At 60.7% G+C, this 57,671-nt stretch carries 42 protein-coding genes and 1 pseudogene (1 of these 43 running past the window's edge); 18 read left to right on the top strand and 25 right to left on the bottom strand.

All coding sequences use genetic code 11. The features are described 5' to 3' along the window. The 3 genes and pseudogenes from ampE to ACIOMR_RS17355 all read left to right on the top strand — a co-directional run. Positions 1-139, top strand: the end of a protein-coding gene (gene ampE / locus ACIOMR_RS17365) for a regulatory signaling modulator protein AmpE (protein ID WP_003215936.1). The gene continues 698 nt to the left of window position 1, outside the view; 139 of the gene's 837 nt are visible here — the last part of the coding sequence; its start codon lies off the left edge, out of view; its stop codon occupies positions 137-139. Positions 140-331: 192 nt separating this feature from the next. Then, positions 332-1,423, top strand: a pseudogene (locus ACIOMR_RS17360) (methyl-accepting chemotaxis protein); the annotation flags it as partial. After that, entirely contained in the window at positions 1,400-2,329 is a 930-nt protein-coding gene (locus ACIOMR_RS17355; RefSeq protein WP_371135982.1) for a methyl-accepting chemotaxis protein, read from the top strand. The pseudogene ACIOMR_RS17360 and the gene ACIOMR_RS17355, both read left to right, overlap by 24 nt. Before the next feature lie 32 nt (positions 2,330-2,361). On the opposite strand, the gene ACIOMR_RS17350 is transcribed toward ACIOMR_RS17355, so the two are convergent. Both ACIOMR_RS17350 and cra read right to left on the bottom strand, forming a co-directional pair. Further along, a complete protein-coding gene (locus tag ACIOMR_RS17350; RefSeq protein ID WP_177067062.1) occupies positions 2,362-3,138 on the bottom strand; it encodes a TatD family hydrolase in 777 nt (258 codons plus the stop codon). Between the two features lie 5 nt (positions 3,139-3,143). Beyond that, positions 3,144-4,139 carry a catabolite repressor/activator gene (gene cra, locus ACIOMR_RS17345; protein ID WP_003215943.1) on the bottom strand — a complete coding sequence of 332 codons (996 nt, stop codon included), beginning with the start codon at positions 4,137-4,139 and terminating at the stop codon, positions 3,144-3,146. A gap of 294 nt (positions 4,140-4,433) precedes the next feature. On the opposite strand from cra, the gene ptsP reads away from it, so the two are divergent. The 4 genes from ptsP to ACIOMR_RS17325 all read left to right on the top strand — a co-directional run bounded on the left by ptsP (position 4,434) and on the right by ACIOMR_RS17325 (position 11,665). Then, a complete protein-coding gene (ptsP, locus tag ACIOMR_RS17340; RefSeq protein WP_401195435.1) occupies positions 4,434-7,292 on the top strand; it encodes a phosphoenolpyruvate--protein phosphotransferase in 2,859 nt (952 codons plus the stop codon). Continuing rightward, positions 7,293-8,213 (top strand): 1-phosphofructokinase, encoded by a 921-nt coding sequence (gene pfkB, locus ACIOMR_RS17335; RefSeq protein WP_177040239.1) that lies wholly within the window; start codon positions 7,293-7,295, stop codon positions 8,211-8,213. An 11-nt stretch (positions 8,214-8,224) separates the two neighbouring features. Continuing rightward, positions 8,225-9,937, top strand: coding sequence for a PTS fructose-like transporter subunit IIB (locus ACIOMR_RS17330; protein ID WP_401195432.1), 1,713 nt, complete (start codon positions 8,225-8,227; stop codon positions 9,935-9,937). 186 nt (positions 9,938-10,123) lie between these two features. Then, positions 10,124-11,665 (top strand): alkaline phosphatase, encoded by a 1,542-nt coding sequence (locus tag ACIOMR_RS17325; RefSeq protein WP_087694616.1) that lies wholly within the window; start codon positions 10,124-10,126, stop codon positions 11,663-11,665. 201 nt (positions 11,666-11,866) lie between these two features. Here ACIOMR_RS17325 and ACIOMR_RS17320 read toward each other — a convergent pair whose 3' ends face one another. Beyond that, the gene (locus ACIOMR_RS17320; RefSeq protein ID WP_401195474.1) at positions 11,867-14,392 is read right to left on the bottom strand and encodes a PepSY domain-containing protein; all 2,526 of its coding nucleotides are present in this window, start codon (positions 14,390-14,392) and stop codon (positions 11,867-11,869) included. A 135-nt stretch (positions 14,393-14,527) separates the two neighbouring features. Further along, on the bottom strand, positions 14,528-16,822 hold the full coding sequence (locus tag ACIOMR_RS17315; RefSeq protein ID WP_401195429.1) for a TonB-dependent receptor: 2,295 nt from the start codon (positions 16,820-16,822) through the stop codon (positions 14,528-14,530). A 219-nt stretch (positions 16,823-17,041) separates the two neighbouring features. On the opposite strand from ACIOMR_RS17315, the gene ACIOMR_RS17310 reads away from it, so the two are divergent. Beyond that, positions 17,042-17,722, top strand: a complete 681-nt coding sequence (locus ACIOMR_RS17310; RefSeq protein WP_008437276.1) for a Fe2+-dependent dioxygenase — start codon at positions 17,042-17,044, stop codon at positions 17,720-17,722. A gap of 2 nt (positions 17,723-17,724) precedes the next feature. After that, the gene (locus ACIOMR_RS17305; RefSeq protein WP_177027806.1) at positions 17,725-18,525 is read left to right on the top strand and encodes a tetratricopeptide repeat protein; all 801 of its coding nucleotides are present in this window, start codon (positions 17,725-17,727) and stop codon (positions 18,523-18,525) included. Between the two features lie 66 nt (positions 18,526-18,591). Here the strand turns inward: ACIOMR_RS17305 and ACIOMR_RS17300 are convergent, their stop codons facing one another. The 5 genes from ACIOMR_RS17300 to ACIOMR_RS17280 all read right to left on the bottom strand — a co-directional run bounded on the left by ACIOMR_RS17300 (position 18,592) and on the right by ACIOMR_RS17280 (position 23,733). Continuing rightward, positions 18,592-19,755, bottom strand: a complete 1,164-nt coding sequence (locus tag ACIOMR_RS17300; protein WP_003215969.1) for a type III PLP-dependent enzyme — start codon at positions 19,753-19,755, stop codon at positions 18,592-18,594. Between the two features lie 474 nt (positions 19,756-20,229). Beyond that, entirely contained in the window at positions 20,230-21,387 is a 1,158-nt protein-coding gene (locus ACIOMR_RS17295) for a betaine/proline/choline family ABC transporter ATP-binding protein (RefSeq protein WP_003215971.1), read from the bottom strand. Then, complete coding sequence (locus tag ACIOMR_RS17290; protein ID WP_003215973.1) at positions 21,384-22,037, bottom strand: ABC transporter permease; 654 nt, start codon at positions 22,035-22,037, stop codon at positions 21,384-21,386. Before ACIOMR_RS17290 ends, ACIOMR_RS17295 begins: the two co-directional genes overlap by 4 nt. Positions 22,038-22,048: 11 nt before the next feature. Continuing rightward, on the bottom strand, positions 22,049-22,942 hold the full coding sequence (locus tag ACIOMR_RS17285) for a glycine betaine ABC transporter substrate-binding protein (protein WP_003215975.1): 894 nt from the start codon (positions 22,940-22,942) through the stop codon (positions 22,049-22,051). A 38-nt stretch (positions 22,943-22,980) separates the two neighbouring features. Next, on the bottom strand, positions 22,981-23,733 hold the full coding sequence (locus ACIOMR_RS17280; RefSeq protein WP_233092015.1) for an ABC transporter permease: 753 nt from the start codon (positions 23,731-23,733) through the stop codon (positions 22,981-22,983). A 295-nt stretch (positions 23,734-24,028) separates the two neighbouring features. Between ACIOMR_RS17280 and ACIOMR_RS17275 the strand changes: the two genes are divergently transcribed. Both ACIOMR_RS17275 and ACIOMR_RS17270 read left to right on the top strand, forming a co-directional pair. Continuing rightward, positions 24,029-25,612 carry a peptide chain release factor 3 gene (locus ACIOMR_RS17275; RefSeq protein ID WP_003215978.1) on the top strand — a complete coding sequence of 528 codons (1,584 nt, stop codon included), beginning with the start codon at positions 24,029-24,031 and terminating at the stop codon, positions 25,610-25,612. Between the two features lie 168 nt (positions 25,613-25,780). Next, positions 25,781-26,056 carry a hypothetical protein gene (locus ACIOMR_RS17270; protein WP_003215984.1) on the top strand — a complete coding sequence of 92 codons (276 nt, stop codon included), beginning with the start codon at positions 25,781-25,783 and terminating at the stop codon, positions 26,054-26,056. A gap of 113 nt (positions 26,057-26,169) precedes the next feature. On the opposite strand, the gene ACIOMR_RS17265 is transcribed toward ACIOMR_RS17270, so the two are convergent. The 13 genes from ACIOMR_RS17265 to ACIOMR_RS17205 all read right to left on the bottom strand — a co-directional run bounded on the left by ACIOMR_RS17265 (position 26,170) and on the right by ACIOMR_RS17205 (position 46,070). Next, on the bottom strand, positions 26,170-27,141 hold the full coding sequence (locus ACIOMR_RS17265) for a peptide ABC transporter ATP-binding protein (RefSeq protein WP_003215987.1): 972 nt from the start codon (positions 27,139-27,141) through the stop codon (positions 26,170-26,172). Further along, positions 27,141-28,109: an ABC transporter ATP-binding protein gene (locus ACIOMR_RS17260; RefSeq protein WP_008437263.1), complete on the bottom strand. Its 969-nt coding sequence runs from the start codon at positions 28,107-28,109 to the stop codon at positions 27,141-27,143. The genes ACIOMR_RS17265 and ACIOMR_RS17260 overlap by 1 nt, the downstream gene beginning before the upstream one ends. Before the next feature lie 10 nt (positions 28,110-28,119). Continuing rightward, complete coding sequence (locus tag ACIOMR_RS17255; protein ID WP_003215991.1) at positions 28,120-29,031, bottom strand: ABC transporter permease subunit; 912 nt, start codon at positions 29,029-29,031, stop codon at positions 28,120-28,122. Positions 29,032-29,041: 10 nt separating this feature from the next. Then, positions 29,042-30,052, bottom strand: coding sequence for an ABC transporter permease subunit (locus ACIOMR_RS17250; RefSeq protein ID WP_003215992.1), 1,011 nt, complete (start codon positions 30,050-30,052; stop codon positions 29,042-29,044). A 74-nt stretch (positions 30,053-30,126) separates the two neighbouring features. After that, entirely contained in the window at positions 30,127-31,725 is a 1,599-nt protein-coding gene (locus tag ACIOMR_RS17245) for an ABC transporter substrate-binding protein (protein ID WP_003215993.1), read from the bottom strand. Between the two features lie 81 nt (positions 31,726-31,806). Next, the gene (locus ACIOMR_RS17240; protein WP_401195418.1) at positions 31,807-33,204 is read right to left on the bottom strand and encodes an OprD family porin; all 1,398 of its coding nucleotides are present in this window, start codon (positions 33,202-33,204) and stop codon (positions 31,807-31,809) included. 171 nt (positions 33,205-33,375) lie between these two features. Next, positions 33,376-34,920 (bottom strand): ABC transporter substrate-binding protein, encoded by a 1,545-nt coding sequence (locus ACIOMR_RS17235; RefSeq protein WP_371135981.1) that lies wholly within the window; start codon positions 34,918-34,920, stop codon positions 33,376-33,378. 364 nt (positions 34,921-35,284) lie between these two features. Beyond that, complete coding sequence (locus ACIOMR_RS17230) at positions 35,285-36,913, bottom strand: ABC transporter substrate-binding protein (protein WP_003216000.1); 1,629 nt, start codon at positions 36,911-36,913, stop codon at positions 35,285-35,287. A gap of 258 nt (positions 36,914-37,171) precedes the next feature. After that, complete coding sequence (locus ACIOMR_RS17225) at positions 37,172-38,773, bottom strand: ABC transporter substrate-binding protein (protein ID WP_008437261.1); 1,602 nt, start codon at positions 38,771-38,773, stop codon at positions 37,172-37,174. A 135-nt stretch (positions 38,774-38,908) separates the two neighbouring features. After that, the gene (locus tag ACIOMR_RS17220) at positions 38,909-41,281 is read right to left on the bottom strand and encodes a hypothetical protein (RefSeq protein WP_218645432.1); all 2,373 of its coding nucleotides are present in this window, start codon (positions 41,279-41,281) and stop codon (positions 38,909-38,911) included. Then, positions 41,278-41,589, bottom strand: a complete 312-nt coding sequence (locus ACIOMR_RS17215) for a hypothetical protein (RefSeq protein WP_134327322.1) — start codon at positions 41,587-41,589, stop codon at positions 41,278-41,280. The genes ACIOMR_RS17220 and ACIOMR_RS17215 overlap by 4 nt, the downstream gene beginning before the upstream one ends. 119 nt (positions 41,590-41,708) lie before the next feature. After that, positions 41,709-45,056 (bottom strand): dermonecrotic toxin domain-containing protein, encoded by a 3,348-nt coding sequence (locus tag ACIOMR_RS17210; RefSeq protein WP_023659189.1) that lies wholly within the window; start codon positions 45,054-45,056, stop codon positions 41,709-41,711. A gap of 300 nt (positions 45,057-45,356) precedes the next feature. Next, on the bottom strand, positions 45,357-46,070 hold the full coding sequence (locus tag ACIOMR_RS17205) for an SIMPL domain-containing protein (RefSeq protein ID WP_003216012.1): 714 nt from the start codon (positions 46,068-46,070) through the stop codon (positions 45,357-45,359). 206 nt (positions 46,071-46,276) lie between these two features. On the opposite strand from ACIOMR_RS17205, the gene ACIOMR_RS17200 reads away from it, so the two are divergent. The 3 genes from ACIOMR_RS17200 to ACIOMR_RS17190 all read left to right on the top strand — a co-directional run bounded on the left by ACIOMR_RS17200 (position 46,277) and on the right by ACIOMR_RS17190 (position 49,917). Next, complete coding sequence (locus ACIOMR_RS17200; RefSeq protein WP_003216013.1) at positions 46,277-47,539, top strand: ATP-binding protein; 1,263 nt, start codon at positions 46,277-46,279, stop codon at positions 47,537-47,539. Beyond that, complete coding sequence (locus ACIOMR_RS17195) at positions 47,532-48,092, top strand: response regulator transcription factor (RefSeq protein WP_003216016.1); 561 nt, start codon at positions 47,532-47,534, stop codon at positions 48,090-48,092. The genes ACIOMR_RS17200 and ACIOMR_RS17195 overlap by 8 nt, the downstream gene beginning before the upstream one ends. A gap of 100 nt (positions 48,093-48,192) precedes the next feature. Further along, on the top strand, positions 48,193-49,917 hold the full coding sequence (locus ACIOMR_RS17190; RefSeq protein ID WP_177080090.1) for an ABC transporter ATP-binding protein/permease: 1,725 nt from the start codon (positions 48,193-48,195) through the stop codon (positions 49,915-49,917). Positions 49,918-50,115: 198 nt separating this feature from the next. Here ACIOMR_RS17190 and ACIOMR_RS17185 read toward each other — a convergent pair whose 3' ends face one another. Further along, positions 50,116-50,553: a YhcB family protein gene (locus ACIOMR_RS17185; protein WP_003216019.1), complete on the bottom strand. Its 438-nt coding sequence runs from the start codon at positions 50,551-50,553 to the stop codon at positions 50,116-50,118. A gap of 147 nt (positions 50,554-50,700) precedes the next feature. Between ACIOMR_RS17185 and ACIOMR_RS17180 the strand changes: the two genes are divergently transcribed. The 3 genes from ACIOMR_RS17180 (at position 50,701) to zapE (ending at position 53,875) form a co-directional block, all read left to right on the top strand. Continuing rightward, positions 50,701-51,330, top strand: a complete 630-nt coding sequence (locus ACIOMR_RS17180) for an alpha/beta hydrolase (protein WP_102604577.1) — start codon at positions 50,701-50,703, stop codon at positions 51,328-51,330. Between the two features lie 16 nt (positions 51,331-51,346). Next, positions 51,347-52,702, top strand: coding sequence for a tryptophan--tRNA ligase (locus tag ACIOMR_RS17175; protein ID WP_401195409.1), 1,356 nt, complete (start codon positions 51,347-51,349; stop codon positions 52,700-52,702). A gap of 78 nt (positions 52,703-52,780) precedes the next feature. Further along, entirely contained in the window at positions 52,781-53,875 is a 1,095-nt protein-coding gene (gene zapE, locus ACIOMR_RS17170; RefSeq protein ID WP_003216025.1) for a cell division protein ZapE, read from the top strand. A gap of 194 nt (positions 53,876-54,069) precedes the next feature. On the opposite strand, the gene ACIOMR_RS17165 is transcribed toward zapE, so the two are convergent. Further along, positions 54,070-54,990, bottom strand: coding sequence for a GlxA family transcriptional regulator (locus ACIOMR_RS17165; RefSeq protein WP_177036248.1), 921 nt, complete (start codon positions 54,988-54,990; stop codon positions 54,070-54,072). Positions 54,991-55,210: 220 nt separating this feature from the next. Between ACIOMR_RS17165 and ACIOMR_RS17160 the strand changes: the two genes are divergently transcribed. Beyond that, positions 55,211-56,347 (top strand): acyl-CoA dehydrogenase family protein, encoded by a 1,137-nt coding sequence (locus ACIOMR_RS17160; protein ID WP_401195406.1) that lies wholly within the window; start codon positions 55,211-55,213, stop codon positions 56,345-56,347. Positions 56,348-56,470: 123 nt separating this feature from the next. Here the strand turns inward: ACIOMR_RS17160 and ACIOMR_RS17155 are convergent, their stop codons facing one another. Next, positions 56,471-57,511 (bottom strand): NADP(H)-dependent aldo-keto reductase, encoded by a 1,041-nt coding sequence (locus ACIOMR_RS17155; RefSeq protein WP_008437253.1) that lies wholly within the window; start codon positions 57,509-57,511, stop codon positions 56,471-56,473. Positions 57,512-57,671: the final 160 nt, after the last annotated feature.

Raw genomic sequence — 57,671 nt, 5'->3', positions numbered from 1 at the left:
GGGCCTGGTGGCCGCGGAGATCCCGCCACCGGTGGTAGGCGCCGAGGGCATCAACAGCCTTGATCGTATCTGGGAGTTGCTGCTGCGTGCCGCCGTGCTGTGGTACGCCGGCTTTGCCATCTGGACCGTGCTGCCCTGATTTGCCTCCCTGTAGGAGCGGGCAAGCTCGCTCCTACCTCGTTAACCTTAAGTTACAAACCTCCTTTTCGAATTGAGCTATACAGACAGAGCGCCAAATAGTGGCTATCTGCCGCCGCCCTGCGCCCTCAATAAAAATAAAAGAAAAGGGAGTTCACCTGTGAAGAGCTTGCTCTATCCCGCCGTCGCGTTCATGAACCGCCTGACCTTCGGCATGAAGTTCAGCCTTATCAGCGTGCTGTTCCTGTTGCCGATGCTGGCCACCAACTACTACCTGGTGCGCGATTCCTGGCGTGAATTCCAGGGCACTCGCATCGAGCTGCAAAGCCTCGACCTGCTGGGCAGCAGCCTGGCCCTGCGCCGCGACCTGGAAACCCTGAACAACCAGGTACAGATCAACGCAACCCTCGGCCAATCAGGCAAAGCCGGTGATATCGAAAACAAAATCATCGCCCTCGAAGACAGCCTGCTGCAGCGCCTGCAAAGCTTCCACGCCCTGTCCGCCGACCCAGAACAGGCCGCCGCTTTCGAAGCCAAGCGCGATGAAATGATCGCCGCCTTCAAGGCCCAGCAACAGGAAACTTCACTGCTCAGCAAAAGCGCGCTGATCGGCAAACTCCTCAACAAGGCGCAGATGCTCAGCCAGATCATCGCCAGCCAGTCGGGTTTGAGCCGTGACCCCCAGGGCGACCTGCGCCAACTCAGTGAACTGATCACCAGCGTCACTCCGCAAGTCACCCAGACCCTGGGGGAAGGCCGGGCCATGGGGGCTTATTCGTTGGGCCAGGGTTTTCTCAATTCGTCGTCCAGCACTCGTTTTGACGAGCTGCTGCAGCAACTGGAAAAGCTCCAGGCGGAATACGGCCTGAAACTGCAGGATGCCCTCGGCTCCAGCAAGCCCGCCCACGCAGCGTTGGCGAGCCTGGCGGACGCGAGCAAGGCCAGCCTCAAGCAAGGCAGTGAGTTGTTCGAAGAGCAGGTCGTCATGGCCGAAACCCTCGACGCCCCATGGCAAGGCTTCTACGACGACGTCAGCACGTTGATGGCCAAGACCTATCAGCTCGACGAAGCCACCCTGACCTTTCTCGAGCAGCAACTGGAGCAACGCCTGTCAGAAAACCGCACGCACATGATCGGATTGGTGGCGGCACTGGCGTCGGTGTTTTTGCTGATCTTCTATTTGTATGCCGGTTTCTACGCCTCCACCCGCACCACCTTGCGCCGCCTGGGGGCGACGATGGACAAGGTGGCGGCCGGTGACATGACCGTCACCTTCATCGCCCACAGCCGCGACGAGCTGGGGGATTTGGGCCAGGTGTTCAACGCTACCGTGGCCAAGATCCATGACCTGATCGAGCGGGTAGGGCACACCGTCAACCAGGTCGAACACCAGGCCGGACAAGTGGAGTCAGTCTCGGCCAGCAGCAACCAGGCCGTGTCCGGCCAACGCAGCCAGATCGAGCAAGTGGCGACCGCCATGAACCAGATGTCATCCACTGCCCAGGAAGTGGCGCGCAGCGCGGCGGCGGCGGTCAGCAGCGCCCACAGCGTCAACGATGAAACCGTCAGCGGACGCGGCCTGGTGCAGTCCCAGCAAGGCAGTATCGCGGCGTTGGCTTCGGAGATCGATCAATCGGTACGGGTCATCAACCAATTGGCCATCGACAGCCAATCCATCAGTCGCGTGCTGGAAGTGATCAAGAGCATTGCCGAACAGACCAATCTGCTGGCGTTGAATGCCGCCATCGAGGCCGCGCGCGCCGGTGAGCAAGGACGCGGTTTCGCCGTGGTGGCCGATGAAGTGCGCACTTTGGCCCGGCGCACCCAGCACTCCACCGAAGAGATCGAGCAGATGATTGCCAAGCTCCACAGCGGTGTCGGCGCTGCGGTGAAGGCCATGGGCACCAGCCACGAGATGGCCAATGGCACGGTGGGGCAGTCGGAAAAAGTCCAGCAGGCTCTCGAAAACATCCTCGGCGCGGTAGGCATGATCGTCGACCAGAACCAGCAGATTGCCGCCGCCGTCGAACAGCAGACTGCCGTGGCCCATGACATCGATCAGAACATCGTCGAGATCAATCGCGCCGGTGAACATGCAGCGCAGGGCGCGCACCAGACTGAAGAGGCCAGCCGGCAATTGTCCTTGCAAGTGATCGAGCTGAAGCAGTTGATCGGGGCCTTTCGAGTGTGAGGCATGGCCAGGCATGCATCGGGGATGGGCCCCTACCAGTTGAACAGCTCGCAGGCATTGCGGGTGCTCGCCTCGGCCAGCGCTGAGGAACTGATGCCCATGCGCTCCGCCAGGGCGGCACAGATGTCTGGCAGGTGTTCGGGGCTGTTGCGCTGGCCGGGGTACATCACGGGGGCCATGTCCGGTGAGTCGGTTTCCAGCACCACGCTTTCCGGCGGCAGCCGGGCGATCACCTTGTGCATGCGCAGGGCTTGCGGCCACGTGGCCGCGCCGCCCAGGCCCAGTTTGAAGCCGAGCTTGATGTACTCGCGGGCCTCTTCCTGGCTGCCGGCAAACGCGTGGATGATTCCACCCCGTGGCAGCCGAATGCGCTTGAGGGTGGCGATCACGGCAGCGTGGCTGCGGCGCACATGCAGCAGCGCCGGCAGTTGGAAGTCCACCGCCAGCTTCAGTTGCGCTTCAAACAGGCTTTGCTGGCGTTCGCGATCCAGCTGTTCGAGGAAATAATCCAGGCCGATTTCGCCCACCGCGCACAGTTGCCGGTGGCCGTTCAGGCGGGTCAGCCAGTCGCCCAGCTCCGTTAGGTCGTCGGGGCGATGGTCGTCGAGATACACCGGGTGCAGGCCGAAGGCGGCGAATAAATCCGCGTCGGTTTGCACCAGGTCCCACAACCGTTGCCAGTTCTGCTGATAGACCCCGAGCACCACCATCCTGCGCACGCCCAGGCGGCGACTGCGGCTCAGGACTTCGCGGCGGTCCGTATCGAAGTCCGGAAAATCCAGATGGGTGTGGCTGTCGATCAGCTCCACACCGCTTACTCCGAGTGAATCCGTTGCTTGAACGTTCGGCCGATGGCATGCACGCCGGGTTCGTAGTGCTGTTCTTCAATGGCCGCCAGCGCCAGGCGCAGCGCGGTGTCGGCAATCAACTGATGCTGCTGGGCCATGGCATTCACCGGCAGCGGCAGGAAATCCAGCAGTTGGGTGTCGCCAAACGTCCCCAGTCGCAGTGGCCGGGATTTGAGCGGGAAGTCATGCAGCGCGTCAAACACCCCTTGCAGCAGGACGTAGGACGTAGTCACCAGTGCGTCAGGCAAATGCCCCAGGCTTTGCAGCAACTGCTCCATCAGCTGTCGGCCACAGTCGCGGCTGAACGACTCGCCTTGTTCGATCAGCACTTCGCCGCTGAAGTCTTTCAGCGCTTGCTTGAAACCGGCGGTACGTTCCTGGCTGATGCTCAGCTCTGGCCGCGCGCCGATCAACACGATCTGCTTGGGCAGCGGGTGCAGCAGGCTGCTGGTCAATTGCTGGCAGGCCTGGCGATCATCGCTGACCACCGAGCAAAACTGCGTAGACTCCATCACCCGGTCGATGGCGATCACCGGCAAACCCTTGGCTTGCAGTTCGCGGTAACTGTCGTCGGTGGCCGGCAGGCAGCTGGCGACAAACAGCGCATCGCAACGGCGGGCGCGGAACAGTTGCAGCAGTTGCCGCTCACTGTTGGCGTCGTCGTCGGAGCTGGCGATCAGCAATTGATAGCCGCGGGCGCGGGCGCCTTGTTCGAGCAGCTTGGCGATGCGTGCGTAACTGGGGTTTTCCAGGTCCGGCAGGATAAAACCCAGGGTACGGGTGTGCCGGCTGCGCAGCCCGGCGGCCTGGGGGTTGGGCGTAAAGCCATGTTCTTCAACCACGGCGCGCACCCGTTCGACGGTTGCGCTGCTGATCCGTTGCTGTTCGGCCTTGCCATTGATGACGTAGCTGGCGGTGGTCACAGACACACCGGCAATGCGCGCGATATCACTGAGTTTCAAACCGGGATTTCCTTGTTTTTTAGAGCTTGCCCCGACATTTTGTCCAATCGTAACCGATTACTGCAGGCGACCATTGTCGCAACTCAACAGCCGAGTGGCTCTTCAATCATGGGAAATTAACGCGTAATCTGCCATAAATTCTAGATTAAACGTTTCAGCAAGCGTATTTTTACGATTATCGCGACGAGTGTGGTCCTGCCAACTGACCACTCAGTCAATTTTATTCGAACGCTTTTGCACTGATTTATTCAAAATAATACCTAGTGCGCCCGCCGCACTAACTAGGAGAACGGCATGCTTGAGCTCACCCACGAGCAGATATCCATGGGCCAGACGGCTGTGGATAAGTCTGCTGCCTTGCAACTGCTCGCTGAAAAACTGGTGGCCGATGGCCTGGTCGCCGAGGGTTACCTCAGTGGCTTGCAAGCGCGTGAAGCCCAAGGCTCGACCTTTCTCGGCCAGGGTATCGCCATCCCCCACGGCACCCCCGAAACCCGCGACCAGGTGTTCGCCACCGGCGTGCGCCTGCTGCAATTTCCCGACGGCGTGGATTGGGGCGATGGCCAGATCGTCTACCTGGCGATCGGCATTGCCGCCAAATCCGACGAACACCTGCGCCTGCTGCAACTGCTGACCCGCGCCCTCGGCGAGACCGACCTGGGCCAGGCCCTGCGTCGCGCCAGTTCTGCCGAGGCCTTGCTGAAACTGCTGCAAGGTGCGCCGCAGGAGCTGGCGCTGGACGCACAGATGATTGGCCTGGGCGTGTCGGCTGATGATTTCGAAGAACTGGTGTGGAGAGGCGCGCGCCTGCTGCGCCAGGCCGATTGCGTGAGCAATGGCTTTGCCGCCGTGCTGCAACAAGTCGACGCGCTGCCCCTGGGCGATGGCCTGTGGTGGCTGCACAGCGAGCAGACGGTGAAGCGTCCCGGCCTGGCCTTCGTCACCCCGGACAAACCCATGCGTTACCTGGGCCAGCCCTTGAGCGGCCTGTTCTGCCTGGCCAGCCTCGGCGAGGCCCACCAGACCTTGCTCGAACGCCTGTGTGCCTTGCTGATCGAAGGCCGTGGCCAGGAACTCGGCCGCGCCACCAGCAGCCGCGCCGTATTGGAAGTGCTCGGCGGTGAACTGCCCGCCGACTGGCCAAGCGTGCGCATTGCCCTGGCCAACGCCCACGGGCTGCATGCGCGCCCGGCGAAGATCCTCGCGCAATTGGCGAAAAGTTTTGCCGGTGAAATCCGTGTGCGCATCGTCGATGGAGACGTCGGCGCGGTATCGGTAAAAAGCCTGAGCAAGTTGCTCAGCCTCGGTGCGCGTCGCGGCCAGGTACTGGAGTTTGTCGCCGAGCCAACCATTGCCGGTGACGCCTTGCCCGCCTTGCTGGCGGCAGTGGAAGACGGCCTCGGCGAAGAAGTCGAGCCGTTGTCGGCAGTCAGTGCCCAACAAGCCGTGGTCGAGATCGAACCGGTCATCAGCGCGCCAGTGTCCGGCAGCCTGATCCAGGCCATCGCCGCCGCCCCCGGCATTGCGATTGGCCCGGCGCATATCCAGGTGCTGCAACCTTTCGAATACCCGCTGCGCGGCGAGTCGCCGGTGATCGAGCGCCAGCGCCTGCACGCGGCATTGACCGACGTGCGCCGGGACATCCAGGGCCTGATCGAGCGCAGCAAGTCCAAGGCCATCCGCGAGATCTTCATCACCCACCAGGAGATGCTCGACGACCCGGAACTGACCGACGAAGTCGAGACGCGCCTCAAGCAGGGCGAAAGCGCCGAAGCCGCGTGGATGAGCGTGATCGAAGCCGCCGCCAAACAGCAGGAATCGTTGCAGGACGCCTTGCTCGCCGAGCGCGCCGCCGATCTGCGTGACATTGGCCGCCGTGTGCTGGCGCAACTGTGCGGCGTCGAAACCGCCCAGGAGCCCGACGAACCCTACATCCTGGTGATGGACGAAGTGGGTCCCTCGGACGTGGCGCGCCTGGACCCGGTGCGTGTCGCCGGCATCCTCACTGCCCGTGGCGGCGCCACCGCCCACAGCGCCATCGTCGCCCGTGCTTTGGGCATTCCCGCGCTGGTGGGTGCAGGCCCTGCTGTATTGCTGTTGGCTTCGGGCACGCCGTTGTTGCTGGATGGCCAGCGCGGTCGCCTGCATGTGGACGCCGACGCCGCCACCTTGCAGCGCGCCACCGTCGAACGCGACACCCGCGAACAACGTCTGCAAGCCGCCGCCGCGCAACGCCATGAACCGGCCCTGACCCGCGATGGCCATGCCGTCGAAGTATTCGCCAATATCGGCGAAAGCGCCGGGGTTGCCGGCGCGGTGGAGCAGGGCGCCGAAGGCATCGGCTTGCTGCGCACCGAACTGATTTTCATGGCCCACAAACAAGCGCCCGACGAAGCCACCCAGGAAGCCGAATACCGCCGCGTGCTCGACGGCCTCGGCGGTCGGCCGCTGGTGGTGCGCACCCTTGATGTGGGCGGTGACAAACCGCTGCCTTACTGGCCGATCGCCAAGGAAGAAAACCCCTTCCTCGGCGTGCGCGGCATTCGCCTGACCCTGCAACGCCCGCAGATCATGGAAGCGCAATTGCGCGCACTGTTGCGTTCGGCAGACAACCGTCCACTGCGCATCATGTTCCCCATGGTTGGCAGTGTTGACGAGTGGCGCCAGGCCCGGGACATGACCGAGCGCCTGCGCCTGGAAATCCCGGTGGCCGACCTGCAACTGGGGATCATGATCGAAGTGCCGTCGGCCGCGTTGCTGGCGCCGGTACTGGCCAAGGAAGTGGACTTCTTCAGCGTCGGCACCAACGACCTGACCCAGTACACCCTGGCCATCGACCGCGGCCACCCGACGCTGTCGGCCCAGGCGGATGGCCTGCACCCGGCGGTGTTGCAACTGATCGACATCACCGTGCGCGCCGCCCATGCCCATGGCAAATGGGTCGGCGTGTGCGGCGAGCTGGCAGCCGACCCTTTGGCAGTTCCGGTGCTGATCGGCCTGGGAGTGGATGAGCTGAGTGTGTCTGCGCGCAGCATCCCCGAGGTCAAGGCACGGGTGCGTGAATTCAGTCTGAGCGAGGCCCAGGGCCTGGCACAAAAAGCCCTGGCGGTGGGTTCTCCCGCCGAAGTGCGTGCGCTTGTGGAGGCCGTGTAAATGGCAAGGATTTTAAGCCTGACGCTGAACCCGGCGTTGGACCTGACGGTGCGCCTGGCGCGCCTGGAACCGGGCGAGGTCAATCGCAGCGAAGCGATGATCACCCACGCTGCCGGCAAGGGCGTGAACGTCGCGCAGGTGCTGGCGGACCTTGGTCATCAGGTGACCGTGGGCGGCTTTCTTGGAGAGGACAATCCCCAGGCATTCGAGATGCTGATTGCCCGTCGTGGTTTTACCGATGCGTTTATTCGCGTGCCGGGAGAAACCCGCAGCAATATCAAGATCGCCGAGCAGGATGGGCGGGTCACGGATGTCAATGCGCCGGGCCCGTTGGTCAGCGAGCAGGCGCAACACGCACTGCTTGAGCAACTGGCGCGGATTGCTCCGGGCTACGACGCCGTCGTCGTGGCCGGCAGCCTGCCACGCGGCATCACCCCTCAGTGGTTCCAGGGCCTGCTGCAGCAACTGAAAAACCTCGGCTTGAAAGTCGCCCTGGACACCAGCGGCGAAGCGCTGCGCGCCGGATTGAACGCCGGCCCGTGGTTGGTCAAACCCAATACCGAAGAACTGGCCGATGCCCTTGGTCATTCCACAGATGCCATCCGCCAACTGCATCGGCAAGGTGTTGAGCATGTGGTGGTCTCCGACGGTGCCGCGGGTGTGAGCTGGTACAGCCCGGAAACGGCGCTGCACGCCACGCCGCCCAAGGTAATCGTGGCCAGTACCGTAGGCGCCGGCGACTCGCTGCTGGCCGGGATGCTTCACGGTTTGCTCAGTGGCGATACGCCGGAGCAGACCCTGGGCCGCGCCACCGCCATTGCCGCGATGGCGGTCACGCAGATCGGCTTTGGCATCACCGACGAAGCGCAGCTTGAGACTTTGCAGAGCGGCGTCCACGTGCGGCCGCTGACAGAACAGTAAGAGGGTTGGTCATGAAGTTAGCCATTGTTACTGCCTGCCCGAACGGCATGGTCACCAGTGTGCTGTGCGCCCGCTTGCTGGATGCCGCCGCGCAACGCCAGGGCTGGAGCACCAGCGTCGAAGTGGTCGACGTGCAGCATCCGGAACGCCAATTGTCGGCGGCCACCCTTGAAGCCGCCGAGTGGGTATTGCTGGTCAGCAGCACGCCGGTGGACATGCAGCGTTTTGTCGGCAAACGCGTATTCCGCAGCACGCCGGCCCAGGCGTTGCAGGATGTGGACGCGGTGTTGCGTCGCGGAGCCGAGGAGGCCCAGGTGCGGGTAGCTGACGCGGCACCGGCGAAAAGCACGCCGCGTATCGTCGCGATCACCGCGTGCCCGACCGGCGTCGCCCACACCTTCATGGCTGCCGAAGCGTTGCAGCAAACCGCCAAGCGCCTCGGGTATGACTTGCAGGTGGAAACCCAGGGCTCCGTGGGCGCCCGCACGCCGCTGAGTCCCGAGGCGATTCGTGACGCCGACGTGGTGCTGCTCGCCGCCGACATCGAAGTCGCCACCGAGCGCTTTGCCGGCAAGAAAATCTATCGCTGCGGCACCGGGATCGCGCTCAAGCAATCCGAGGCGACCCTCAACAAGGCGCTGGCCGAAGGCAAGCAGGAATCCGCTGCCAGTGGTGCCGCTGCCAAACCGGAGAAGACCGGTGTCTACAAACACTTGCTCACCGGCGTGTCGTTCATGCTGCCGATGGTGGTGGCGGGCGGTCTGCTGATCGCCCTGTCATTCGTGTTCGGCATTCATGCCTTTGAAGAAAAAGGCACCCTGGCCGCCGCGCTGAAAACCGTCGGCGACCAGGCGTTCATGCTGATGGTGCCGCTGCTGGCGGGTTACATCGCCTACTCGATTGCCGACCGTCCTGGATTGGCCCCCGGCATGATCGGTGGCCTGCTGGCCAGCACCTTGGGCGCGGGGTTTATCGGCGGGATCTTCGCCGGCTTTCTCGCCGGCTACTGCGTCAAATTCATCAGCCGCGCGATCCGTTTGCCCCAGAGCCTGGAAGCCCTCAAGCCGATCCTGATCATCCCGTTGCTGGCGAGTCTGTTCACCGGCCTGGCGATGATTTACCTGGTAGGGCCGCCGGTGGCGAAGATGCTCACCGGCCTCACGGATTTCCTCAGCACCATGGGCACCACCAACGCCGTGCTGCTGGGCATCTTGCTGGGCGGCATGATGTGCGTCGATCTCGGTGGTCCGATCAACAAGGCAGCCTACGCGTTTTCCGTCGGCCTGCTGGCAGCACAAAGCGGTGCACCCATGGCCGCGACCATGGCTGCCGGCATGGTGCCGCCGATTGGCATGGGCATCGCCACCTTCCTGGCGCGGCGCAAGTTCGCCCAGACCGAGCGTGAAGCCGGCAAGGCCGCGCTGATCCTCGGCATGTGCTTTATCTCTGAAGGCGCGATTCCGTTTGCTGCCAAGGACCCGCTGCGGGTAATCCCGGCAAGCATCGCCGGCGGTGCGCTGACCGGTGCGCTGTCGATGTATTTCGGCTGCAAGCTGATGGCGCCCCATGGTGGATTGTTTGTGATGCTGATCCCGAATGCGATCAACCATGCGCTGCTGTACCTGCTGGCGATCGTGGGGGGCAGTTTGTTGACGGCCGTGGTGTATGCATTCCTCAAGCGCCCTGAGACCGTAGAGCTTTCTGTCGCACCCGCCCAGGCATGACGCGGTTCATGTAGGAGCTGGCTTGCCTGCGATGCAGGCACCTCGGTGTATCAACGCAACCGAGTTGAGGCTATCGCAGGCAAGCCAGCTCCCACATTTGACCTCCGTGAGCAATAAGGCCGGTGTCATAACTCGTTCATCCCGTCATGCTTAAGTTTCCCTTTTGCTGCTCGAGAGGGAACCCGCATGAGCCACTTCAATCTCGGCCGCCGCCGCGTGATGCAAGCCGTTGGCGCCGGCCTGTTGCTGCCGGGCCTCGCGCCTGCGGTGATCGCCTCGGTCAAGGATCGCCCGCAACTCACCGACGGCGTGCAGTCCGGCGACCTGCTGGGCGACCGCGCGATGATCTGGAGCCGCAGCGACCGCCCGGCCCGGATGGTGGTGGAGTGGGACACCCGCAGCGTATTCAGCAACCCGCGCAAATTCGTCTCGCCCCTGGCCGACAGCCGCACCGATTTCACCGCCCGTGTCGAACTCACCGGCCTGCCCGTCGACCAGGCGATCTTCTACCGTGTGCACTTTGAAGATGCCCAGACCGGCGTGGCCAGCGAGCCCTGGTTCGGTCACCTGCGCAGCGTGCCGCAGCAGCGCCGGGATATCCGCTTTGTGTGGAGCGGCGACACCGTCGGCCAGGGCTTCGGCATCAACCCGGACATCGGCGGCATGCGCATCTACGAAGCCATGCGCCTGCGCCTGCCGGACTTCTTCATTCACAGCGGCGACACCATCTACGCCGACGGCCCGGTGCCCGCGCAACTGACCACCGAGGACGGACGCATCTGGCGCAACATCACCACCGAAGCCAAAAGCAAAGTCGCTGAAACCCTGAATGAATACCGGGGCAACTACCGCTACAACCTGATGGACGAGAACGTACGTCGCTTCAACGCCGAAGTGCCGCAGATCTGGCAGTGGGACGACCACGAGGTGATCAACAACTGGTCGCCGAGCAAGCAACTGGATGAACGCTACAAGACTCGCGACATCAATACCCTGGTAGGCCGTGCGCGCCAGGCCTGGCTGGAATATTCACCGATGCGCCGGCAAAGCGCCGACCAGGGCGGGCGGATTTATCGCAAGCTCAGCTACGGCCCGTTGCTGGATGTGTTTGTGCTGGACATGCGCAGCTATCGCGGGCCGAACGATGACAACCTTGGCGGTGAAAAACCGTTCCTTGGGCGTGAGCAACTGGACTGGCTCAAGCGCGAATTGAAGGCCTCCCAGGCGCAGTGGAAGGTCATCGCCGCCGACATGCCTATTGGCCTGGGCGTGCCCGACGGTGAGGTCAGCCCCGGCGTGCCGCGTTGGGAAGCGATCGCCAACGGCGACCCGGGACCGGCCCAGGGGCGCGAGTTGGAAATTGCCGAATTGCTCGCGTTTCTGCGGGCGCAGCAGGTGCGTAATCACGTGTGGCTGACGGCGGATGTGCATTACTGCGCGGCCCATCATTACCATCCGGATCGGGCGGCGTTTCAGGATTTTGAGCCGTTCTGGGAGTTTGTCGCCGGGCCGTTGAATGCCGGGAGTTTCGGGCCTAATCCGCTGGATAAAACCTTTGGCCCGGAAGTGGTGTTCGAGAAGGCGCCGACGGTGCAGAACAGCTCGCCGTTTGCCGGGTTCCAGTTTTTTGGCGAGGTGCAGATTGACGGGCAGACGGCGGAGCTGACGGTGATTTTGCGGGACCTGGATGGGGTTTCAGTGTTTGAGCAGAAGCTGGCGCCAGTGTGATTGCAATGCAATCTACCTACTGAAGAAGAGCCAATGTGGGAGCGGGGGGGGGGGGGGGGGGGGGGGGGGGGGGGGGGGGGGGGGACCGGGGCGCGCGGGCGCCCCCCCCCCCCCCCCACCCCCCCCCACCCCCCCCCCCCCCCCCCCCCCCCCCCCCCCCCCCCCCCGCTCCCACATTTTGATCGGTGTATCTTCAGGGGGTCAGTAGACATCCCGGCGGTAGCGGCCCTGCTCGATCAAGCGTTCGACGGCTTCGCTGCCCAGCACCTCGTGCAGCACCTGATCCACACCCGCCGCCATCCCCTGCAAACTGCCGCAGACGTAAATCGCGGCGCCATCGGCCACCCATTTACGCAGCACATCCGCCGACTCACGCAGGCGGTCCTGAACGTAGATTTTCTCTGCCTGATCCCGGGAAAAGGCCAGGTCAAGCATCGCCAGGTCACCGCTGGCCAGCCAGCCTTGCAACTCATCCTGGCAGTGGTAGTCATGGGCGATATTGCGTTCGCCAAACAGCAGCCAGTTGCGCTGCTGGCCGTCGGCAACCCGCGCCTTGAGCAGGCTGCGCAACCCGGCAAGGCCGGTGCCGTTGCCCAGCAGGATCATCGGGAGCGGCTCGGTCGGCAGATGGAAACCACTGTTGCGCCGCACTCGCAGGCTGATGGTCGAACCCAGCGGTGCATGTTCGGTCAACCAGCCGGAACCCACGCCCACGCTGCCATCGGGGTGACGCTCCTGGCGCACGATCAGCTCCAGCACACCGTCGCTGGCAATCGAGGCGATGGAGTATTCGCGCATGCCCATCGGCACCAGTGCATTGACCAGCGCCTGGGCATGCAGGCCCACCAGGTGTGCGCGATTGTCCGGCAGTTGGCGGCCGGCCAGGGCCTGGTCGAGGGTGTGTGCAAGGCCGTCGACTACCACACCTTCGCTGCCGGCCAGTCCCAGGCCTTCCAGGAAGTGTTCGATGGCCCATGGGCAATTGCGTGGCAGCACTTCCACCAGGTCGCCGGCCAGCCAGTCCCGGGGGGCTGGCGGGGTGAGCCCGAGCAAATAGACGCCGGAGCCACTGCTGTGCGGGTTGAGCAGGGTGCGTTGCTTCAGGGTCCAGTTTTCATAGGTCGCGCTGGCCCATGCCGCAGCGGGTGCATGGCCGGTCAGTTGGCCCAGTTGTTGTTGCCAGTGCAGCAACGCATCGGTGTCGCCGCTGTCGACTTCCACCGGGGCGAACAGCGGGTTGCCGCCCTGGTTGGTCAGCCAGAAATGCAGGCGCCGGGCGAAGCCGCAGAAGTGTTGGTACTGGCGATCACCCAGGGCCAACACCGAGTAGTTCAGGCCCTTGAGGGACAGGTCCTGGCCGAGCACGCTGCGCTCGAAACCGCGGGCGCTGTCCGGTGCCTCGCCGTCGCCGAAGGTGCTGACCACGAACAGCGCATGGCTCGATTGGCGCAAATCCTCTTCGCTGACGCTGCCCAGCGACTGCACGTTCACTGGCACGCCGGCGGCCTGCAACTGCCCGGCGGTCTGCCAGGCCAGTTGCTCGGCAAAGCCGCTCTGGCTGGCAAAGCCGATCAGCCAGGCCGGCGCGTCGCTGTGGTTGCCGGTCAGGCCTTTGCGGGCATCGCGCACCTGGCGTTTCTTGCGGCGGCGGTCCAGATACAGCAGCCAGCCGGTGATGAAGAACAGCGGCATCAGCAGCGCGCTGAACGTCAGGATGATCCGGCCGGGCAGGCCGAAGTAGCTGCCGGTGTGCAGCGCATAGATACTGGTCAGGATCTGCGCCTTGAAGCTTTTGCCGGCGTAGGTGTCATGGGATTTGACTTCGCCGGTGCCCGGGTCGAGGTTGATCTGGTTCAGCGCGCGATCGTGGGGCGAGGTCTTCAGCAGGTAGTAGACGGTGGCGGGTTGGCCGGCGACCGCGGGCATGCGGATGTTGTAGCCGCTCAAGCCGGGGCCGGCGTTGCTGTAGATGCTGCTCCAGATCGCGGCGTAATTCGCCACCGGCGCAGGCCCTTCGGGGGCCGGGCCGCGCTTGCGTACGCGTTCGTTCTGCGGCGCGTCGGACAGCAGTCTGGTCATGCCGTTGCTGTACCACTCGTAGGACCAGAACAGTCCGGTCAGTGCCGCCAGAAGATAGAACAGCAGGCACCAGGTGCCGAACACCGAGTGCAGGTCCCAGTTGAAACTACGGCCTTTCTTGCGCCAGTCCACCGCCAGCCATGCACGCCAGCTTGCCACTTGGCGCGGCCAGCGCAGGTACAGGCCCGAGAGGCAGAAGAACACCAGGATCAGCGTGCAGGCGCCGGTGATTTGCCGGCCGGTGTCGCCGATGGCGAGGAAACGGTGCAGTTGCAGCACGAAGCCGAAGAAGTCCTGGCCGACGGCATCGCCCAGGTAGTCGCCGGTGTACGGGTCGAAGTAGCGCATCTGCCCGCGACGTTCACCGGGCGGTGGGGTGAACCAGACCTTGGCCGCGTTGGTGCTGTCGGGCTGCACCGTGAGCATCGACACGACTTTGCCTTCACGGGCTTCCAGCAGGTGCACCAGTTCAGCGGGCGGCAGTACCCCGGCCGGACGCTTTTCCACCGTCAACACCGTCGGGTTCAGCAACTCGATGAGTTCATCCTGGAACGACACCGTTGCGCCGGTGATCCCCATCAAGGCCAACACCAGCCCGGCGGTAATGCCGAAGAACCAATGCAACTGGAACAGGGTTTTCTTCAACACGTCGTACGGCCTCGTCATCAGGTTAGGTGTTTCACGGCGCGCATTATGCCGCGAGTTGTCGAGAAACATTCTTTTTTACACGCAAAAACCCCACGCATCCGATGCGTGGGGTTTCGTGCAGTCATTTGTATCGGTTTAGAAATGGAAACTGGTGGTCAGCAGGGCCGTACGACCGGCTGCCTGGTTGGCAAAATGCGAGGCATAGGCCTTGTCGTAGTAGGTCTTGTCGGTGAGGTTCTGCACGTTCAACTGCAGGTCGACGTTCTTGGTCAGCTTGTAGCTGGCCATAGCGTCGTAGCGGGTGTAGGACGGCACGTAGACGGTGTTGCCCGCATCGCCGTAGACCTCGTCGACATAGAACGCGCCGCCGCCGATGGTGAGCTTGGGTGTCACGTCATACGTCGTCCACAGGCTGAAGGTGTTCTTCGGCGTGTTGGGCATCTGGTTGCCTTTGTTCGAGCCGGCACTGACGACACCGTTACGACCGTTCAGGCCCGGGTCCACCAGTTCGCTTTTCAGGTAGCTGTAGCCGGCGAACACTTGCCATTGATCGGTCAGCTTGCCGCTGGCGGAAAGCTCCAGGCCGTCGACGCGGGATTCGCCACCGTTTTCATAGGTCAGCGCGTCCACCAGGATCCGCGTGTTTTTCTTCTCGGTGCGGAACACCGCGGCGGTCAGGGACAGGCGGTCGTGGAACATGTCCCACTTGGTGCCCAGCTCGTAGTTGACGGTCTCTTCCGGTTTCAGGTCGCTGGTGGCGGCGCCGGCAGACAGCGGGTTGCCGTCGGCGCCTTCACCTACCAGGCCGCCGGCCGGTGAGGCTGAGGTGGCGTAGGAGGCATAGATGCTGCCGTTTTCAACCGGCTTCCAGACCAGGCCCGCCTGCCAGTTGAAGAACTGGCTGTCGTTCTTGATCTTGCTGCGGGCCTTGACGGTGGCGGTCGGCACCGCATTGGTGTTGGCCACGGTGTCGAAGGTGTCGTAGCGCAGACCGACGTTCAGCAGCCATTTCGGGTCCAGCTCGATGGTGTCGAACACATAGGCGGCGCGGCTGGTGGCCTTGGTGTTGGTGCCGTTGTAGTTGCGCGCAATGCTGCCGGTCCAGGCATCGTCCGGGTTCGGGTTGCCCAGCGAGGTGCACTGGCCGCCTTTGCCGGGCGCCGGGCAACCGGGGTTGCTGTTCGGGCTGACGGTGTAGCCGCTGTAGCGGGTTTCTTCGCCGGTGAATTCCAGCCCGGTGGAGAAGGTGTTCTTGAAGCCCAGCGCCTGGAAGCTGCCAAACAGATCGGTCTGGTTGGTGGTGGTCTCGGTGGTGGACACGCGGGTGTTCGCGCGGCGCCACACGGTGCCGAACTGGTTGACGTTGTGCTGGCTGTCGTCGGGTTGGGTGACGATATAGTCCTGGCCGGTGTTGCCGTGGCGCAGGGTGTTTTTCAGCGTCATGTTGTCGTTCAGGTCGTGCTCGATGGAGAACGTGCTGATGTCGGCGCGGGTCTTGCGGAAGTCGCGATCCTTGAGGCCGTAGAAGTTGTTGCTGTCGCCGCCGTCGGTTGGCTTGTCATGCACGTGGGCGGCTCTTGCGCCGCTGTTGCTGTAGCCATACGGAATGCCCGAATCCGGCAGGTCGTTGCTTTCCATGTGGTAGTAGCTGAGGTTGACGCGAGTCGGGGTGCCCAGGCCGAAGGTCAGCGACGGCGCCACGCCCCAGCGGTCGTAGTTGACGGCATCACGCCCGGCGACGTTCTGTTCGTGGCTCATCAGGTTCAGGCGGAAGGCCGCGCTGTCGAGGAACTGACGGTTGACGTCGAGCACATAGCGGCGGGTCTGGTCGGAGCCGTAGGTGAAGCCACCGTTGGTGAAGTCCCGCGCCTGTGGCGTCTTGCTCACCAGGTTGAGGCTGCCGCCGGCCGAGCCGCGGCCGCCGAATGACGAGTTGGGGCCTTTGCTGACTTCGATGGATTCGATGTCGAAGATCTCGCGGCTCTGGCCGCCGGTGTCGCGCACGCCGTCGAGGTAGGTATCGCCCTGGGCGTCGAAGCCGCGAATGAACGGACGGTCGCCCTGCGGGTTGCCGCCTTCACCGGCGCCGAAGGTAATCCCCGGCACGGTGCGCAAGGCGTCCTGCAACGAGGTGGCGGCGGTGTCCTTGAGCACTTGCTGCGGCACCACGGTGACCGAGCGAGGAGTATCTACCAGCGGCGCGGTGTACTTCTGCGAGGAGGCTTTTTCGACCTGGTAGGACGTGCTGTCCTGTTCCTGGCCGGTGATGCTGGTGGCTCCCAGGGAAATGCTGTTGCGCTCGCCTTTCTGCTCGGTGTCTTCAGCAGCTTGCGCCATTTGGGCGGCAGAGCTGGCGCTGATGGCAACGCCGATGGCCGAGGCCAGCAAACGTGGTGAACTGGCAGGTGTTTTTATCGAAGTGCGCGGCATGAGTGTGTCCTTTCCCCAAGGAGGTGAGGCCGCGGAATATAGGGAGAACAAGACTTCATATCAATTGCGATACATTACTATTCGCACTGAATTTACGTTCTTTACACTTTTTGCTTACGGTTTTGACGATCTCGTTCGTCCTTTGGGCGGGAGTAGGGTTGTACACAGTCAATAAGAATCACTACCATTGGCGTCTCACTGTTTTCAGGTAATGCCTCCATGTTGCTGCACATTCCCGGCCTGTTCTCTCGCGAGGAAGTGCTGCGCATCCGCGAAGCCCTGGCGCACACCGAGTGGGCCGACGGCAAAATCACTGCCGGGCACCAATCGGCCAAGGCCAAACACAACCTGCAACTGCCGGAAGGCCACCCGCTGGCAAAGGAAATCGGCGCGGCGATCCTCGATCGCTTGTGGAAAAATCCGCTGTTCATGTCAGCGGCGTTACCGCACAAGGTCTTCCCGCCATTGCTCAACTGTTACACCGCCGGCGGCAGTTTCGACTTCCATATCGACAACGCCGTGCGCCAGTCCAAGGGCAGCCACGAGCGGGTGCGCACTGACCTTTCCTCCACCGTATTTTTCAGCGACCCCGACGACTACGACGGCGGCGAGCTGGAAATCCAGGACACCTTCGGCCTGCAGCGGGTCAAGTTGCCGGCGGGCGACATGGTGCTGTACCCCGGCTCCAGCCTGCACAAGGTCAACGCCGTGACCCGCGGCGCGCGCTACGCCTCGTTTTTCTGGACCCAAAGCCTGGTGCGCGAGGACAGCCAGCGCACCTTGCTGTTCGAGATGGACGGGGCGATCCAGCAACTGAGCCGCGACGTGCCCGACCACCCCGCGCTGATCCAGCTCACCGGCACCTATCACAACCTGCTGCGCCGCTGGGTTGAGGTCTGAGCGTGGGCTTTTTATTGCGCCGTGAAGAAGTACTCAACGTTGAGCAATTGCAGAGCATGCTCGACGACTCCCCGGTGCGCGCCGCCCAGGCGATTTTGATCGCCGCGAAGGAGGGCGTGGTGGATGCCCAGGCGCTGCTCGGGCAAATCCTGCTGGAAGGGCGCGGCATCGAGCGCGATGAAGCACTGGCAATGCGCTGGTTCCGCATCGCCGCCAAGGGCGGGCATTTGATGGCGCGCAATATGCTCGGGCGTTGCCTGGAGCATGGCTGGGGTTGCGAGGCGGATGCCGTGGCGGCGGCCCGGGAATATCGTCGGGCGGCCGAGGCCGGGCTGGATTGGGGTTTGTACAACTACGCCAACCTGCTGGCGACCGGGCGCGGGGTTGCCGAGGATCAAGCCCAGGCGCTGGCGTGTTATCGACAGGCGGCGGAACTGGGCCATGCCAAGTCGATGAACCTGCTGGGGCGTTATCTGGAAGAAGGGCAGTACTGCCCGAGGGATCTGGAGGCGGCGGTGGCGTGGTATCGCCAGTCAGCAGAAGGCGGGGATTTTCGCGGGCAGTTCAGTTATGCGGCGGTGTTGGCGGACCGGGGCGAGATAGAAACGGCACTGGAATGGTTGCGCAAGGCACTGGCGGGCGGGAATTTGAAGTTCTTGCGGGTGGCGCACAAGGCGTTGTGTGCCGCCAATGAGCCGCAGATACGGGCAATGGCCGAGATCTATCAAGAGCATGCGATTGAACTTGATCGTTCCCACGCGCTGCGTGGAAATGCCGCCCTGGACGCTCTGCGTCCGCTCTAACGGCGTGACGCAGAGCGTCACCGGATGCGTTCCCACGCAGAGCGTGGGAACGATCAGGGCGTGCGTTTACAGGTAGAACGATTTCAATGGCGGGAAGCCATTGAATTCAACTGCGCTGTAGCTGGTGGTGTACGCACCGGTGGACAACCAGTACATCCGGTCACCAATCGCCAGGTTCAGCGGCAGGCCGTACTTGTAGTTCTCGTACATGATGTCGGCGCTGTCGCAGGTCGGGCCGGCGATGACCACTTCTTCCATCTCGCCTTTCTTCTCGGTCCAGATCGGGAACTTGATGGCTTCGTCCATGGTTTCGATCAGGCCGGAGAATTTGCCCACGTCGGTGTATACCCAACGCTCGACGGCGGTGCGGGATTTACGCGCAACCAGTACCACTTCGCTGACCAGGATCCCGGCGTTGGCGATCAACGAACGGCCCGGCTCCAGGATGATTTCCGGCAGATCGTCACCGAAGTCTTCCTTGAGGAAGCGGATGATTTCCTCGGCGTAGGTTTCCAGGCTGTTGGTGCGGGTGATGTAGTTGGCCGGGAAGCCGCCGCCCATGTTGATCAGCTTCAGGTGGATGCCGTCTTCTTCCTTCAGGCGCTCGAAGATCACTTTGACCTTGGCAATCGCCGCGTCCCACACGCTGATGTCACGCTGTTGCGAGCCGACGTGGAAGGAGATGCCGTAAGGCACCAGGCCCAGGTCGCGAGCGAGAATCAGCAGGTCCATGGCCATGTCGGTCTGGCAGCCGAATTTGCGCGACAGCGGCCAGTCGGCCGTGGTCGAGCCTTCGGTGAGGATACGCACATACACTTTCGAACCCGGGGCGGCCTTGGCGATGTTGCGCAGGTCGGCTTCGGAGTCGGTGGAGAACAGGCGCACGCCCTTCTCGTAGAAGTAACGGATGTCCTTGGATTTCTTGATGGTGTTGCCGTAGCTGATACGGTCGGGGCTGACGCCGCGGTCCATGACCTTGTCCAGCTCGTAGATCGACGCGATGTCGAAGCTCGAACCCTTGTCCTTGAGCAGGTCGATGATCTCGACGGCCGGGTTGGCCTTGACGGCGTAATACACCTTGGCGAATTCGAAACCGGCGCGCAGGTCATCGTAGGCCTGGCTGATCATCGCGGTGTCGATCACCACGAACGGGGTTTCCTGGGTGTCGGCGAACGCCTTCATTTTGTCAAAAGTGGCGCGCGCGAAATAGTCTTCGACCTGGATCGACATGCTGGGAACTCCTACTGGCAAACTAGATTGATCAATGGGTGCAAATGAACGTCCTCCGTATCCCCACTTTGGTTCGCCTACTTCCCAAGGCATGTCGCCGAAAGCAAAAAGGCCATGGGATCAACCGCTTCCCTTGGCCTTGCTGTCTCGTCGTCAGTACTTGAGCCGGATGGATCGTTTCCAGCATGGACGTTCGGCGCGAACTTTAGGACGTGAGGGGCTATAGATCAACTAAAAATGTCGCGTTTTTGCACGCGTTCGTCGTGCGGTCGCGTGCAGCTACTTATGTAACCGACCGGTATGACGGATTGATGTTCCCCGGTAGGGGCAATTTGAGGTGTTGCGGGTACAGTGAAGATCCAATGTGGGAGCGGGCTTGCTCGCGAAGGCGGTGTATCAGCCAATGCATCCGGTGACTGACACTCCGCCTTCGCGAGCAAGCCCGCTCCCACATTTTGACCGCTGTGTGTCAGGTCAGGCCAGTGCTGTCTCGGCAGGCGACACAATGCTGGTCTTGCCCCCACGGGACTTACCGGAACTCAGGTACTCGGCAATCGACTCCTGGGTCACTTCCCCGAGGAACACCCGCTCCGCATCCATCACCGGCAACCACGAGCGGTTGAACTCGTACATCCGCGACAGCAGGATGCGCAAATGCTCGTCATACGCCGCCGTGGCGTTGAATTCCCGCAGGTACTGGCCGCAGGTACCGGTCTGACGATGCAGGTCGCGACGTCGCACATAACCCAGGGCCTTGTTCTCGGCATCGGTGACCACCACGTAGCGACGGTCCAGCTCATCCATCTGCTCCAGGGCCTCCGCCACCGGGGTTTCCGGGCTGACCGACGGCGCGTTGTCCGCCGCATCTTCAGCCTTCACCAGCAGCAGGCGCTTGAGGGTGCTGTCCTGGCCAACGAAGTTGCTGACGAATTCGTCGGCAGGGTGGGCCAGCAGGGTGTCCGGGTGGTCGATCTGCAGCAGCTTGCCGGCGCGGAAGATCGCGATCTTGTCACCCAGCTTGATGGCTTCGTCGATGTCGTGGCTGACCATGATCACGGTCTTGTTCAGCGCGCGCTGCATCTCGAAAAACTCGTTCTGGATCATCTCGCGGTTGATCGGGTCGACCGCGCCGAACGGCTCATCCATCAGCAGCAACGGTGCATCCGCCGCCAGGGCGCGGATCACGCCGATCCGCTGCTGCTGGCCGCCGGACAGTTCACGCGGGTAGCGATGCAGGTACTGCTTGGGTTCGAGCTTGATCATGCTCATCAACTCGCGGGCGCGGTCGTGGCATTTCTGCTTGTCCCAGCCCAGCAGCTTGGGCACCACCACGATGTTCTCTTCGATGGTCATGTTCGGGAACAGACCGATCTGCTGGATCACGTAGCCGATGTTGCGACGCAGGGTCACTTCATCCAGGTCGGTGGTGTCTTCGCCGTTGATCAGGATCTTGCCGGAGGTCGGCTTGATCAGGCGGTTGATCATCTTCAGCGTGGTGCTCTTGCCGCAGCCCGAGGGGCCGAGGAATACGCAAATTTCGCCTTCGTTGACGGTCAGGCTTACGGAATCAACGGCGGTGATGGTCTTGCCGTTGCTTTGGAAGGTCTTGGTCAGGTTTTGAAGTTCGATCATTTGAGCAGTCCTTTTGGAGTCAGCGTGCGTTGCAGCCATTGCAGAAGCAGGTCGGCGAAGATGGCCAGGAGACTGACCAGCACGGCGCCAACGATCAGCATCGACATGTCGCTGCGGCTGATGGAAGCCAGAATAAGTACACCCAGGCCACCGGCGCCGATGGTGGCGGCGATGGTCATCACACCAATGTTCATGACGACGGCGGTGCGCACACCGGCGAGGATCACCGGTACGGCAATCGGCAGCTCGACCATGCGCAAGCGCTGGCCGAAGGTCATGCCGATGCCTTTGGCGGCCTCGCGAATGCCCGGCTCAACGCCGGTGAGGGCGAGGTAGGTGTTACGCATGATGGGCAACAGGGAATAGAGGAACACGGCGGTGATCGCCGGCATCGGCCCCAGGCCCTGGCCGAACTTGGAGTAGAACGGCAGCAGCAGGCCGAACAGCGCAATCGACGGCACGGTCAGCAACACCGTGGCACTGGCTTGCAATGGGCCGGCGAGCGTCGGGAAGCGGGTCATCAGCACACCCAGGGGCACGCCGACGACGATTGCGAGGATCACTGCAATGCCGACCAGGGTGATGTGCTGCCAGGTCAGGTGCAGGACTTGGGCCCAATCAAGATGGGAAAAGGCGTTCAGGAATTCCATGTCTTCTCCTCTTAGTTGATCGGATGCTGGCGCAGGAAATCTGCGGCCACGGCGGACGGGCTTTCATGGTCGACGTCGACCCGCGCGTTCAGCTGGCGCATGGTTTCGTCGTCGAACAGCGCAGCCAGTGGCTTGAGATCAGCGGCCAGTTGCGGATGGGCATCGAGGTAAACCTGACGCACCACCGGCGCGGCGGTGTAGTCCGGGAAGTAGTGCTTGTCGTCTTCCAGCAGCTTCAATTTGAAGGCGTTCAGGCGACCGTCGGTGGTGTAGACCAAGCCGGCAAACACCTGGCCATTACGCAGCGCGGTGTACACCAGGCCGGCGTCCATCTGCCGGGTGTTCTTGCGGGTCAGGTTCATGTCGTACAGCTTGACCATGCCGGCCATGCCGTCGGAACGGTTGGCGAACTCGGTGTCCAGGGCCACCAGGCGGTTTTCCTTGGTTTTCTCGGCCAGTGCCGCGGTCAGGTCGCTGATGCTGTTGATCTGCGGGAATTCCTTGGCCACGTTCTCTGGCAGGGCCAGGGCGTAGGTGTTGCTGAATTTCGACGGAGAGAGCCAGACCAGGCCTTTTTTCGCGTCGAGTTCTTTCACTCGGGCGTAGGACTGTTCGCTGTCGAGCTTCTCGTCGACATGGTTGTAGGCCACCAGCGACACGCCGGTGTATTCCCAGATCAGGTCCAGTTGCCCGCTTTCCTGGGCACTGCGCGCCAGGTTGCTGCCCAGGCCGCCGGTCACACGGGTGTCGTAGCCCTTGGTGCGCAGGTACTGGGAGGTGATTTCGGCGAGCAGGGTCTGTTCAGTGAACACCCGGGCGCCGATGCGGATGACCGGTTTTTCAGCGGCTTGCGCAAACCCTGCGAACAGCAGGACGCAGCTCAATATCAATGTCAGTTTTTTCATGTGAATTCCTGTTTCAGGCCCAAGACGGGGCCAAAGCCTTAAGACGGACGCAACCCGCGTTCCAGCCAAAGGCGGCTGGCCATGGTCACCAGACCGTCGAGCAGCAAGGCCAGCAGCGCGGTGCATGCGGCGCCGAGCAGCAGTTGCGGCTGATTGTTCAGGGCGATGCCGGGGAAGATCAGGCTGCCCAGGCTGTTGGCGCCAATCAGGAACGCCAGGGGCGCGGTACCGACGTTGATCGCCAGGGCCACGCGCACACCGCCGATGATGATCGGCACGGCGTTGGGCAATTCCACGCGAAACAGCACCTGGCGCGGCGTCATGCCGATGCCGACGGCGGCTTCTTTCAGGGAACCTTGAACGTTTTTCAGGCCTTCATAGGTGTTGCGCACGATGGGCAGCAACGAGGCGAGGAACAGCGCGAAGATCGCGGGGCCGCTGCCGATGCCAAGGACACCGAGGGCGATGGCCAGTACGGCCAGGGGAGGGACGGTATTGCCGATGTTGAAGATCTGCATGAAGCGTTCTGCGCGCCCGACCATGTTGGGTCGGCTCAGCAGGATACCGGCGGGAATCCCTACGATCAGGGCGGCCAGCATCGAAACAAGGACGAGGATCAAGTGAGCTTGCAGGTAAAACAACAAATCGTCGCGGTACAGTTCGATCGTGTTGATGCCGATCCAGTGGACCAGCAGGGCCAGGAGAGCGACGACAACCGCTCCTCCTATCAGCCCTTTGCCATAGCGAATAGCCACAGGCGGACTCCTTTTTTCTTTTGTCGGCGAACACATTTCCGAGCGGCAATGCCATTCCTGGCTGTCGGCGAATGTGGTCGCGAATAGCAGCTCGCCCCTACCGGCAACGCGGTATGCGGTCGAGCCATGAGCGCAGCCTCGTCAGGCTAACTTGCTGATTTTTCAGCCCCTGTTACGAGTGCGATAGCAGGGGAGTGGACGTCTCTACCTTTTAAAAGGTTCCATACTTGGCAGCAATTAGCCACCCCCAATGGGGTGAACGGTGGTCCGTCACCCCGGGTTTGCGCTATACTCGCCGCCCTTTTTTGACTCACCTGCCAGGCGATTTCCCATGACCCACCAGGCCGCCGAAGTCGCGAAACGCCGCACTTTCGCCATTATTTCCCACCCCGATGCCGGTAAAACCACCATCACCGAAAAGCTGTTGCTGATGGGCAAGGCGATCGCGGTGGCCGGCACGGTGAAATCCCGTAAATCCGACCGCCATGCCACCTCCGACTGGATGGAAATGGAAAAGCAGCGTGGTATTTCCATTACCACGTCGGTCATGCAGTTCCCGTATCGCGACCACATGATCAACCTGCTCGACACCCCGGGCCACGAAGACTTCTCCGAAGACACCTACCGCACCCTGACGGCGGTGGACTCGGCGCTGATGGTCCTCGACGGTGGTAAAGGCGTCGAGCCCCGCACCATCGCGCTGATGGACGTGTGCCGCCTGCGGGATACGCCGATTGTCAGCTTTATCAACAAACTCGACCGTGACATCCGCGACCCGATCGAACTGCTGGACGAAATCGAAGCCGTCCTGAAGATCAAGGCTGCGCCGATCACCTGGCCGATTGGTTGCTACCGCGACTTCAAGGGCGTGTACCACCTGGCCGACGACTACATCATTGTGTACACCGCCGGCCACGGCCACGAACGTACCGATGTGAAAATCATCGAGAAGCTCGACTCCGACGAAGCCCGCGCCCACCTGGGTGACGAGTACGACCGGTTTGTCGACCAGCTGGAACTGGTGCAGGGCGCCTGCCACGAGTTCAACCAGCAGGAATTCCTCGACGGCCAGCTGACGCCGGTGTTCTTCGGTACCGCCCTGGGCAACTTCGGTGTCGATCACGTGCTGGATGCCGTGGTCAATTGGGCACCCAAGCCGCTGGCCCGGGTTGCCAACGAGCGTACCGTGGAGCCTGTGGAAGAGAAATTCGCCGGCTTCGTGTTCAAGATCCAGGCGAACATGGACCCCAAGCACCGCGACCGTATCGCCTTCATGCGTATCTGCTCCGGCAAATACGAAAAAGGCATGAAGATGCGCCACGTGCGTACCGGCAAGGACGTGCGCATCGGCGACGCCCTGACCTTCTTCTCCTCCGAGCGTGAGCAGCTGGAAGAAGCGTATGCCGGCGATATCATCGGCTTGCACAACCACGGCACCATCCAGATCGGTGACACCTTCACCGAAGGCGAAGTGCTGGGCTTCACCGGTATCCCGCACTTCGCCCCGGAACTGTTCCGCCGCGTACGCCTGCGTGACCCGCTGAAATCCAAGCAACTGCGCCAGGGTTTGCAGCAGTTGGCGGAAGAGGGCGCCACCCAGGTGTTCTTCCCGGAGCGCAGCAACGACATCATCCTCGGCGCCGTCGGTGTGCTGCAGTTCGATGTAGTGGCCAGTCGCCTGAAAGAGGAATACAAGGTGGAATGCTCTTATGAGCCGATCACCGTGTACTCCGCGCGCTGGATCGACTGCAGCGATAAGAAGAAGCTGGAAGAGTTCAAGATCAAGGCCGTGGAAAACCTCGCGATCGACGGCGGTGGTCACCTGACCTACCTGGCCCCGACTCGGGTCAACCTGGCGCTGATGGAAGAGCGCTGGCCGGATGTGAAATTCCGCGCGACCCGTGAGCATCACTAAGGGTTAGCGATATAAGAGAGGGCGAAGCTGTGATGGCTTCGCCTTTTTCTTTGGCTGCTATTCAGGTTGTTTCATTGGCGAAAACTTCAGTTCGGGACTAGTTTGAAGCAAGGCGACGGTGGACAGCTGTCGTACGCAGTTCAACTCCTGACTGGGCGGAATTCGACCATGAGTATCTTTCAACGTGTGGTGCTGTTGCTCAAAGTGCTGGTGATGATGTCATTGGGCATGTCTGCCGCGTGGGCCAATACGGCTGTGCAAAGCCATGGCACGGGGTTTGTGGCGGCGAAGACGGTGCAGGCGGGTGGCTTGCAGTTGGCCAAGAGTGAATCCGAGCCCGGTGACGAAAACCAGGGCGGTTCCAAGGACGATGACGATGCCGAGAACCCGGACAATGATGGCGAAGACAGCGACACTTACAACGATGGCGACAGCGATACGTAAGTAACGCAGGCAAAAGAAAGCCCCGCTTGCCGAACAGATGCGCTATCCGACAAGCAGGGCTGTAGAACACTGGAATGCTCTGGACTCACCCTCCAGAGCATTTTTTTTGCACGTCAGACCACAAATTGCTCCGCGTAGTGGCAAGCCACCTGGCGGTTGTCCAGAGGTCGCAGCACCGGTTCATCGGTGCTGCACAGCTGGGTCGCGTACGGGCAGCGCTTGTGGAAGGCGCAGCCGGATGGCGGGTTCAACGGGTTGGGCAACTCCCCGACGATTTTGATCTTCGGTTTGTTCGGGTCCGGATGAATGGTCGGGGTTGCCGACAGCAACGCCTGGGTGTACGGGTGCAGCGGGCGTGCGTAGATGTCTTCCTTCGGGCCCACTTCCACCGGGCGGCCGAGGTACATCACCATTACGTCGTCGGCGACGTGCTGCACCACCGCCAGGTTGTGGGAGATGAACACGTAGGCGGTGTTGAATTCCTGCTGCAAATCCATGAACAGGTTCAGCACCTGGGCCTGGATCGATACGTCCAGCGCCGAGGTCGGTTCATCCGCCACCAGCACCTTGGGTTGCAGCATCATCGCCCGCGCCAGTGCGATTCGCTGGCGCTGGCCGCCGGAGAACATGTGCGGGTAGCGCTGATAATGCTCAGGGCGCAGGCCCACTTGCTTCATCATCGCCTGGACCTTTTCCCGGCGCTCGGCGGCAGACAGGTTGGTGTTGATCAGCAGCGGTTCGCCCAGTTGGTCACCGACCTTCTGGCGCGGGTTCAGCGAGGCGTAAGGGCTCTGGAACACCATCTGCACGTCTTTGCGCAGTTGCTTGCGCTGGGCCTTGTCGGCACCGGCGACTTCTTGCCCGGCGATTTTCAGCGAGCCGGAAGACGGCTCTTCAATCAGGGTCAGGGCGCGGGCCAGGGTGGATTTGCCGCAACCGGACTCGCCTACGACCGCGAGGGTCTTGCCGGCTTCCAGTTCGAACGACACACCGTTGAGTGCGCGCACCAGGGCATGGCCCTTGAACAGGCCACGGGACACTTCGTAGTGACGGGTCAGGTCGCGGGCGGTAAGTACGACGGCCATTACGCCACCTCCTGGTTCAGCGGGTAGAAGCAGCGGGCAAGGCTGTTGCTTTTCGGGTCAAGGCCCGGGCGTTGGGCGCGGCAGGACTCCTGCACATACGGGCACCGCGGCGACAGCAGGCAACCCTGCGGGCGATCATAACGGCCGGGAACGATACCCGGCAGCGTGGCCAGGCGCGTGGCGCCGAGGCTGTGCTCGGGGATCGCCTTGAGCAACGCTTCGCTGTACGGGTGCGCCGGGATGTCGAACAACTGCGGCACCTGGCCGACTTCCACGGCCTGGCCGGCATACATCACGCACACGCGCTGGGCGGTTTCGGCCACTACCGCGAGGTCGTGGGTGATCAGCACCAGGCCCATGTTCTGCTCTTTCTGCAAGGCCAGCAGCAGGTCCATGATCTGGGCCTGGATGGTTACGTCGAGGGCGGTGGTCGGTTCATCGGCGATCAGCAGTTTCGGCTCGCCGGCAATCGCCATGGCGATGGCCACACGTTGGCTCATACCACCGGACAGCTGGTGCGGGTAGGCATCCATACGGCTGGCTGCGCCCGGGATTTCCACCTTTTCGAGCAGTTCGATGGCACGCTTGCGCGCTTGCTTGCCGGACATTTTCAAATGCAGGCGCAGCACTTCTTCGATCTGGAAACCCACGGTGTAGCTGGGGTTCAGGGCGGTCATCGGGTCCTGGAAGACCATCGCCAGGTCTTTGCCGACGATCTGCCGGCGCTGGCGGTTGCTCAGCTTGAGCATGTCCTTGCCGTCGAAGTTCAGGGCGTCGGCAGTGACGATGCCGGGGTGCTCGATCAGGCCCATCAGCGCCATCATGGTCACGGATTTACCCGAACCCGACTCGCCAACGATCGCCAGTACTTCGCCTTTGTCGACGGAGATGTCGAGGCCATCGACCACCGGCACGGCGGTCTTGTCGCCGAAGCGGACATTGAGATTCTTGATTTCTAGCAGTGACATGGGAATCTCCTCAGGCGGCGTTCTTGAGTTTCGGGTCCAGCGCATCGCGCAGGCCGTCGCCCATCAGGTTGATTGCCAGCACGCTGAGCAAAATGGTCAAGCCAGGCAGGCTCACGACCCACCAGGCGCGTTCGATGTAGTCGCGGGCCGAGGCCAGCATGGTGCCCCACTCAGGGGTTGGCGGTTGTACGCCAAGGCCCAGGAAGCCCAGGGCTGCAGCATCGAGAATCGCCGAGGAGAAACTCAGGGTGGCCTGAACGATCAGCGGCGCCATGCAGTTCGGCAGCACGGTGACGAACATCAGGCGCGGCAGGCCGGCGCCAGCAAGGCGTGCGGCGGTCACGTAGTCACGGTTCAGTTCGCCCATCACCGCAGCGCGGGTCAGGCGGACATAGGACGGCAGCGACACGATCGCGATGGCGATCACGGTGTTGATCAGGCCAGGGCCGAGGATCGCGACAATCGCCACAGCCAGCAGCAGCGACGGCAAGGCCAGCATGATGTCCATCAGGCGCATGATGGTCGGGCCGAGCAGGCGCGGGAAGAAACCGGCGAACAGGCCCAGCAGGATCCCCGGGATCAGCGACATCACCACCGACGATAAGCCGATCAGCAACGACAGGCGCGAACCCTGGATCAGGCGCGACAGCAGGTCACGACCGAGTTCATCGGTGCCCAGCAGGAACTGGATCTGCCCACCTTCCAGCCAGGCCGGAGGGGTCAGCAGGAAGTCACGGTATTGCTCGCTCGGGTTATGCGGGGCCACCCAAGGGGCGAAGAGCGCGCAAAACACCACCAGCAACATGAACAGCAGGCCGGCAACGGCGCCCTTGTTCTTGGAAAAGGCTTGCCAGAATTCTTTGTACGGGGACGGGTACAGCAGGCTTTGATCGACTGCTACCGCGGGAGTAGGTGTGGTCATGGTCATGATCTCAGCGCTGGTGACGGATGCGTGGGTTGGCGAAGCCGTAGAGGATATCCACCACGAAGTTCACCAGAATCACCAGGCAGGCGATTAACAGGATGCCGTTTTGCACCACGGGATAATCCCGTGCGCCAATGGCTTCGATCAGCCATTTGCCGATGCCGGGCCACGAGAAGATGGTTTCGGTCAGGACCGCACCGGCCAGCAATGTGCCGACTTGCAGGCCGACCACGGTGAGTACCGGGATCAAGGCGTTACGCAGGCCGTGGACGAACACCACGCGCGCCGGCGACAGGCCCTTGGCCTTGGCGGTGCGGATGTAGTCTTCGCGCAGTACTTCGAGCATCGACGAACGGGTCATCCGCGCGATAACAGCCAGCGGGATGGTGCCGAGCACGATGGCCGGCAGGATCAGGTGGTGCAACGCGTCCCAGAATGCGTCCGGCTCGTCGGCTAGCAGGGTGTCGATCAGCATGAAGCCGGTGCGCGGCTCGATGTCGTAGAGCAGGTCGATCCGTCCGGAGACTGGCGTCCAGCCCAGGCTGACGGAGAAGAACATGATCAGGATCAGGCCCCACCAGAAGATCGGCATCGAATATCCCGCCAGGGAGATGCCCATCACCCCATGGTCGAACAGGGATCCTCGCTTCAAGGCCGCGATCACCCCGGCTAACAGCCCCAGGATGCCGGCGAACAACAGGGCGGCCATGGACAGTTCCAGGGTCGCAGGGAAAAGGGCGGTGAATTCAGTCCACACGCTGGTACGGGTGCGCAGGGATTCGCCGAGGTCGCCGTGGGCGAGCTTGCCGACATAATCCAGGTATTGCGCGTAGAGCGGTTTATTCAGACCAAGGCGTTCCATTGCCTGAGCGTGCATCTCGGGGTCGACTCGTCGTTCGCCCATCATGACTTCGACGGGGTCGCCAGGGATCATGCGAATCAACGCGAAGGTCAGCAAGGTGATGCCGAAAAACGTGGGGATCAATAACCCCAATCGGCGGGCAATAAAACTAAACATCTTGTTGTGTACCTCAATCAGCCGGTTAGGCAGGTTCGGCACCGTCAATGTCGACGGTGCCGAGCGTCTCTTATCTACTTCACCTGGGTGGTGGCGAAGTTATTTGTGGTCAGAGGGCTTTGGGTATAACCCTCGACGTTTTTACGCATGGCGGTGAACATTTTCGGGTAAGCCATGGGAATCCATGGTTGGTCCTTGTCGAAAACGTCCATTGCTTGTTCATAGAGTGCAGCGCGCTGGGTGGGTTCAGCGATGGCGCGCGCCTTGTCGATCAAGTCTTGAAACTCCTTGTTACACCAGCGGGCGTAGTTTTCGCCGTTTTTCGCTGCATCGCAACTCAAGTTCGGGGTGAGGAAGTTATCCGGGTCCCCGTTATCCCCCGCCCAGCCGGCGGAGACCATGTCATGTTCGCCATTCTTGGCGCGCTTGAGCATTTCGCCCCATTCCATGACCTTGATGTTCACTTTCAGGCCGATCTGCGCCAGATCCGCCTGCATGCGCTGGGCGCCGAGCATTGGGTTGGGGTTGGTCGGGCCGCCGCCGTTGCGGGTGAACAGGGTGAACTCGGTGCCTTCCGGTACGCCGGCTTCCTTGAGCAGGGCGCGGGCCTTGTCGAGGTCGCGGGGCGGGTTTTTCAGCTTGTCGCTGAAACCCAGCAGGGTTGGCGGGTACGGGCCGGTGGCGTCGACCGCGTTGCCTTTGCCGTACAGGGATTCGTTGTAGCCCTTCTTGTCGAACGCGATGTTGATCGCGTGACGCACCCGCGCGTCGCTCATGTACTTGTGGGTGGTGTTCATGGCGGTGTAGGCGGTGGTCATCGCCGCCAGTTCCGCCACCTTCAGGTTCGGGTCGGCCTTCATGCTCGGCACGTCATCCGGTTTCGGATACAGCGCGATCTGGCATTCGTTGGCCTTGAGCTTTTGCAGGCGCACGTTGTTGTCGGTGGTGATGGCCAGGATCAGCGGGTCAGCCGGCGGCTTGCCACGGAAGTAGTCCGGGTTGGCCTTGAAGCGCACTTGGGCGTCTTTGGCGTAGCGGGTGAAGATGAACGGGCCGGTGCCGATGGGCTTGGCGTTCAGGTCGTCGGTCTTGCCGGACTTGAGCAATTGGTCGGCGTATTCGGCGGAGTGAATCGAGGAAAACGCCATGGCCAGGTCGGCCAGGAACGGTGCTTCAGGGCGGGTCAGGGTGAAGACCACGGTGTGGTCATCGGTCTTCTCTACGCTCTTGAGCAGTTCCTTGAAGCCCATGCTTTCAAAGTATGGGTAGCCCACGTTGGACTTTTTGTGCCACGGGTGATTCGGGTCCAGCTGGCGCTGGAAGCTCCAAAGCACGTCGTCGGCGTTCATGTTGCGCGTGGGTTTGAAGTAGTCGGTGGTGTGGAACTTGATGTCGTCACGCAGGTGAAAGGTGTAGGTCAGGCCATCGGCGCTGATCTCGGGCAGGTCTTTGGCCAGCGCCGGGATCACTTCGGTGGTGCCGGGCTTGAAGTCCACCAGGCGGTTGAAGATGGTTTCGGCCGCGGCGTCGGCGGTGACAGCCGTGGTGTACAGGACCGGATCGAAGCCTTCCGGGCTGGCTTCGGTGCAGACGACCAACGGTTTGGCCGAGATGCCGACAGCAACGCTCAACAGCGCAGCGGCAATGGCGGCTTGTAACGGGAGCATTTTCATCTAAGAGCCCTCTGCAATCGATTGGACCAGACAAGCGTAGGCGGCGGGCCCGTCCTGAGCCCGCCGCCGACCTGGCGCTGATTAAAGAATGTTGAACGGGATGGTGGTCACCAGGCGGAACTCACGCAGGTTGCCGTCAGCCTGGTTGGCGCTGGCACGGTGAGTCACGTAGGTACCACGAATGGTGGTGGCCTTGAGTGCGCCGCTCTGGATCGCGTAAGCCGCGCCTACACCGTATTCCTGGTGCTTCTCGCCGTCCTGGGCCTGAATGCCGTTGTAGGCAAAGCCAGCGCGGCCGCCGTCGCCGGTGTAGTGAGTACCGTCGATACCCCAGCCACGTGCCGAGTAGATGTTGAACTTCAGGCCCGGCACGCCGTATTCGGCCATGTTGATGCCGTAGGCGATCTGGAAGGACTTCTCGTTCGGACCGTTGAAGTCGGACGTCAGGGAGTTGGCCAGGTAGATGCCGTTGGTTTCGTGCAGGTAGTCGAAGTACTCGTCGCCGTTCACTGCCTGGTAGGAGAAGGTCAGGCTGTGAGCCTGGTGGGTCAGGCCGAACGACAGCGAGTAGGTGTCGTTGTCGATCTTGCCCATCAACTTTTTGCCTTCGTCGACGGTCTTGTAGTAGTTCAGGCCCGTGGTCAGGGACAGGGTCTGGCTGTCACCCAGTTCGTGGGTAGCACCGAAGTAGTACTGGTTCCAGAAGTCTTCCACGTTAGCGGCGAACAGGCTGGTCTTCAGGCTCTTGAACGGCTGGTAGTTGACGCCCAGGGTGTTGACCTTGTCGGTTTCCTGGCGACCATTGCCGTATTCAGTACGGAATTTCGACAGGCTCTGCTCGGTCCGTGGCGAAACGCGGTCGAACACGCCGCCCTGGAAGGACAGGTTGCTGAACTCTTCGCTGTTGAAGCTCACACCTTCGAAGCTCGAAGGCAGCGCACGGTTACCGATGGTGTCGATGATGCCGCTGCTGAAGTTCTGGCGACCGGCGGTCAAGGTGGTGTTCGAGACACGGAACTTGACGTTGGCCAGGCCCAGTTTGCTCCACTGGTCTACAGCGTCGCCGTCGGAGTCGGCCAGGGTACGGTTGGAGCCGCCCTTGATGTCGCGCTTGCTGCGGTCCAGGACCAGAGCGTTGTAGACAGCCACTTCAGTGCTCACGCCAACGGTGCCTTGGGTGAAACCCGAGGTAGCGTTGAGGATGGTGCCTTGCACCCAGTTGGTACGGTAGTTGTCAGTACGGGCTTCGCCGTGCTTCTGGTAAGTGAACTTGCTGCCACGGAAGCGTTGTTCGTTGGAGAACCAGTTACGGGTTGTACCGCCCAGGCTTGCGCCATCGATAAAGCCTTTGGCCTCGCTTTGGGCGCTGGTGCCGGCCAGTGTGGTTGGAACGAAGTCCTGGCTTGCAGGATCAGCGTAGGCGTTAGCCGTGATGCTGCTGATGGCCAGGGCCAGTAGCGCGGTGCTGCTCAGTTTCATGGGTGAAGCTCCTTTGGTTCTCTTTTTAATGCCGGTCTTTTTAGGTGAACCGGCTATTGGGTGTGTAACTCGTTCAAGCCTTTGCAAACGTTTGCCCGTGGGTAAAACCCGAAATAAGGCTGCACGTTTGCAGCAAGGCGAATGCTCGCCCTGCGCAATCCGGTTATCTTTTTATGGGTTGATGCTGACGCCCGAGAACACGTTGCGGCCGAAGGGGCTCACTTTGAAACCTTCGACTTTGGCGCTTAACGGCTGGTTGACCGTCGAGTGGGCGACTGGCGTGATCGGCACCTGCTGCTTGAGCAGTTGCTGCGCCTGTTTGTATAGGACAGTCCTTTGTTCGCGGTCGGTGACGACCTTGGCTTGCTTGATCAGCTTGTCGTACGCCGGGTCACACCACATGGAGTAGTTGTTCCCGCCGATGGCGTCGCAGCTGTAGAGGGTGCCCAGCCAGTTGTCCGGGTCACCGTTGTCGCCGGTCCAGCCGATCAGGCTGATGTCATGCTCGCCATTCTTGGTGCGCTTGATGTACTCGCCCCATTCATAGCTGACGATCTTGACCTTGAGGCCAATCTTTGCCCAATCGCTTTGCAGCATTTCGGCCATCAGCTTGGCGTTGGGGTTGTACGGCCGTTGTACCGGCATCGCCCACAGGGTGATCTCGGTGCCTTCCTTCACGCCGGCAGCCTTGAGCAATTCCTTGGCTTTTTCCGGGTTGTAGGCGGCGTCCTTGATGGTGTCGTCGTAAGACCACTGGGTCGGCGGCATGGCGTTGACCGCCAGTTGCCCCGCGCCCTGGTACACGGCGTTGAGGATGCTCTGCTTGTTCACCGCCATGTCCAGGGCCTGGCGCACTTCGAGCTGGTCGAAGGGCTTGTGCCGCACGTTATAGGCGATGTAGCCCAGGTTGAAACCCGGCTTGGTCAGCAGTTGCAGGTTCGGGTCGGCCTTCAGGGCTTCGACGTCGGCCGGGCGCGGGTGCAGGGTGATCTGGCATTCGCCGGCCTTGAGCTTTTGCACCCGTACCGAGGCGTCGGTGTTGATCGCAAAAATCAGCTGGTCGAGCTTCACGCGGCTCGGGTCCCAGTACTGTTTGTTGCCGGTGTAGCGAATCTGCGAGTCTTTCTGGTAGCGCTGGAACACGAACGGCCCGGTGCCGATCGGCTTCTGGTTGATGTCGCTGGGCTTGCCGACCTTGAGCAAATGGTCGGCGTATTCGGCCGACAGGATCGAGGCGAAGCTCATGGCGATGTTCTGGATAAACGCGGCGTCGACCGTGTTCAGGGTCATCACCACGGTGTGCGGGTCGGTTTTCTCGACCTTGGCGATATTCTTGTTCAGGCTCATCCCGTTGAAGTACGGAAACTCGGTGGGGTAGGCCTTGCGGAACGGGTGTTCGGGGTCAAGCATGCGATTGAAGGTGAACAGCACGTCGTCGGCGTTGAAGTCGCGCGTCGGCTTGAAGTCCTTGTTGCCGTGGAATTTCACCCCTTCACGCAGGTGGAAGGTATAGGTCAGGCCGTCTTCGGAAATATCCCAACGGGTTGCCAGGCCCGGTACGACATTGGTCGCGCCTTTTTCAAACTCGGCCAAGCGGTTGTAGATAGGCTCGGCGGCGTCGTTATCGGTGGCCGTCGTGTATTGCGCGGTGTCGAAGCCCGCCGGGCTGCCTTCGGAGCAAAACACCAGGCTCTTTTTCTCGGCAGCCTGGCCCATCGAGGCCACAGCCAGCAGGCTGGTGCCAAATATCGCGGATAGAACGGTGGTATGGCGCATAACAATCCCGATCCTTGTTTGTTGTTTTCGTCAGTGAGCAATCGCAAGGTCATTCTTGACCTTGCGACAACACTGATCCCACAACGGCAGTTGCCCTACAGAGACGATGCGTCTGCCGTACCACGACGTTATGGGTCGGGAGCCGGGCAGTAAATGCAACGAATCTGACAGACCTTGTAGGTAACGGAGCCGCGATTCGCAGTTAGCTGCCGTAGGACGGCAGCGTGTGCGGAGGTGGTCTGTTTCCTACGGTCTTGGCGGATGCAATAACGGCGACGTTATGAAACGTCGCCGCCAGAGATCCTTACTTGCCGCTTACGCTCACGCCGTAGAAGGAGTTCAAGCCAAATGGGCTGATCTTGAAGTCCTGCACGTTGTTGCGCATGGGTTGATACACCGTCGAGTGCGCGATAGGTGTCATCGGGACTGCATCTTTGAGGATATGTTGCGCCTGCTTGTACAGCTCGGTGCGTTTGGCTACGTCGGAAGTCGCCTTGGCTTCTTTCACGATGCCGTCGAATTTCTTGTCGCACCACTTGGAGAAGTTGTTGCCGGCCAGGGAATCGCAGCCGAACAGCACGTTCAGCCAGTTGTCCGGGTCACCATTGTCGCCGCTCCAGCCAATGATCATGGCTTGGTTCTCGCCGCCTTTGGAACGCTTGATGTACTCGCCCCACTCATAGCTGACGATGTTCACTTTCAGGCCGATCTGTTTCCAGTCGTTCTGCAGCATCTCGGCCATCAGCTTGGCGTTCGGGTTGTACGGACGCTGGACCGGCATCGCCCACAGGGTGATCTCGGTGCCTTCCTTGACGCCGGCTTCCTTGAGCAAAGCCTTGGCTTTGGTCACATCAAACGGCGCATCCTTGATGGTGGTGTCATAGGACCACTGGGTTGGCGGCATGGCGTTGACCGCCAGTTGGCCTGCGCCCTGGTACACCGAGTCGATGATCTGCTGCTTGTTCACCGACATGTCCAGGGCCTCACGCACGCGCAGGTCGGACAGCGGGTTAGGCGCGGTCTGGCCCTTGAGGACCGGCATTACGTTGTAGGCGATGTAGCCCAGGTTGAAACCGGCCTGGTGCGGCAGTTTCAGGTCCTTGTCTTCACCCAGCGCCTTGAGGTCGGCCGGACGTGGGAACAGGGTCACCTGGCATTCGTTTTTCTTCAGCTTCTGGATACGCACCGACGGGTCGGTAGTGATGGCGAAGATCAGGTTGTCGATCTTCACGTCTTCAGGTTTCCAGTAATCCTTGTTGCCGGTGTAACGGATGTTGGAGTCTTTCTGGTAGCTCTTGAACACGAACGGACCAGTGCCGATTGGCTTCTGGTTGATGTCCTGTGCCTTGCCTTCCTTCAACAGCTGGGCGGCGTATTCAGCCGACTGGATGGAGGCGAAGCTCATTGCCAGGTTCTGGATGAAGGCGGCGTCCACGGTGCCAAGGGTGAACTTGACGGTGTGGTCATCGACTTTCTCGATGTTCTTGATGTTGGTGTCCATACCCATGTCCGTGAAGTACGGGAACTCGGTCGGGTAGGCTTTACGGAACGGATCGTCTTTATTGATCATCCGGTTGAAGGTGAACAGTACGTCGTCAGCCGTGAATTCACGAGTTGGCTTGAAGTACGGGGTGGTGTGGAACTTGACGCCTTCACGCAGGTGGAAGGTGTACGTCAGGCCATCCGGGGAAACGTCCCAGGTCGTGGCGAGCCCAGGAACAACAGCGGTGCCGCCGCGCTCGAACTGGGTCAGACGGTTGAACATGGTTTCGGCCGAAGCATCGAAGTCTGTTCCGGTGGTGTACTGGCCTGGATCAAAACCGGCCGGGCTCCCTTCGGAGCAGAACACCAGGTTGCTCGCCGCTTGGGCGAAAGGTGCAGCAGCCATTAAACCGGCGCTGACTAATAACGGAATGACTGCGTGTTTAAGCATGTTGGCCTCATGATTTGTTGTCATTTTTGGTAGTGAGGGCGACCTCGTGAGTCGACCTGCGGATACTTATGCAGGGCCCATACCCAATGCAAGATGTTGAGAGCCTACAACGGCTAAACAGTGGTACGAACGTACACGAATGTCGCATATGTGTAAGTTCAGACACATTTACGCACTTTTGAGGGCTTTTTTCGGTGCGAGGGCCGCACCAGGAATGCCCAACCGAGGCGTCTGGCGCACTCGGTTGGGGCGCGGCTGTTACTTATTCAGACTGACGCCGTAGAAGGGAGTGAGTCCAAAAGGACTGATCTTGAAGTCCTGTACTTCCTTTCGCAGGGGCTGGAAAACCGTCGAGTTTGCGATAGGCGTTATAGGTACTTGTTCCTTAAGGATTTTTTGTGCCTGTTGATACCACTTGATGCGCTGCTCGCGGTCGCTGCTGACCTTGGCCTGCTGCACCAGTTTGTCGTAGGCCGGGTTACACCATTTTGCATAGTTGCTGCCCTTCACCGCGGCACAACTGTAGAGCACGCCCAGCCAATTATCCGGGTCGCCGTTGTCGCCGGTCCAGCCGTAGATCATCACGTCGTGCTCGCCGGCTTTGGCGCGTTTGATGTACTCGCCCCACTCATAGCTGACGATATTGGCCTTGATGCCAATCTTTTCCCAATCCTGCTGGATCATCTGCGCCGACATCCGGGCATTGGGATTCGACGCGCGTTGTACGGTCATCGCCCACAGGTTGAGGGTGGTACCTGGTGCAACCCCTGCTTCTTTTAGTAGCGCCCGCGCCTTGGCCGGATCGTAGGGCGCGTCCTTGATTGTCGGGTCATAAGACCACTGGGCCGGAGGCAGGGCGTTCTGCGCCAATTGTCCGGCGCTCTGGTACACCGCCTTGATAATTGCCGGCTTGTCGATGGCCATGTCCAGCGCCTGGCGCACCTTGAGCTGGTCCAGGGGCGGGTGGGTCACGTTGTAGGCGAGAAAGCCCAGGTTGAAGCCGGCTTGCTGAAGAACCCGCAGGTTGGGGTCTTGCTTCATCACTTCGATGTCGGAAGGGCGCGGGTAACCGCTGACCTGGCACTCGCCGGCCTTGAGCTTTTGCAGGCGCACGGCGGCGTCCGGGGTGATCGAGAACACCAGGTTGTCGAGCTTCACATCTTCGGGCTTCCAATACTGTTTATTGGCGCTGTAGCGAATCTGCGAATCCTTCTGGTAACGCTTGAACACAAATGGCCCGGTGCCCACCGGCTTCTGATTGATGTCCGCGGCCTTGCCTTCCTTGAGCAACTGCGCGGCATATTCGGCGGACTGCACCGAGGCGAAGCTCATGGCCAGGTTCTGCACGAAGGAGGCGTCAACGTTGTTCAGGTTGAAGCGCACGGTGTGCTCGTCGAGTTTTTCGACGCTCTTGATCGTGGTGTTCAAGCCCATGTCGGTGAAGTAGGGCGACTCCGATGGATAGGCCTTGCGGAACGGGGTCTCGGGATCCAGCAGGCGCTGGAAGGTGAAGAGCACGTCGTCGGCGTTGAAATCACGGGTCGGGGTGAAATAGTCGGTGGTGTGGAACTTGACGCCATCGCGCAGGTGGAAGGTATACATCAGGCCGTCTTTGGACACGTCCCAATTGGTTGCCAGGCCGGGTTCGACTTCAGTGCCGCCACGCTTGAACTGGGTCAGGCGGTTGAACACGGTTTCGGCGGAGGCATCGAAATCGGTGCCGCTGGTGTACTGGCTGGGGTCGAAGCCGGCGGGGCTGGCTTCGGAGCAGTAGACCAGGGTGCCGGCTGCCTGGGCCATGGGCATGAATGCCAGCAGGCCGGCAGCAAGGAGCAGCGGTTTTAAGGTGATTCTTTCCATGGAGACCCCTGAAGTGGCAGGCAAATAGTGCCCGAACGAAAACGGCAGTCACCGAGGTTACCGCCGTTCTTGTCACTCAGGTAGAGATAAGCATGCGAGGCCCCAGTGTCTCCGGGATTCGGCTATTCCAGGTCGCTACGATTTGGCCGGAAAGTGTTCGGGTTTATAAGTGAACGCCCACCACTTGAACGGATTCCAGTACGGGTTGTTCTTTGACGGCTTGAATTTCTTGATTCGCGCCATTTCTTCGCTGACATACTGTTCAGCCTGAGCTCTTACTGCGGTACGGACGTTGTCGGTGATCGGGATTTTTTGTGCGGATAAGTTCTCCAGGTAGAGGTGTTCTACTTTATCAATGGCTGCTTTTACTTGTTCCGGGGACAGGTTGGCGGTCAAGGTACCGCTATAACCTTTGACAGGGCGGCCAATCAACTTTTGGAATTGAGCGGCAAACGAAGCATCCCCACCGGTTGCGGAGTCACATGACAGCAGGCGCACGTTGTCGAACTCTTCCGGATGGATCCCTTTGCTGTGAAGCGTATCCAGCAATTCTTCCGGACTATTGAGCTTTCCATCATAAGAAACTTTTGCGACCCCGGTAGTCTCATCGACTTTACCGTGTACCAGTATGTTCAATCGCTGGGCCGAACCTTGTTTGTTCACATCCACGAACGTGTAAAGTTTATCGTTGATAGTGTTCAGGCTATCTATTTCTCCACTGAGAATACTGGTTTTTTCAGCAGTAGAAAAAAGGGCTTCGCCGACCGGCAGATTTTTAACCGTTTTCAGGGGCGGCAGTTCGACGCCGTCTACGTTGATAGATGCCGGGGGGGCCTCTGGTCCACTCGACTCAATTTCATTTAAAGACGGGTCCGGATGACTATCGCCGGATACTTTCGAAACGCGTGTCAGCTCAAATTCGCTCTTCTGCGAATTATAGTTCCAGCGGTAGTCTTCAGTAACGGTGGAGTTGAACGTAATCGGAGTTTCACCCAGGCTCGCCTCGACCAAACCGGGTGCAACTTCGTGTGCCAGCATCAGGCTTGAGATGACGGCCGCAGCAGTTCCCCCTGTGCGCTCGCCTGCGGTCTTGCCATAGAGGCTGTCATGCACGCCAAACACGATATTGCCTATATTGCCAACAATGGGCAGATTACCAAAGGTTTTGCCCCAGGTGTCTTTCACCGACTTCCAGGCTTGCTGCGAGGCACCAAACACATCCGTCTGGTCGGCCCACACCGCATTGTTGGCGTTCTGCTCCTGATAGTGGGGGGCGATACCTTTGTTCAGATCGCCAAATTGCAGCCCATAACCTGCTTTTCGCGATTCGGTGTAGTTGAATAGCTCTCGTACCGGCACGGATTTATCTTTGTACCAGTGTTCGTACCCCGGATATCGCGACCGATTATCCTGGATGAGGCTGTCGAGCACCGCCCCGGCCGGTGGCCAGTGGGCATTGTGTCCCCCTTGCATATCACCGGTATTGAAACGGCGCATCAATTCATCACGATTGTCTTTGGCCCAGTTCGCAAATTCTTCATCGCCTTTTATCTCGCGGACAGCGCCGTTCTTCAAGTCGATCATGACTCCCTGATTGGGGCGATTGGCGGGATTGCCATCGTAAGGCGTGTAGGGGATAAAGGCATACCCGCTCATGGGGTAGCCGTAAATATTGGGGATAATCACTTGCCCATTCTTGTCCAGCGTGCGATTCACCGCTTCCTGGCCGGCAGGGCTTAACCTTGCGAAATTTTCCGTGTCACTACGAAGGCTCAGCAACGTGCCCCGTGTTACATAGGCGTCTGCTTTTCCCGATCGCTCTGCTATTGTTCCGGAGCCCTCGCGCATCGGCGCGGCTATGTCTTTCTCCCAGCGAGCTTGAAGTTGTCGGCCGAACGCTTCCAAATCATTGATTTTTGTCCGGTCTTTTTTTTCTATTTCCATTTCAGGAAAATTTAAAACCCCACCACGTGCGGGTCTGTCGTGCGCTAGAGCACCCGCTGCAATTTCCCATGCGAAATAAGTGTGTGTCTGGGTATCAGAGAGATTTTGTGCTGTGCCCATACCGACATAGGTATTGAACGTTACCGTGAACTTTTCATGCGGGTCGAACCCGGCTGCCAATAAACCCCCACTGAAGTATCCTGCGGGGTCCATGAACAGGCGCACGTTCTGGAACTTGACGTTTCGTTCGCCTTCAGTGCCACTTTCTATATTTTCGATCTGCGTCTTTACACGATTGGCATAGGCATCGATATGAGCCTCTCGCTCATTGTAGATATACCCATCGCCTGGAGCGTGAACAAAGTCGGGTCCGTAAATGGTTGCCTTGTAGATATCAGACTCGTTCCTGGCGGCAGTGCCAACGTTGTCCGTTTCATAAATATCGGTACTCTTCAATGGCGTTGGCGGTATCCGTTCCAGCGCCTCGGTACGTTGTTCTTGAGTCGTACCGGGTAGCGGTGTTTTTGGGTAATGGACAATGTTAAGTTGAACTGAGCTTGTCATTTCAGATTACCTGGCTGGATGTTGATTGCACGCATCTGCGCCGCCATAAACTGTGGATGAGGAGTACGGTGATCTACGCCATGAGTGGTGCAGCGTCCAGGCGTGTTCCGCTCGTTGAGGGTGAGGATGTAGTTGTCCATTGCACGGGTTATAAGTTGAAAAGATTTATCACCAACGCACTTCAATGTGTCCGGACCAGCAGACGCCCGGCGATTAAGCATTTTCTGAAGCTGGTAACCGGTTATTACCGCTGAAACTTCTTGAATTAAGTGCCAGGCAAAAAAAATGCTGCCCGAAGGCAGCGGCATTGCAGTCCTGCTCCCTGAAATGGCAGGTAAACGCTACGCGAACGAGAACGGCGGTCACCACGGTTGCCGCCGTTCGGGTTACCCAGGTTGAGATAAGCGCCTGCGTCGCGGCGATCGCCTTAAAACACCTGTGCGCCGCCATAAACGGTGGACTGTATCCACCGCGGGTCCATAGGATCGCTCCAGACGTGCCGAGGCGGCGTACCACCATCTCCGATCAGGATTTGCCGGCCCTCGTCGCTCCATTCCTGCATGCGTTGTGCGAATTGGCCGTGGTACTCGTTGGCCGGACAAGTGATACCGGCCCATGGGTCCACTATCCACGCATCAGCCCATTCGGGCTCGGCAAATCCAGCGGTCAAGAGGTTAGGCTGACTTGCGGGGCCGCCGACCACGCTGAAGGTGTGTCCCTGCACTTGTGCAATGCGGGCAAAGCCGCCACTGGCGTTAACGGTATCGGTGGCGACCCTGGCCATCTGGTCGCAATTGCCGGCCCCCGTTTTCAGGATGACCTCCGAGTAGTTGGGCGCGCCGGTTCGAGTGTATAGCCAGGTCACTATTTCATTGGCCACGTCGCTGCGCAGACTGTTACCGGCATCGGCCAGGGTTTTCTGGTTGGCCGACCGTATACCGGTTGTCTGGAACTGTTCCTCCACCGTTCTCTTGCCCCAACGGGCGTAGGCCTTGTTTTGCTCGTTGACCGTGAGCTGCCCGAAATAGTGAGGCTTTTGAAGGGGCTCAAGTTGTATGGTCTTGGCGGCCACCTCTACCTTCTTGTCCCAGGCATAGACTGCCAGTAGAACTTCACGTTTCTTTTCATCGGACAGTCCGGCCAGGACTCGGTCCAGTTGGGTGGCTTGATCGGGTGTGAAGTTGTATTCAAGGCTCAGTTTTTTTGCCAGTGAGTCCAGGGAGGGCAGTATCACCAGATCGTTATTGTGGGTTTTTCCGGAAATGTCACGATAGAGGTCCTTGTACTCGTCATGCAGCCTGATGATGTCCCGGCTGGCCGGATCGGTGTTTGCGGCGATGCGTTGAAAGTTGAGCGCAGGGTTCGAACCGTCGTATTCGGCCACGTAGTAAATGCCGGTATCGCCCTCGACCACCACATAATCTATTCCTGCGTAGGGTATTTTTATGCCCCTCAGGACGCGCTGGTCATCACTGAGATCACTGATCTGGTCCAGCTTTACAACCACGGTTTCCTGGTTGAGCGCCCGTGGTTGACCGATATCTTCATAGCCGAAGTCCGGCTCATTGAGCACCACCCCGCTGGTTTGGTTGCGGTAGGTAACCGGCGTGTGCCCGGGCACCGACATCAGCTCCTGGCTGGATGTGTCGCTCACTCTATACAGCCTGTGCTCATGCACCACGGTCCGCGCGCCTTCCTGCGTTGGGGCGCCCGGCAAGAGACGCCGATGCTCAAGTGCCTGGGCGTCTTGAGCGACCGATGTATCGGCGTCCTCGATCATTTTTGTGTAGCACAAGCTGTCAATGTTGCGCTTTACGCGGCGCCCAACCGGCGCACAAACGGCTTCAAAATCCTCCAGCGGCTCGGCATGCTCGGTAGGCCCCATCTTGGTCAAGGCGTCCGGTTGTGCGGGGTCGTAGCGGTAAACGTCATCCCCGACCACTACATCGGTATGGGTTGCACGCTTGATCAGGAAGGTCTGGTCTGCGGACAGGCCCTCAGGTACCAGCACGCTTGCCCCTGCAGCTCCCGGCTCGACTTCGCGCGTGAGGGCGATGCGGGTGGAGGACTCAAGGGCTTTCGAGGCCCTCTCTATCCCTTTCTCCACCAGTGAAGTTGCGCCCGAAGCCACCGTCGGCAGCGCATTGAGCACTCCGAACACGATATGGTCGGCCCCGCCTTTCTTGCCGTGCTTGACGTCATCGATGCCGATACCGGCCTCCGCTACGCCGGAGGCGACGTAGAACACCTCGAGGGCCACGGCGACTTCGGGCATCACCAGTGCCAGCGGCGTCATCAGCATCGCGACCTTGGTGGCGGTTTCCAGGCCTTTGAGGATGTTGGCTTTGGTCACGTCGCTGTCGGTGACGATTTGGGTCTCGGCATCCTTGTACGAGCGATCTTTCTGGCGGGCAGTAATGGCCTCGAATGGGTCCTGGGCGAGGGGTTCGGTGGTGATGAAAGTCTGCGGGTTGAATTCATTCAGGCGCTCCAACACATCGGCATCCGGCGCGTCTTTGCGGTGCCAGCCACCCAGCCCGGTCAGTGTCTGGTTCACGCCGTCGGAGAACGTCCGGTCGGCCTGGTCACGCAGCGTGAAATGGGTTGAAAGGGCTTCGCGCTTGGTGGGGTCGGCAGCTTGCTCAGCCAGCCAGTTTTTCATCTGGGCCTGGCTGTCAAAGCGATGAATAGGCGACGAGTTGCCGGGAATATACAAAAGCGTGGGGCTGATGATCTTGCCGTCATCGGTGACCTTGGGGTTTTTGTCGGTGATGTACAGCAGGTCCGAAGATTGAAAACCGTTGATGCTGAGCAGACCCATTTCCAGGCCTGGGTCCTGGGCGGCAGAGGCTTTCAGGTCCTCGACGCGGAGGTTCGACCAGTCTTTATCGGTGGTCAAGTTCGCTGCGCGTAGCGCCAGTTCCTTGTCGCTTGGGCTCAGGCTGCCGGTCTTTTCCTGGAGCAGGATGGCGGCAACGAAGGAGGCCTTGGTCAATGCCGTGTATTTGCTTTCGTGGCTGGGCCAGAACGTATCCAGGAATGTTTTATACGGCGCGGCGCGTTCGGTGTTCCACACCAATTCCCTGAATTGCTCCGGGGTCTTTTTGATCCGCATCGACTCGTTGTATTGCTGGCGCTGGCCGGGCGGGGAGGCGCGGTATATAAACTCATAGGTCTGCTGGGCATTGACGGCAGAGTCAATGGCAAGCCCCGCCTGGCCCAGCGGCGAAAACGTCAGTAGCCGTTCCAGCCAGGTATGCAGGGTCGTGCGTGTTTTTTCCTCGGGCGTCTGGTGTTCATCGGTGTTGTTTTTTTTCTGCACATCTTGCAGGGCCGCCTGGGTCAAGGTTATCCGGTTCAGTACCTTTGCATTGCGAGGAGGCCTTCCCCGTGTCGGGTCGTAGTTGAAGGTAGTAATAAACGTGTTGTCCGGATCAACGTCCTCGCCCCACTTTTTCTTGATTTCGGCCTTGATAAGGTTGGCGGTGCTTTCCAGGGGCGTCTCGAACCCTGTCGTTGCACTGCGAATGTAGTTTTCGACTGTCTTGTTGTATGGCAATCCCGGGATCAACACGTCGTGAGTGTGACGGCGGGGTCGTGATGCGGGAGTGTCGGTGGCCCGATCGGCTGCCTTTACGGGCTGCCCTGGCGAATATGTCTGCCGTGAAGTATCCGTACCTTGGCGGGGTTTTCCCTGTTCTTCGGCAATACCTGCCGAGGAGGGGGTATCAAGGAAGAAGCCGTTGTTTGCCGCGATGGAACCTATGGTGGTCATATGACAAATCCTGATGTGCATGGTGTGCAGGAATGATGTGATGTCCGCCATAGGTGGTTCAGCGTGTAGGCGTGTTCCGTTCTTTGATGGGGAAGATGTAGTTCGCCATTACGCGGGTTATAAGCTGAAAAGATTTATCGCCGGTGCGCTTCAAGGTGTGTGGACCAGAACACTCTCAGCCATTGAGTATTTTCTTAAGCTGATATCCGGTTATTACCGCTGATACTTCTTGAATGAAGTGCGCAGGCAAAAAAAAACGCTGCCCGTGGGCAGCGTCATTGCAACTGGGGTACCGCTCGATCAAGGCATCTGGACTTCGATCACGCCATCTGCGGTCATGTTGACCTGGCTGGTGCCGGCTTCGACTTCCGGCGTCGGTGCCGAATCCATCGCTGCGGCTTTCATCATCATCCCGCCACGTGCATACGGCTGTGGATAACCGTTGGTGTTGAAGTTCAGGTTGACGATCTTGTAGCCCTTGCCGCCCAGCGCATCGGTGGCCAGTTGGGCACGGGCCTTGAATGCGGTGACCGCTTCTTTAAGCAGGGCATCTTCGCTGGCCTTGCGGGTCGGGTTGGCGATGGCGAAGTCCATGCTGTCCATTTTCAGGTTGGTCAGCATGTCGCCGGTGAGCTTGGACAGGGCGGCGAAGTCGGCACTTTCCATGCGCAGCTCAGCGCGTTCACGCCAGCCGGTGATTTTCTGGTTCTTGTTGTCGTAGATCGGGTAGCTGTTGCGGCTACCCTGGCGCAGGGTCACGCCTTTGACTTCGCGGGCCTGGGCCAGCGCCTTGTTCATGGTGGTGGTGATTTCGGCGGCAAGCTTGGCCGGGTCGGTGTTCTGCGACTCGGTGTACAGGGTGACGATCATCTGGTCGCGCGCCACTTCCTGGCTGACTTCGGCACGCAGGGAAATCTGGTTGTAATGCAGTTCGTCAGCGGCCATGGCCGGCAGGCTGGCGAGGGTAGCGGCGCCGAGGGTGAGGGTGGCTGCACTGCGAATGAAACGAGACATGTAAGCTCCTTGAGATGTTCGTGTTCGGTAAGACTGTAGACGCAAGGTTTCAGTTCTTCGGGTTTACACATTCGCTACAAGTTGGCGGATGCCGACGAACGGTCATGATCCTGCCCCCTGCGTCAAAGAGCCACACACGCCGTGCCAGCGCTGTCGCTTCGTTTATACTCCGTGCGATCCGCCTGCAGCGCTCATCGGGAGAGCTCATGCTCGCCGCCGTAAAACTGACTTCCGCCACCCGCCAGAACCTTTGGCGCCTGACGTTCATCCGCACCCTGGTGCTGGCCGCACAGGCCGGTTCGGTGGGGCTCGCCTATTGGTTCAAACTGCTGCCGCTGCCCTGGTTGCAGTTGGCCGTGACCCTCGGCTTCTCCACGGTGCTGTGTGTATTTACCGTCATCCGGCTGCGCACCACGTGGCCTGTGACCGAGCTGGAATACGCCCTGCAACTGGCCTGCGACCTGTTTATCCACAGCGTGTTGCTGTACTTCTCCGGCGGCTCCACCAACCCGTTCGTGTCCTATTACCTGGTGCCACTGACCATCGCGGCGGTGACCTTGCCGTGGCGTTATTCGGTGGTGCTGTCGGGTATTGCCCTGACCCTGTACACCCTGCTGCTGGCACAGTTCTACCCGTTGCAGACCTTCCCCATCGCCCGGGAAAACCTGCAGATCTACGGCATGTGGCTGAGCTTTGCCCTGTCGGCGGCGGTCATCACCTTTTTTGCCGCACGAATGGCGGAAGAGCTGCGCCGCCAGGAAGAGCTGCGCGCCATTCGCCGTGAAGAAGGCCTGCGGGACCAGCAGTTGCTGGCCGTCGCCACCCAGGCCGCCGGCGCGGCCCACGAATTGGGGACGCCGCTGGCGACCATGAGCGTACTGCTCAAGGAAATGACCCAGGACCATCACGACCCGGCCCTGCAAGACGACCTGAGCGTGCTGCAGGAACAGGTCAAGCAGTGCAAGCTGACCTTGCAGCAGTTGGTGCGCGCCGCCGAGGCCAATCGCCGCCTGGCGGTGGAGATGCAAGACGTCACCCAGTGGCTGGACGAAGCCCTGAACCGCTGGCACCTGATGCGTCCCGAAGCCAGTTACCGGTTCCACCTGCTGGGCCAGGGCACGGTGCCGCGCATGGCGCCGCCGCCGGACCTGACCCAGGCGCTGCTGAACCTGCTGAACAACGCCGCCGATGCCTGCCCGGAAGGGTTGGAAGTGACCCTGGACTGGGATGCGGAAGACTTCACCATCAGCATTCGCGACCACGGCGCCGGTGTGCCGCTGGCGATTGCCGAGCAGATCGGCAAGCCCTTCTTTACCACCAAGGGCAAAGGCTTCGGCCTGGGCCTGTTTTTGAGCAAGGCCAGCGTGACCCGCGCGGGCGGCTCAGTGAAACTCTATAGTCATGAGGAAGGCGGCACGCTCACCGAGCTGCGCCTGCCCCGTGTCGCACGAGGAGACATCGATGAGTGACGAGATCCAAGTCGAAGGCGAAGAACTGCCGCACCTGCTGCTGGTAGATGACGACGCCACCTTTACCCGCGTGATGGCCCGCGCCATGAGCCGTCGTGGCTTTCGCGTCAGCACCGCAGGTTCCGCCGAGGAAGGCCTGGCCATCGCCACGGCCGACCTGCCGGAATACGCGGCCCTGGACCTGAAAATGGACGGCGACTCCGGCCTGGTGCTGCTGCCCAAGCTGCTGGAGCTGGACCCGGAAATGCGCGTGGTGATCCTCACCGGCTATTCCAGCATTGCCACCGCCGTCGAGGCGATCAAGCGTGGCGCCTGCAACTACCTGTGCAAGCCGGCAGATGCCGACGACGTGCTGGCCGCCTTGCTCTCCGAGCACGCTGACCTCGACACCCTGGTGCCGGAAAACCCGATGTCGGTGGACCGCCTGCAGTGGGAACACATCCAGCGGGTGTTGACCGAGCACGAAGGCAACATCTCCGCCACGGCCCGCGCCCTGGGCATGCATCGTCGAACGTTGCAGCGCAAGTTGCAGAAACGCCCGGTTCGACGTTGAACGGCGACTGAACAATCTGCTTCAGGCCGCACGGAGCCCTGAACCGATCGTCTATGATCGGTTCAAACGCCTGTTATTTTTTTCCTACCGAGCCTGAACAATGAATCAGAACGCTGAGTATTCCGCGGTCAATGACGCGGTGCGTGGGCAATTTTTAAGGAAAGTCTGGGCGCTGATCACCCCCTACTGGCGCAGTGAGGAGAAGTTCAAGGCCTGGCTGTTGTTGCTGGTGGTGCTGGGGCTGTCGCTGTTCAGTGTGGCGGTGTCGGTGTGGTTCAACAGCTGGAACCGCGACTTCTATAACGCCCTGGAAAAGAAGGACTACGACGCCTTCACCCACCTGCTGATGTATTTCAGCGTGATCGCCGTGGTGGCGATCGTCACCGGGGTGTTCACTTCCTATTTGCAGCAAATGCTCACCATCCGCTGGCGGCGCTGGCTGACTGAAACCTACTTCGCCAAGTGGCTGAGCGAGAAGAACTACTACCACCTGGAATATGGCGGCTACACCGATAACCCCGACCAACGTATCTCCGAAGACCTCAACGCCTTTACCAGCAGCACCCTGAGCCTGGGCCTGGGGTTTATCAGTAACCTGGTGAGCCTGGTGTCGTTCTCGGTGATCCTGTGGGGCGTGTCCGGCAGTATCGAGGTTTGGGGCATCACGATTCCCGGCTATATGTTCTGGGCGGCACTGGTATATGCCGTGCTGGGCAGTTGGTTGACCCACTTGATTGGTCGAAAACTGATCGGCTTGAGCAACCGCCAGCAACGCTTCGAGGCCGACTTGCGTTTCAGCCTGGTGCGGGTGCGCGAGAACGCCGAAAGCATCGCGCTGTTCAATGGCGAGCCGAATGAACACCAACAACTGAGTGCACGTTTCGGGCGGGTGTGGAGCAACTTCTGGAGCATCATGCAGCTCAAGAAGCGCCTGAACTTCTTCACCAGTGGTTACTCGCAGATCGCGATCATCTTCCCGTTTGTGGTGGCAGCGCCGCGTTACTTTTCCGGCCAGATAGAGCTGGGCGTGCTGATGCAAGTGGCCAGCGCGTTTGGCAGCGTGCAGGGCAGCCTGAGCTGGTTTGTCGACGCGTACACCGTGTTGGCCAGTTGGCGTGCGACCTGTGATCGTCTGCTGAGCTTTGGCGAGGCGATGGAAGAAAACGAAGGCCGCAACACGGGCATCGAGTTGCAACGCCAGGGCGGCAATTTGCAGATGAGCAACCTCAGCCTCGATCTGGCGGATGGTCGTCACCTGCTGGATGGCGCCAACCTGACGGTTGCCGAGGGTGAGCGATTGATGCTCAGCGGGCGTTCCGGCAGCGGCAAGTCAACCTTGCTGCGGGCCATGGGCAATCTCTGGCCAAACGGCCACGGCAACATCCGCTTGCCGGCCGAGCGTTACCTGTTCCTGCCGCAAAAGCCGTACCTGCCGATTGGTACCTTGCGGGGTGTGTTGAGTTATCCACAGGAGGAGGGCGCGTACCCGGCGCAACGTTATGCACAGGTCCTGGAAACCTGCCGCCTGGCGCATCTGATTCCACGCTTGGACGAAGCCAATCACTGGCAGCGCATGCTGTCGCCGGGTGAGCAACAGCGCCTGGCGTTTGCGCGGGCGTTGTTGTTTGAACCGCAATGGCTGTACATGGACGAGGCCACCTCGGCGATGGACGAGGAAGATGAGGCGGCGCTGTATCAGGCGTTGATCGATGAGTTGCCGGGGTTGAGCATCGTCAGCGTCGGGCACCGCAGCAGCCTCAAGCGTTTCCATGGGCGGCACGTGCGGATCGAGAACGGGCAGCTACAAGAACAGCCAGTGTCCTGAAGTCGGACTCGGTCAATGTGGGAGCGGGCTTGCTCGCGAATACGGTGGGTCAGTTAATACATAGGGTGACTGATAGACCGCATTCGCGAGCAAGCCCGCTCCCACATTGGATCAGTGTCGTCTGGTCGACCTGATTCCAACAAAAAAGCCCGGCTGATCATCGATCAGCCGGGCTTTTTCATGCCGCTTGAAAAGCTATTACTTCTTCAAGCCGTAATGCTCATCCAGCATCCCCGGGGCATTTGGCGTTTTTGGCGCGTAATCCCGTGGCGGTTCCTGATTTTCCCGCGGAGGGGTCAGGCGTTCCCGTGGAGCGTGCGGTGCATCGGAATGCAGCGCGGCCAGCAGGCGCTGGCGGGTGATGTCGTCCAGGGCCAGGCGGTTGGCACCCTCGGCGAGATGATCCTGTACTTCCTGATAGCTCTGAGTGAGCTTTTTCACCAGGGTCGCGGTGCTGTTGAAGTGGGTAACAACCTCGTTCTGATAACTGTCAAAACGTTCCTGAATGTCATCCAGCTGACGCTGCGTGCGGTTAGGCGCGGCATTCGGCAGCAGGCGGGCAACCAGGAATCCAATGGCGACACCGGCAACCAAGGCGAGAGTCGGCAACAACCAAACTAAGAGCGAGTGTTCCACGAGTCCTTCCTCTATAAACGGCTTTGCTTTACGTTAACGGCTCGGACCTGCGCTGTATACCGCGATTAAGCTCGCAATGATGCCATGCACAGACTTTTAGCTAGACGAGTCGACCCCTTGAGAGGTCACGGAGTTCCTTCCTTGCTGATGCGTGAAACCCCCGTTTTGATCGATGGCCCGGTAGGCCAACTGGACGCCCTGTATCTGGATCACCCCGAGCCACGTGGCCTGGCGCTGATCTGTCACCCGAACCCGGTGCAGGGCGGCACCATGCTCAACAAAGTCGTATCGACCCTGCAACGCACCGCGCGCGATGCCGGCTTGATCACGTTACGTTTCAATTATCGCGGTGTCGGCACCAGTGCCGGTACGCACGATATGGGCACCGGTGAAGTCGACGACGCCGAAGCGGCAGCCACCTGGTTGCGTGAAAAGCATCCCGACCTGCCGATCACCCTGCTGGGTTTTTCCTTCGGCGGGTTTGTCGCGGCCACCCTCGGCGGCCGCCTGGAAGCCAAGGGCGAAAAACTCGCGCACCTGTTCATGGTGGCCGCGGCCGTGATGCGCCTGCGGGATAACGACGTGTTGCCACAAGGCTGCCCATTGACCGTGATCCAGCCGGAAACCGACGAAGTGGTCGACCCGCAACTCGTCTACGACTGGTCCGCGGCCCTGAATCGCCCCCATGAGCTGCTGAAAGTGGCAGAATGCGGACACTTTTTTCATGGCAAGCTGACCGATCTCAAGGATCTTGTGCTGCCACGTCTTTCGAATTGATGACAAGCGATCACCCATGACGACCCGTACCCGCATCCTCACCGGCATCACCACCACCGGCACGCCGCACCTGGGCAACTACGCCGGCGCGATCCGCCCGGCGATCCTTGCCAGCCAGGACGCCAACGCCGACTCCTTCTATTTCCTGGCCGACTACCACGCCCTGATCAAGTGCGATGACCCGCAGCGCATCCAGCGCTCGCGCATGGAAATCGCCGCGACCTGGCTGGCCGGTGGCCTGGATGTGAACCGGGTAACCTTCTACCGCCAGTCCGATATCCCGGAAATCCCCGAGCTGACCTGGTTGCTGACCTGCGTGGCGGCCAAAGGCCTGCTCAACCGGGCGCATGCCTACAAGGCCTCGGTGGACAAGAACCTGGAGAACGGCGAAGACCCGGATGCGGGGATCACCATGGGCCTGTACAGCTACCCGGTGCTGATGGCCGCGGACATCCTGATGTTCAACGCCCACAAGGTGCCGGTCGGTCGTGACCAGATCCAGCACGTGGAAATGGCCCGCGACATCGGCCAGCGCTTCAACCACCTGTTCGGCAAGGGTAAAGAATTCTTCACCATGCCCGAAGCGCTGATCGAAGAAAGCGTCGCCACCTTGCCGGGCCTGGATGGCCGCAAGATGTCGAAGAGCTACGACAACACCATCCCGTTGTTCACCAGCGCCAAGGACATGAAGGACGCGATCTCGCGGATCGTCACCGACTCCCGCGCGCCGGGCGAAGCCAAGGATCCGGACAATTCGCACCTGTTCACCCTGTACCAAGCGTTTGCCACCAAGGCCCAGGAAGAAGAGTTCCGCGGTGAACTGCTGCAAGGCCTGGGCTGGGGCGAGGCGAAGAACCGTCTGTTCCAACTGCTGGACGGCCAGTTGGGTGAAGCGCGCGAGCGTTATCACCAACTGATGTCGCGCCCGTCGGACATGGAAGACCTGCTGCTGGTCGGCGCCCGCAAAGCCCGCGCCGTGGCTGCACCGTTCCTGGCCGAACTGCGTGAAGCGGTGGGCCTGCGCTCGTTCGTCAATCCGGTCGCCGTGGCTGCCACCACCAAGAAGAAAGCTGCGAAAGCCGCACGCTTTGTCAGCTTCCGCGAAGACGACGGCAGCTTCCGCTTCCGTTTGCTGGCGGCCGAAGGCGAGCAACTGCTGCTGTCGCGCAACTTTGCCGACGGTAAAACCGCAGGCGCCGTAACCAAGCAGCTGCAATCGGGTCAGGCGCTGGATGTACGCAGTGAAGCCTCGAGCTTCAGCGTGTGGCTGGACGGTGAAGTCGTCGCCGATAGCCCGGCGTTCGCCGACAGCGCCTCGCGGGATGCGGCGATCGAAGCCTTGCGCGTTGCGTTGACCCCAATCGAGGATTGACCCGACCAAGGGTTGATTGCCATTCTTCAGGGCCGTCGTTACAGTGGCGGCCCGTTTTTGTTGCCTTGCTAACGAATTATGACGCCCCTAGAACGATATCAAGCTGATCTGAAACGCCCTGAATTCTTCCATGACGCTGCCCAGGAAACTGCGGTGCGCCATTTGCAGCGCCTGTACGACGATCTGGTCCAGGCCTCGCAGAACAAGCCGGGCATGTTCAGCAAGCTGTTTGGCAAGAAAGACCATACGCCGGTCAAGGGCCTGTATTTCTGGGGTGGTGTTGGCCGGGGCAAGACTTACCTGGTGGACACCTTCTTCGAAGCGCTGCCGTTCAAGGAAAAGGTCCGCACCCACTTCCACCGCTTCATGAAGCGCGTGCATGAAGAGATGAAGACCCTGCCGGGCGAAAAGAACCCGCTGACCATCATCGCCAAGCGCTTCTCGGAAGAAGCCCGGGTGATCTGTTTCGATGAGTTCTTCGTGTCCGACATCACCGACGCGATGATCCTCGGCACCCTGATGGAAGAGTTGTTCAAGAACGGCGTGACCCTTGTCGCCACCTCGAACATCGTGCCCGACGGCCTGTACAAGGACGGCCTGCAACGCGCGCGTTTCCTGCCGGCCATCGCCCTGATCAAGCAGAACACCGACATCGTCAACGTCGACAGCGGCGTCGACTACCGCCTGCGTCACCTTGAACAAGCCGAACTGTTCCACTACCCGCTCAACGAAGTGGCCCAGGAAAGCCTGCGCAAGAGCTTCCGCGCGCTGACGCCGGAATGCACCCAGGCGATTGAAAACGACAAGCTGATCATCGAAAACCGCGAAATCATCGCACTGCGCACCTGCGATGACGTGGCCTGGTTCGAATTCCGCGAACTGTGCGACGGCCCTCGCAGCCAGAACGACTACATCGAACTGGGCAAGATCTTCCACGCGGTGATCCTGAGCGGTGTCGAGCAGATGAGCGTCACCACCGACGACATCGCGCGGCGCTTTATCAACATGGTCGACGAATTCTACGACCGCAACGTCAAGCTGATCATCTCGGCGGAAGTCGAGCTCAAGGACCTCTACACCGGCGGCCGCTTGAACTTCGAATTCCAGCGCACCTTGAGCCGCTTGCTGGAAATGCAGTCCCACGAGTTCCTGTCGCGGGCGCACAAGCCGTAAGCGATGTGCTTGAAATGAAAAAGGCCCGCAGCGATGCGGGCCTTTTTTTATGCAAAATTTCCAGGTCAACAGAAAGCAACTGTGGGAGCCGGGCTTGCCCGCGATAGCGGTCTGTCGGTTGATGCCTCTGGTGCCTGGCACGCCGCCATCGCAGGCAAGCCAGCTCCCACATTTTTACTGTGTATACCCTTTGGTTACGCGGCCTGCTGGAACTGCTGGCGATACTGGTTGGGCGACAGCTCGGTATGCTGGCGGAACAGCCTCGCAAAGAAGCTCGCGTCGTCGTAGCCCACCTCGTAACTGATGGTCTTGATGCTTTTGCGGCTGCCGGACAGCAGGCCCTTGGCTGTCTCGATGCGCAACCGTTGCAGGTAGTGCAGCGGCTTGTCACCGGTGGCGGTCTGGAAGCGGCGCATGAAGTTGCGGATGCTCATGCCGTGTTCCCGGGCCACGTCTTCGAAGCGGAACTTGTCGGCGAAGTGCTCTTCGAGCCAATGCTGGATCTGCAGGATGATCACGTCCTGGTGCAGCTTCTGCCCGCCAAAACCGATGCGCCCGGGGGCGTAGCTGCGTTGCACTTCGTAGAGGATGTCGCGGGCCACGGCCTGGGCGATGTTGGCGCCGCAGAAGCGTTCGATCAGGTAGATGTAGAGGTCGCAGGCTGAAGTGGTGCCGCCGGCGCAGTACAGGTTGTCGGCGTCGGTCAGGTGCTTGTCCTGGTTCAGTTGCACCTTGGGAAAGCGTTCGGTGAAAGCGTTGAAGAAGCGCCAATAGGTGGTCGCTTCCTTGCCATCCAGCAGGCCGGCTTCGGCGAGCCAGAACACCCCGGTGGCTTCGCCGCACAGCACCGCGCCACGGGCGTGTTGTTCGCGCAGCCAGGGCAGCACTTGGGGGTAGCGTTGGCACAACGAGTCGAAATCGTCCCAGAAGGCCGGGAGCACGATGATGTCGGCGTTTTCGAGGCCGCCGTCCACCGGCATGATCACATCGCTGAAGCTGCGCACCGACTGCCCGTCGGGGCTGACCAGGCGGGTTTCGAAGGCGGGAGTGAGGCCCTGGCCCAGCTGTCTGCCGTAGCGTAGGCTCGCGAGGTGGAAGAAATCCTTGGCTTGCATGAGGGTTGAAGCGAATACCCGATCAATGGCCAAAATGCTGACGCGCCGCAAGGGCGTGGAGATTTGGTTAGACATAATTTCATTTATTCTTATAGGGGAAAGTGGTCACCAGACGGCTGGATCGTCTTATTTTTTGTCGCATGTGTCCAGTGTCCCGTGACGCCTTCGCGGCTTAGGCTCTGTGATCCCGGTCTTGTCCGACAATTCACACAGGTGACCCATGATTCCCAGAACCTTGTTCAGCTCGGAGCACGAACTCTTCCGCCAGAGCGTGCGCACCTTCCTCGAAAAAGACGCGGCGCCGTTCCACGGGCAATGGGAAAAGCAGGGCTACATCGACCGCAACCTGTGGAACAAGGCGGGGGAGGCGGGGATGCTCTGCTCGCATTTGCCGGAAGAGTACGGCGGCCTCGGGGCGGACTTTCTCTACAGCGCGGTGGTGATCGAGGAGATCAGCCGGCTGGGATTGACCGGGATTGGTTTCTCCCTGCATTCGGACATTGTTGCGCCCTACATTCTGCATTACGGCAGTGAGGCGCTGAAGCACAAGTACCTGCCCAAGCTGATCTCCGGGGAAATGGTCACGGCGATTGCCATGACCGAGCCGGGGGCCGGGTCCGACCTGCAAGGGGTCAAGACTACGGCGGTGCTGGATGGCGATGAATACGTGATCAACGGCTCCAAGACGTTCATCACCAATGGCTTCCTGGCTGATCTGGTGATCGTCGTGGCCAAGACCGATCCCAAGGCCGGCGCCAAGGGCACCAGTCTGTTTCTGGTGGAGGCCAACACGCCGGGCTTCGACAAGGGCAAGCGCCTGGAGAAGGTCGGGATGAAGGCCCAGGATACATCGGAGCTGTTCTTCCAGGATGTGCGGGTGCCCAAGGAGAATCTGCTGGGCCAGGCGGGGATGGGCTTTGCCTACCTGATGCAGGAGTTGCCGCAGGAGCGTTTGACGGTGGCGATTGGTGCGCTGTCGTCAGCTGAGGCGGCGTTGCAATGGACGCTGGAATACACCCGGGACCGCAAGGCGTTCGGCAAGGCGATCATCGACTTCCAGAACACCCGATTCAAACTGGCGGAGATTGCCACTGAAACCCAGATCGGCCGGGTGTTTGTCGACAAGTGCATGGAGTTGCACCTGGAAGGCAAGCTCGATGTGCCCACGGCAGCGATGGCCAAATACTGGGCCACGGACCTGCAGTGCAAGGTGCTGGATGATTGTGTGCAACTGCACGGCGGGTATGGGTTTATGTGGGAATACCCGATTGCGCGGGCGTGGGCAGATGCGCGGGTGCAGCGGATTTATGCGGGGACGAATGAGATCATGAAGGAGATTATTGCGCGGGCGCTTTGAATGCTTGGTGTTTTTGAGGGCCTCTTCGCGAGCAAGCCCGCTCCCACATTCGACTGCATTCCAAAGGTGGAACTCGGTGGAATGTGGGAGCGGGCTTGCTCGCGAAGGCGGTCTAGAGATCAATCAAGGCGCAGGATTCGGATGATCCTTCTGGATCGCCTCAATCCCCGCCAGCACCTCATCCGACAGTTTCAGGTCGGCGCTGGCGATGTTGCTGTCCAGCTGCTCCAGGGTCGTGGCGCCAATGATGTTGCTGGTCACGAACGGTTGTTGGGTTACAAACGCCAATGCCATCTGCGCCGGGTCCAGGCCGTGCTCACGGGCCAGTGCCACATAACGGCTGCATGCAGCTTCCGACTGCGGGTTGAAGTAGCGGCTGAAGCGGCTATAGAGGCTCAGGCGGCCCTTGGCCGGGCGTGCGCCACCTTCGTACTTGCCGCTGAGCATGCCGAACGCCAGCGGTGAATACGCCAGCAAACCGCACTGTTCACGGATGGCGATTTCCGCCAGGCCCACTTCAAAGCTGCGGTTGAGCAGGTTGTAGGGGTTCTGGATCGACACCGCGCGGGTCCAGCCACGGGCTTCGGCCAGGGCCAGGAACTTCATGGTGCCCCACGGGGTTTCGTTGGACAGGCCGATGTGGCGGATCTTGCCGGCCTTGACCTGCTCATCCAGGGCTTCGAGGGTTTCTTCCAGCGGCGTCAGGTCTTCTTCGGCCTTGTGCTTGTAGCCCAGTTGGCCGAAAAAGTTGGTGCTGCGTTCCGGCCAGTGCAGCTGGTAGAGGTCGATCCAGTCGGTTTGCAGGCGCTTGAGGCTCGCGTCCAGGGCTTCGGCGATGTGCTTGCGGTTGTGCTTGAGGCTGCCATCGCGGATGTAGTCGATGGTGTTGCCGGGGCCGGCGATCTTGCTGGCGAGGATCCAGTCGGCACGGTCGCCGCGGCTTTTGAAGTAATTACCGATGTAGCGCTCGGTGGTGGCGTAGGTGTCGGCCTTGGGCGGCACCGGGTACATTTCCGCGGTGTCGAGGAAGTTGATCCCCGCGGCCTTGGCCCGTTCGATCTGTGCGAAGGCCTCTGCCTCGCTGTTCTGCTCGCCCCAGGTCATGGTGCCCAAGGCTATCGCGCTCACGTTCAGATCGGTTCGGCCCAGCTGTCGATAGTCCATCGGGTACTCCTTCGGGGAAAACAATCATAAAAGCAGGTTGAAATTTTTTTGGCAATCTGCATAATTGCCCACCTCTTTCTGCAGTGGAAGTGAATAGCCGCCTGCCTAAGAATCTTGCCGTTGAACGGACGCGCAGACCCTAGCCCCCGATAGCGTCTCT

Source organism: Pseudomonas sp. NPDC087814 (assembly GCF_044742865.1).
In the GTDB taxonomy this organism is placed as follows: Bacteria; Pseudomonadota; Gammaproteobacteria; order Pseudomonadales; family Pseudomonadaceae; genus Aquipseudomonas.
This window is presented reverse-complemented; position numbering and strand designations above follow the sequence as displayed.

Coding starts and splice junctions, on each gene's coding strand:
- ACIOMR_RS17355 (WP_371135982.1), top strand. CDS start 1,400: ATGACCGTCACCTTCATCGCCCACAGCCGCGACGAGCTGGGGGATTTG.
- ptsP (WP_401195435.1), top strand. CDS start 4,434: ATGCTTGAGCTCACCCACGAGCAGATATCCATGGGCCAGACGGCTGTG.
- pfkB (WP_177040239.1), top strand. CDS start 7,293: ATGGCAAGGATTTTAAGCCTGACGCTGAACCCGGCGTTGGACCTGACG.
- ACIOMR_RS17330 (WP_401195432.1), top strand. CDS start 8,225: ATGAAGTTAGCCATTGTTACTGCCTGCCCGAACGGCATGGTCACCAGT.
- ACIOMR_RS17325 (WP_087694616.1), top strand. CDS start 10,124: ATGAGCCACTTCAATCTCGGCCGCCGCCGCGTGATGCAAGCCGTTGGC.
- ACIOMR_RS17315 (WP_401195429.1), bottom strand. CDS start 16,822: ATGCCGCGCACTTCGATAAAAACACCTGCCAGTTCACCACGTTTGCTG.
- ACIOMR_RS17310 (WP_008437276.1), top strand. CDS start 17,042: ATGTTGCTGCACATTCCCGGCCTGTTCTCTCGCGAGGAAGTGCTGCGC.
- ACIOMR_RS17300 (WP_003215969.1), bottom strand. CDS start 19,755: ATGTCGATCCAGGTCGAAGACTATTTCGCGCGCGCCACTTTTGACAAA.
- ACIOMR_RS17295 (WP_003215971.1), bottom strand. CDS start 21,387: ATGATCGAACTTCAAAACCTGACCAAGACCTTCCAAAGCAACGGCAAG.
- ACIOMR_RS17290 (WP_003215973.1), bottom strand. CDS start 22,037: ATGGAATTCCTGAACGCCTTTTCCCATCTTGATTGGGCCCAAGTCCTG.
- ACIOMR_RS17285 (WP_003215975.1), bottom strand. CDS start 22,942: ATGAAAAAACTGACATTGATATTGAGCTGCGTCCTGCTGTTCGCAGGG.
- ACIOMR_RS17280 (WP_233092015.1), bottom strand. CDS start 23,733: ATGTGTTCGCCGACAAAAGAAAAAAGGAGTCCGCCTGTGGCTATTCGC.
- ACIOMR_RS17275 (WP_003215978.1), top strand. CDS start 24,029: ATGACCCACCAGGCCGCCGAAGTCGCGAAACGCCGCACTTTCGCCATT.
- ACIOMR_RS17270 (WP_003215984.1), top strand. CDS start 25,781: ATGAGTATCTTTCAACGTGTGGTGCTGTTGCTCAAAGTGCTGGTGATG.
- ACIOMR_RS17265 (WP_003215987.1), bottom strand. CDS start 27,141: ATGGCCGTCGTACTTACCGCCCGCGACCTGACCCGTCACTACGAAGTG.
- ACIOMR_RS17260 (WP_008437263.1), bottom strand. CDS start 28,109: ATGTCACTGCTAGAAATCAAGAATCTCAATGTCCGCTTCGGCGACAAG.
- ACIOMR_RS17255 (WP_003215991.1), bottom strand. CDS start 29,031: ATGACCACACCTACTCCCGCGGTAGCAGTCGATCAAAGCCTGCTGTAC.
- ACIOMR_RS17250 (WP_003215992.1), bottom strand. CDS start 30,052: ATGTTTAGTTTTATTGCCCGCCGATTGGGGTTATTGATCCCCACGTTT.
- ACIOMR_RS17245 (WP_003215993.1), bottom strand. CDS start 31,725: ATGAAAATGCTCCCGTTACAAGCCGCCATTGCCGCTGCGCTGTTGAGC.
- ACIOMR_RS17240 (WP_401195418.1), bottom strand. CDS start 33,204: ATGAAACTGAGCAGCACCGCGCTACTGGCCCTGGCCATCAGCAGCATC.
- ACIOMR_RS17235 (WP_371135981.1), bottom strand. CDS start 34,920: ATGGGCCAGGCTGCCGAGAAAAAGAGCCTGGTGTTTTGCTCCGAAGGC.
- ACIOMR_RS17230 (WP_003216000.1), bottom strand. CDS start 36,913: ATGCTTAAACACGCAGTCATTCCGTTATTAGTCAGCGCCGGTTTAATG.
- ACIOMR_RS17225 (WP_008437261.1), bottom strand. CDS start 38,773: ATGGAAAGAATCACCTTAAAACCGCTGCTCCTTGCTGCCGGCCTGCTG.
- ACIOMR_RS17220 (WP_218645432.1), bottom strand. CDS start 41,281: ATGACAAGCTCAGTTCAACTTAACATTGTCCATTACCCAAAAACACCG.
- ACIOMR_RS17215 (WP_134327322.1), bottom strand. CDS start 41,589: ATGCCGCTGCCTTCGGGCAGCATTTTTTTTGCCTGGCACTTAATTCAA.
- ACIOMR_RS17210 (WP_023659189.1), bottom strand. CDS start 45,056: ATGACCACCATAGGTTCCATCGCGGCAAACAACGGCTTCTTCCTTGAT.
- ACIOMR_RS17205 (WP_003216012.1), bottom strand. CDS start 46,070: ATGTCTCGTTTCATTCGCAGTGCAGCCACCCTCACCCTCGGCGCCGCT.
- ACIOMR_RS17200 (WP_003216013.1), top strand. CDS start 46,277: ATGCTCGCCGCCGTAAAACTGACTTCCGCCACCCGCCAGAACCTTTGG.
- ACIOMR_RS17195 (WP_003216016.1), top strand. CDS start 47,532: ATGAGTGACGAGATCCAAGTCGAAGGCGAAGAACTGCCGCACCTGCTG.
- ACIOMR_RS17190 (WP_177080090.1), top strand. CDS start 48,193: ATGAATCAGAACGCTGAGTATTCCGCGGTCAATGACGCGGTGCGTGGG.
- ACIOMR_RS17180 (WP_102604577.1), top strand. CDS start 50,701: ATGCGTGAAACCCCCGTTTTGATCGATGGCCCGGTAGGCCAACTGGAC.
- ACIOMR_RS17175 (WP_401195409.1), top strand. CDS start 51,347: ATGACGACCCGTACCCGCATCCTCACCGGCATCACCACCACCGGCACG.
- zapE (WP_003216025.1), top strand. CDS start 52,781: ATGACGCCCCTAGAACGATATCAAGCTGATCTGAAACGCCCTGAATTC.
- ACIOMR_RS17165 (WP_177036248.1), bottom strand. CDS start 54,990: ATGCAAGCCAAGGATTTCTTCCACCTCGCGAGCCTACGCTACGGCAGA.
- ACIOMR_RS17160 (WP_401195406.1), top strand. CDS start 55,211: ATGATTCCCAGAACCTTGTTCAGCTCGGAGCACGAACTCTTCCGCCAG.
- ACIOMR_RS17155 (WP_008437253.1), bottom strand. CDS start 57,511: ATGGACTATCGACAGCTGGGCCGAACCGATCTGAACGTGAGCGCGATA.